This window comes from Curtobacterium sp. 'Ferrero', assembly GCF_002412165.1.
Classification (GTDB): domain Bacteria; phylum Actinomycetota; class Actinomycetes; order Actinomycetales; family Microbacteriaceae; genus Curtobacterium.
This window is the reverse complement of sequence record NZ_NXIA01000001.1, coordinates 57,672-113,882: the sequence shown is the minus strand read 5'-3', so window position 1 is coordinate 113,882 and position 56,211 is coordinate 57,672. Positions and strand designations below refer to the sequence as shown.

57 protein-coding genes and 1 riboswitch (2 of these 58 running past the window's edge) are annotated in these 56,211 nt (G+C 70.9%); of the genes, 28 read left to right on the top strand and 29 right to left on the bottom strand.

The annotated features are described in order from the left end of the window. Positions 1-335, top strand: partial view of a phage tail protein gene (locus Csp2054_RS00495; protein ID WP_096897343.1) — the 3' portion only. Its footprint begins 127 nt before the window's first position; the window shows 335 of its 462 coding nt (coding positions 128-462); its start codon lies beyond the left edge, outside the window; it ends in the stop codon at positions 333-335. A 28-nt stretch (positions 336-363) separates the two neighbouring features. Here Csp2054_RS00495 and Csp2054_RS00490 read toward each other — a convergent pair whose 3' ends face one another. The 6 genes from Csp2054_RS00490 to Csp2054_RS00465 all read right to left on the bottom strand — a co-directional run bounded on the left by Csp2054_RS00490 (position 364) and on the right by Csp2054_RS00465 (position 3,684). Continuing rightward, a complete protein-coding gene (locus Csp2054_RS00490; RefSeq protein ID WP_255252540.1) occupies positions 364-840 on the bottom strand; it encodes a nucleotidyltransferase domain-containing protein in 477 nt (158 codons plus the stop codon). A 49-nt stretch (positions 841-889) separates the two neighbouring features. Continuing rightward, complete coding sequence (locus Csp2054_RS00485; RefSeq protein WP_096897339.1) at positions 890-1,087, bottom strand: hypothetical protein; 198 nt, start codon at positions 1,085-1,087, stop codon at positions 890-892. Positions 1,088-1,310: 223 nt separating this feature from the next. After that, entirely contained in the window at positions 1,311-1,478 is a 168-nt protein-coding gene (locus Csp2054_RS17915; RefSeq protein ID WP_176491480.1) for a hypothetical protein, read from the bottom strand. 174 nt (positions 1,479-1,652) lie between these two features. Beyond that, positions 1,653-1,940: a hypothetical protein gene (locus Csp2054_RS00475; protein ID WP_096897336.1), complete on the bottom strand. Its 288-nt coding sequence runs from the start codon at positions 1,938-1,940 to the stop codon at positions 1,653-1,655. A 265-nt stretch (positions 1,941-2,205) separates the two neighbouring features. Continuing rightward, a complete protein-coding gene (locus Csp2054_RS00470) occupies positions 2,206-2,814 on the bottom strand; it encodes an HD domain-containing protein (RefSeq protein ID WP_096897334.1) in 609 nt (202 codons plus the stop codon). 93 nt (positions 2,815-2,907) lie between these two features. Continuing rightward, positions 2,908-3,684 (bottom strand): isocitrate lyase/phosphoenolpyruvate mutase family protein, encoded by a 777-nt coding sequence (locus Csp2054_RS00465; RefSeq protein WP_096897332.1) that lies wholly within the window; start codon positions 3,682-3,684, stop codon positions 2,908-2,910. 121 nt (positions 3,685-3,805) lie between these two features. Here Csp2054_RS00465 and Csp2054_RS00460 point away from each other — a divergent pair, with 121 nt between their 5' ends. Further along, positions 3,806-4,993, top strand: a complete 1,188-nt coding sequence (locus tag Csp2054_RS00460; protein ID WP_096897329.1) for a MalY/PatB family protein — start codon at positions 3,806-3,808, stop codon at positions 4,991-4,993. 52 nt (positions 4,994-5,045) lie between these two features. Here the strand turns inward: Csp2054_RS00460 and Csp2054_RS00455 are convergent, their stop codons facing one another. Genes Csp2054_RS00455 through Csp2054_RS00445 form a run of 3 tightly spaced genes read right to left on the bottom strand, consistent with a single transcriptional unit; the run spans position 5,046 to position 6,330 of the window. Then, positions 5,046-5,249 (bottom strand): hypothetical protein, encoded by a 204-nt coding sequence (locus Csp2054_RS00455; RefSeq protein ID WP_096897327.1) that lies wholly within the window; start codon positions 5,247-5,249, stop codon positions 5,046-5,048. Positions 5,250-5,266: 17 nt separating this feature from the next. After that, a complete protein-coding gene (locus tag Csp2054_RS00450; protein ID WP_096897325.1) occupies positions 5,267-5,722 on the bottom strand; it encodes a GNAT family N-acetyltransferase in 456 nt (151 codons plus the stop codon). 35 nt (positions 5,723-5,757) lie between these two features. After that, complete coding sequence (locus Csp2054_RS00445) at positions 5,758-6,330, bottom strand: GNAT family N-acetyltransferase (protein ID WP_096897323.1); 573 nt, start codon at positions 6,328-6,330, stop codon at positions 5,758-5,760. Positions 6,331-6,399: 69 nt separating this feature from the next. Between Csp2054_RS00445 and Csp2054_RS00440 the strand changes: the two genes are divergently transcribed. After that, entirely contained in the window at positions 6,400-7,296 is an 897-nt protein-coding gene (locus Csp2054_RS00440) for a LysR substrate-binding domain-containing protein (RefSeq protein WP_096897321.1), read from the top strand. Between the two features lie 144 nt (positions 7,297-7,440). On the opposite strand, the gene Csp2054_RS17580 is transcribed toward Csp2054_RS00440, so the two are convergent. Further along, positions 7,441-7,698 (bottom strand): hypothetical protein, encoded by a 258-nt coding sequence (locus tag Csp2054_RS17580; protein WP_141399056.1) that lies wholly within the window; start codon positions 7,696-7,698, stop codon positions 7,441-7,443. Between the two features lie 98 nt (positions 7,699-7,796). On the opposite strand from Csp2054_RS17580, the gene Csp2054_RS00435 reads away from it, so the two are divergent. The 3 genes from Csp2054_RS00435 to Csp2054_RS00425 all read left to right on the top strand — a co-directional run bounded on the left by Csp2054_RS00435 (position 7,797) and on the right by Csp2054_RS00425 (position 10,516). Further along, positions 7,797-8,789, top strand: a complete 993-nt coding sequence (locus tag Csp2054_RS00435) for a helix-turn-helix transcriptional regulator (protein ID WP_141399055.1) — start codon at positions 7,797-7,799, stop codon at positions 8,787-8,789. 55 nt (positions 8,790-8,844) lie between these two features. Then, positions 8,845-9,558 (top strand): alpha/beta fold hydrolase, encoded by a 714-nt coding sequence (locus Csp2054_RS00430; protein WP_096897317.1) that lies wholly within the window; start codon positions 8,845-8,847, stop codon positions 9,556-9,558. Positions 9,559-9,679: 121 nt separating this feature from the next. Beyond that, positions 9,680-10,516 (top strand): alpha/beta fold hydrolase, encoded by an 837-nt coding sequence (locus tag Csp2054_RS00425; RefSeq protein WP_096897315.1) that lies wholly within the window; start codon positions 9,680-9,682, stop codon positions 10,514-10,516. A gap of 42 nt (positions 10,517-10,558) precedes the next feature. Here the strand turns inward: Csp2054_RS00425 and Csp2054_RS00420 are convergent, their stop codons facing one another. The 3 genes from Csp2054_RS00420 to Csp2054_RS00410 are packed head-to-tail and all read right to left on the bottom strand — an operon-like array spanning position 10,559 to position 12,181. Beyond that, entirely contained in the window at positions 10,559-11,041 is a 483-nt protein-coding gene (locus tag Csp2054_RS00420; protein WP_058726193.1) for an FBP domain-containing protein, read from the bottom strand. A gap of 12 nt (positions 11,042-11,053) precedes the next feature. Next, positions 11,054-11,794, bottom strand: a complete 741-nt coding sequence (locus Csp2054_RS00415) for a M56 family metallopeptidase (RefSeq protein ID WP_096897313.1) — start codon at positions 11,792-11,794, stop codon at positions 11,054-11,056. A gap of 12 nt (positions 11,795-11,806) precedes the next feature. Next, a complete protein-coding gene (locus Csp2054_RS00410) occupies positions 11,807-12,181 on the bottom strand; it encodes a BlaI/MecI/CopY family transcriptional regulator (protein WP_096897310.1) in 375 nt (124 codons plus the stop codon). Between the two features lie 106 nt (positions 12,182-12,287). After that, positions 12,288-12,388: riboswitch (glycine riboswitch) on the top strand. Positions 12,389-12,553: 165 nt separating this feature from the next. Between Csp2054_RS00410 and gcvT the strand changes: the two genes are divergently transcribed. From gcvT to gcvP, 3 genes are read left to right on the top strand one after another with little or no spacing between them, the layout of a single operon-like run. Continuing rightward, positions 12,554-13,657 carry a glycine cleavage system aminomethyltransferase GcvT gene (gcvT, locus tag Csp2054_RS00405; protein WP_255252539.1) on the top strand — a complete coding sequence of 368 codons (1,104 nt, stop codon included), beginning with the start codon at positions 12,554-12,556 and terminating at the stop codon, positions 13,655-13,657. 4 nt (positions 13,658-13,661) lie between these two features. Further along, complete coding sequence (gcvH, locus tag Csp2054_RS00400) at positions 13,662-14,039, top strand: glycine cleavage system protein GcvH (protein ID WP_096897306.1); 378 nt, start codon at positions 13,662-13,664, stop codon at positions 14,037-14,039. Continuing rightward, entirely contained in the window at positions 14,036-16,978 is a 2,943-nt protein-coding gene (gcvP, locus tag Csp2054_RS00395) for an aminomethyl-transferring glycine dehydrogenase (RefSeq protein ID WP_096897305.1), read from the top strand. Before gcvH ends, gcvP begins: the two co-directional genes overlap by 4 nt. 157 nt (positions 16,979-17,135) lie before the next feature. On the opposite strand, the gene Csp2054_RS00390 is transcribed toward gcvP, so the two are convergent. Next, positions 17,136-19,139 (bottom strand): alpha/beta hydrolase family protein, encoded by a 2,004-nt coding sequence (locus Csp2054_RS00390; RefSeq protein ID WP_096897302.1) that lies wholly within the window; start codon positions 19,137-19,139, stop codon positions 17,136-17,138. A 283-nt stretch (positions 19,140-19,422) separates the two neighbouring features. On the opposite strand from Csp2054_RS00390, the gene Csp2054_RS00385 reads away from it, so the two are divergent. The 5 genes from Csp2054_RS00385 (at position 19,423) to Csp2054_RS00365 (ending at position 25,442) form a co-directional block, all read left to right on the top strand. After that, positions 19,423-21,048: an ABC transporter substrate-binding protein gene (locus Csp2054_RS00385; RefSeq protein WP_096897300.1), complete on the top strand. Its 1,626-nt coding sequence runs from the start codon at positions 19,423-19,425 to the stop codon at positions 21,046-21,048. A 231-nt stretch (positions 21,049-21,279) separates the two neighbouring features. After that, positions 21,280-22,209 carry an ABC transporter permease gene (locus Csp2054_RS00380; RefSeq protein ID WP_096897297.1) on the top strand — a complete coding sequence of 310 codons (930 nt, stop codon included), beginning with the start codon at positions 21,280-21,282 and terminating at the stop codon, positions 22,207-22,209. Beyond that, positions 22,199-23,149 (top strand): ABC transporter permease, encoded by a 951-nt coding sequence (locus tag Csp2054_RS00375; RefSeq protein WP_096897295.1) that lies wholly within the window; start codon positions 22,199-22,201, stop codon positions 23,147-23,149. The genes Csp2054_RS00380 and Csp2054_RS00375 overlap by 11 nt, the downstream gene beginning before the upstream one ends. Next, positions 23,146-24,888, top strand: coding sequence for a dipeptide ABC transporter ATP-binding protein (locus tag Csp2054_RS00370; RefSeq protein ID WP_096897293.1), 1,743 nt, complete (start codon positions 23,146-23,148; stop codon positions 24,886-24,888). Before Csp2054_RS00375 ends, Csp2054_RS00370 begins: the two co-directional genes overlap by 4 nt. 62 nt (positions 24,889-24,950) lie before the next feature. Then, positions 24,951-25,442 carry a PH domain-containing protein gene (locus Csp2054_RS00365; RefSeq protein WP_096897291.1) on the top strand — a complete coding sequence of 164 codons (492 nt, stop codon included), beginning with the start codon at positions 24,951-24,953 and terminating at the stop codon, positions 25,440-25,442. 83 nt (positions 25,443-25,525) lie between these two features. On the opposite strand, the gene Csp2054_RS00360 is transcribed toward Csp2054_RS00365, so the two are convergent. Genes Csp2054_RS00360 through Csp2054_RS00350 form a run of 3 tightly spaced genes read right to left on the bottom strand, consistent with a single transcriptional unit; the run spans position 25,526 to position 29,585 of the window. After that, complete coding sequence (locus Csp2054_RS00360; RefSeq protein ID WP_096897289.1) at positions 25,526-27,670, bottom strand: dipeptide ABC transporter ATP-binding protein; 2,145 nt, start codon at positions 27,668-27,670, stop codon at positions 25,526-25,528. Continuing rightward, positions 27,663-28,601: an ABC transporter permease gene (locus Csp2054_RS00355; RefSeq protein WP_096897287.1), complete on the bottom strand. Its 939-nt coding sequence runs from the start codon at positions 28,599-28,601 to the stop codon at positions 27,663-27,665. The genes Csp2054_RS00360 and Csp2054_RS00355 overlap by 8 nt, the downstream gene beginning before the upstream one ends. Positions 28,602-28,604: 3 nt before the next feature. Further along, entirely contained in the window at positions 28,605-29,585 is a 981-nt protein-coding gene (locus Csp2054_RS00350) for an ABC transporter permease (RefSeq protein WP_096897285.1), read from the bottom strand. Between the two features lie 256 nt (positions 29,586-29,841). Between Csp2054_RS00350 and Csp2054_RS00345 the strand changes: the two genes are divergently transcribed. Continuing rightward, the gene (locus Csp2054_RS00345; protein WP_176491479.1) at positions 29,842-31,560 is read left to right on the top strand and encodes an ABC transporter family substrate-binding protein; all 1,719 of its coding nucleotides are present in this window, start codon (positions 29,842-29,844) and stop codon (positions 31,558-31,560) included. A 174-nt stretch (positions 31,561-31,734) separates the two neighbouring features. On the opposite strand, the gene Csp2054_RS00340 is transcribed toward Csp2054_RS00345, so the two are convergent. The 3 genes from Csp2054_RS00340 to Csp2054_RS00330 all read right to left on the bottom strand — a co-directional run bounded on the left by Csp2054_RS00340 (position 31,735) and on the right by Csp2054_RS00330 (position 33,884). After that, positions 31,735-32,289, bottom strand: coding sequence for a PH domain-containing protein (locus Csp2054_RS00340; RefSeq protein WP_141399054.1), 555 nt, complete (start codon positions 32,287-32,289; stop codon positions 31,735-31,737). Between the two features lie 287 nt (positions 32,290-32,576). Next, positions 32,577-33,056 carry a peroxiredoxin gene (locus tag Csp2054_RS00335; RefSeq protein ID WP_096897279.1) on the bottom strand — a complete coding sequence of 160 codons (480 nt, stop codon included), beginning with the start codon at positions 33,054-33,056 and terminating at the stop codon, positions 32,577-32,579. 78 nt (positions 33,057-33,134) lie between these two features. Beyond that, positions 33,135-33,884 carry a CPBP family intramembrane glutamic endopeptidase gene (locus Csp2054_RS00330; RefSeq protein ID WP_096897277.1) on the bottom strand — a complete coding sequence of 250 codons (750 nt, stop codon included), beginning with the start codon at positions 33,882-33,884 and terminating at the stop codon, positions 33,135-33,137. Between the two features lie 138 nt (positions 33,885-34,022). On the opposite strand from Csp2054_RS00330, the gene typA reads away from it, so the two are divergent. The 7 genes from typA to Csp2054_RS00295 all read left to right on the top strand — a co-directional run bounded on the left by typA (position 34,023) and on the right by Csp2054_RS00295 (position 42,160). Next, the gene (gene typA, locus Csp2054_RS00325; RefSeq protein ID WP_096897275.1) at positions 34,023-35,945 is read left to right on the top strand and encodes a translational GTPase TypA; all 1,923 of its coding nucleotides are present in this window, start codon (positions 34,023-34,025) and stop codon (positions 35,943-35,945) included. Positions 35,946-36,046: 101 nt separating this feature from the next. After that, positions 36,047-37,240: an amidohydrolase gene (locus Csp2054_RS00320; RefSeq protein WP_096897273.1), complete on the top strand. Its 1,194-nt coding sequence runs from the start codon at positions 36,047-36,049 to the stop codon at positions 37,238-37,240. A gap of 108 nt (positions 37,241-37,348) precedes the next feature. Next, positions 37,349-37,891, top strand: coding sequence for a hypothetical protein (locus Csp2054_RS00315; protein ID WP_141399053.1), 543 nt, complete (start codon positions 37,349-37,351; stop codon positions 37,889-37,891). 24 nt (positions 37,892-37,915) lie between these two features. Continuing rightward, complete coding sequence (locus Csp2054_RS00310; protein WP_096897269.1) at positions 37,916-39,166, top strand: PIG-L family deacetylase; 1,251 nt, start codon at positions 37,916-37,918, stop codon at positions 39,164-39,166. Positions 39,167-39,202: 36 nt separating this feature from the next. After that, on the top strand, positions 39,203-39,520 hold the full coding sequence (fdxA, locus tag Csp2054_RS18350; RefSeq protein ID WP_071292706.1) for a ferredoxin: 318 nt from the start codon (positions 39,203-39,205) through the stop codon (positions 39,518-39,520). A gap of 14 nt (positions 39,521-39,534) precedes the next feature. Beyond that, positions 39,535-40,662, top strand: coding sequence for a succinyldiaminopimelate transaminase (dapC, locus tag Csp2054_RS00300; RefSeq protein WP_096897267.1), 1,128 nt, complete (start codon positions 39,535-39,537; stop codon positions 40,660-40,662). Between the two features lie 199 nt (positions 40,663-40,861). Beyond that, on the top strand, positions 40,862-42,160 hold the full coding sequence (locus Csp2054_RS00295) for a citrate synthase (protein ID WP_096897265.1): 1,299 nt from the start codon (positions 40,862-40,864) through the stop codon (positions 42,158-42,160). Positions 42,161-42,241: 81 nt separating this feature from the next. On the opposite strand, the gene Csp2054_RS00290 is transcribed toward Csp2054_RS00295, so the two are convergent. After that, on the bottom strand, positions 42,242-42,754 hold the full coding sequence (locus tag Csp2054_RS00290; protein ID WP_176491477.1) for an alpha/beta hydrolase: 513 nt from the start codon (positions 42,752-42,754) through the stop codon (positions 42,242-42,244). Positions 42,755-42,832: 78 nt separating this feature from the next. Then, positions 42,833-43,798 (bottom strand): 2,3,4,5-tetrahydropyridine-2,6-dicarboxylate N-succinyltransferase, encoded by a 966-nt coding sequence (gene dapD, locus Csp2054_RS00285; protein ID WP_096897260.1) that lies wholly within the window; start codon positions 43,796-43,798, stop codon positions 42,833-42,835. Between the two features lie 177 nt (positions 43,799-43,975). On the opposite strand from dapD, the gene dapE reads away from it, so the two are divergent. The 3 genes from dapE (at position 43,976) to Csp2054_RS00270 (ending at position 47,796) form a co-directional block, all read left to right on the top strand. After that, the gene (dapE, locus tag Csp2054_RS00280) at positions 43,976-45,058 is read left to right on the top strand and encodes a succinyl-diaminopimelate desuccinylase (RefSeq protein ID WP_096897257.1); all 1,083 of its coding nucleotides are present in this window, start codon (positions 43,976-43,978) and stop codon (positions 45,056-45,058) included. Further along, positions 45,043-46,299 carry a hypothetical protein gene (locus tag Csp2054_RS00275; RefSeq protein ID WP_096897255.1) on the top strand — a complete coding sequence of 419 codons (1,257 nt, stop codon included), beginning with the start codon at positions 45,043-45,045 and terminating at the stop codon, positions 46,297-46,299. The genes dapE and Csp2054_RS00275 overlap by 16 nt, the downstream gene beginning before the upstream one ends. A 240-nt stretch (positions 46,300-46,539) precedes the next feature. Continuing rightward, a complete protein-coding gene (locus tag Csp2054_RS00270) occupies positions 46,540-47,796 on the top strand; it encodes a right-handed parallel beta-helix repeat-containing protein (protein ID WP_096897254.1) in 1,257 nt (418 codons plus the stop codon). Positions 47,797-48,025: 229 nt separating this feature from the next. On the opposite strand, the gene Csp2054_RS00265 is transcribed toward Csp2054_RS00270, so the two are convergent. Continuing rightward, positions 48,026-49,180: an AI-2E family transporter gene (locus Csp2054_RS00265; RefSeq protein WP_096897252.1), complete on the bottom strand. Its 1,155-nt coding sequence runs from the start codon at positions 49,178-49,180 to the stop codon at positions 48,026-48,028. A gap of 127 nt (positions 49,181-49,307) precedes the next feature. Here Csp2054_RS00265 and Csp2054_RS00260 point away from each other — a divergent pair, with 127 nt between their 5' ends. After that, positions 49,308-49,478, top strand: coding sequence for a DUF3117 domain-containing protein (locus tag Csp2054_RS00260; RefSeq protein ID WP_017887054.1), 171 nt, complete (start codon positions 49,308-49,310; stop codon positions 49,476-49,478). A 195-nt stretch (positions 49,479-49,673) separates the two neighbouring features. Next, positions 49,674-50,396, top strand: a complete 723-nt coding sequence (locus tag Csp2054_RS00255; RefSeq protein ID WP_176491476.1) for an AAA family ATPase — start codon at positions 49,674-49,676, stop codon at positions 50,394-50,396. A 47-nt stretch (positions 50,397-50,443) separates the two neighbouring features. On the opposite strand, the gene Csp2054_RS00250 is transcribed toward Csp2054_RS00255, so the two are convergent. Further along, positions 50,444-51,076: an O-methyltransferase gene (locus Csp2054_RS00250; protein WP_096897248.1), complete on the bottom strand. Its 633-nt coding sequence runs from the start codon at positions 51,074-51,076 to the stop codon at positions 50,444-50,446. 64 nt (positions 51,077-51,140) lie between these two features. On the opposite strand from Csp2054_RS00250, the gene Csp2054_RS00245 reads away from it, so the two are divergent. After that, positions 51,141-51,509: a twin-arginine translocase TatA/TatE family subunit gene (locus Csp2054_RS00245; protein WP_096897246.1), complete on the top strand. Its 369-nt coding sequence runs from the start codon at positions 51,141-51,143 to the stop codon at positions 51,507-51,509. A 276-nt stretch (positions 51,510-51,785) separates the two neighbouring features. Here Csp2054_RS00245 and Csp2054_RS18660 read toward each other — a convergent pair whose 3' ends face one another. From Csp2054_RS18660 to Csp2054_RS00220, 5 genes are all read right to left on the bottom strand, one after another. Then, positions 51,786-53,096, bottom strand: coding sequence for a carbohydrate-binding protein (locus Csp2054_RS18660; RefSeq protein WP_217990847.1), 1,311 nt, complete (start codon positions 53,094-53,096; stop codon positions 51,786-51,788). 146 nt (positions 53,097-53,242) lie between these two features. Then, positions 53,243-54,091 (bottom strand): class I SAM-dependent methyltransferase, encoded by an 849-nt coding sequence (locus Csp2054_RS00235; RefSeq protein WP_096897242.1) that lies wholly within the window; start codon positions 54,089-54,091, stop codon positions 53,243-53,245. 54 nt (positions 54,092-54,145) lie between these two features. Then, complete coding sequence (locus Csp2054_RS00230) at positions 54,146-55,300, bottom strand: P-loop NTPase (RefSeq protein WP_096897241.1); 1,155 nt, start codon at positions 55,298-55,300, stop codon at positions 54,146-54,148. Next, on the bottom strand, positions 55,293-55,790 hold the full coding sequence (locus Csp2054_RS00225; protein WP_096897614.1) for a DUF1003 domain-containing protein: 498 nt from the start codon (positions 55,788-55,790) through the stop codon (positions 55,293-55,295). The genes Csp2054_RS00230 and Csp2054_RS00225 overlap by 8 nt, the downstream gene beginning before the upstream one ends. Positions 55,791-55,824: 34 nt before the next feature. Next, positions 55,825-56,211, bottom strand: partial view of a magnesium transporter MgtE N-terminal domain-containing protein gene (locus Csp2054_RS00220; RefSeq protein ID WP_096897239.1) — the final stretch only. It continues 933 nt past the right edge of the window; only the last 387 of its 1,320 coding nucleotides appear in the window; the start codon falls outside the window, past its right edge — the gene reads right to left on this strand; its stop codon occupies positions 55,825-55,827.

The following is a 56,211-nucleotide window of genomic DNA, read 5'->3' as shown; positions in this document are numbered from 1 at the left end:
TCACCACGGAATCCGCTGGCGACGTCCCGGACCTCGTGGAGTACGTCGCACGGGTGCTCCGGGAGCGGGACATCGAGATCGCGTCGATCCCGCTCGAGGCAACCGAGTTCGAGGTCGAGGGCGTCCGCTGGACCTACGTGTTCTACGAGTCCGGGCTGTCGATCAACGTGCTGTACACCCTCGAGCCGGGTGGCAAGCGAGCCGTGGGCTTCAAGCTCTCGGACGGCATGGAGGTCCCGGACGAGCTGGCGGACAAGTTCAAGTTCGTCCGGCAGCGGTCGAAGCTCGCCGGGACGATCCGAGGCTCCTACTTCGTGGTGAAGGGCGAGTACTGAGCGTCCTCCGGCCGCGGGGAGCACCTGCTCACAACGGCACGGCTTCGGCGAGCATGTGGGCGAAGTGCGGGTCGTCGGCGACGTCGTCCGTCAGCAGGTCGACGTCGAACCTGGTCAGCTCCTCGACCACGTGGGCGAACCCGCCCAGGTCGAACAGGGAGGCTCCGGGTGCGAGCCCGACCAGGAGATCGATGTCACTGTCCGGTGTGTCCTGGCCGCGCACAGCAGAGCCGAAGACCCGCACGTCCACCAGACGGTGGCGCGCTGCTTCCGCCAGGATATCGTCGGCGTGGACGCTCAGTGGGATGCTCGGCCGAGTCCGCGCCGCGCGGAGGACCCGGTCGAGCACTTCCGGGCCCGGGCGGACCCGACCGCTCTCGTAACCGGCGACGGTCCTCAGCGGCAGGCTGGCAGCCGAGGCCAGGGCCGCCACGGACATTCCGACGTCGAGTCGGGCAGCACGGACGAGTTCCGCTGCTCGGAGCGTGCGGCGGTGGTCCGTCACGACGGACGACGAGCCGCTTCCGGGAGCCGTGCGGGCCAGGAGCGGACGACTACCGCCCGCTCCACCGCACCCACGCCTGCACCTGCGCGCGAGCGCTCTCGAGCGAGGAGTGTGCACCGCGGATCGACCGGTCCGGTGACGACACGACGTACTGCTGCCCGTGGGTGATCTCGCAGAGGGGATCGGCGCCGAACGAGACCTTCCAGTGGTCTTCAGCGTCCTTCACCCATTGCAGACGGTTCGGCATGTCGGCTCCCTGTCCTCCGCGTCGGTCCCGCGGTCGTTGAGTCGACAGTAGCCCTCGGAGCCCGTGTGTTCCGCAGGAGGCCCGTTGGCCGGGATGCGCGCACCTCGAGGCGGCGTGGTGGAGCGGTTCCTACCGTCGGTGACGAGGGAGGGAACGTGAAGTACATCAGCTCCGACGGCGTCGAGATCCTGACGGGTGACCTCATCGCGGACGCCGTGCTCGACTACGCGGCGATCCTCGGTGCGAACCGCCGGACGGACACCGTCGCCGTGCCCGCCGTCGCGTTCGACGGGTCGATCACCAGGACGACGGTCCTGATCGGCCCGGCGAGCGAGATCGTGGTGAGCGACGCCCCCGACGACGTGCTCGAACCGGAGGACCCGGCGTTCATCCGTCGGCTCCGTGACGCCGCGATGTTCGCGGGTTCGGCGTTCCCGGTGGACGCCGACGGTGGACGGCGGTTCGTGGGTGCTGCCGAGGACGACGCGCCGGGCGGGGTCCGAGCCGCTGACGGAACGACGAAGCGCGCCGCCGAGGACCGGCGACGCGCTTCGTGGGATGTGGCTCAGGCGGCGAGCAGGAGCTCGCCGGCGGTGACCTCCTGTGCCTGCAGGAGGGTGCGGCTCGCCTCGCCGCGCCAGGACCGTCCGGGGATGGTCCAGCCGGCTTCGCCGCGCACCTCGATGCGCGCACCGGTGGTCACGAAGACGCCGAGGTCGTCGGCGTCCATTCGGACGAGGTACTCCCGACCGGTCCAGACGTCCCGCACGGGGAACTCGGCGACGCGGTCGGGGGACGTGACGGGAGCCGCGAGGGCGGTCCCGATGATGCTGATTCGTTCGTTGCTGGTCATGGTGTTGCGGTACTTCCTGGTCGTTCGGCGCCGTCGCGTGCTCCGTCGTCCGCCGGGACTTCGTGGTCCGGGCGCCGACGCGGTGGCCGCGGGCGCGCACGTCGTGTGTCGACGTGCAGCTCGTCCGTGTGGAGCGAGCGGTGGTCTCGTGGGAATGCGACCCGGGTGGGTCGGTGTCGAGACGGTTCGGTGTGCGCGAGTCAGATGGGTTCGCTGCAGTGCACCAAACGAACAGTATACGTGGGGATCGACCCGACGTCCAGCGTCACGCCAGGAACGCGTCCCACCGCGCGCTCCCGGCCACGACGTTGCCGGACCGGTCCAGCCGTGCAGCGGCACTCGTCGGCTTCCGCCCGGCCTGGTCGTGGATGGAGGCGGCGAAGGCGGCCGAGAAGTCGAGCCGGGGCAGCACCGCGCTGACCGCTCGGAGCGAGTCGTCCGGCACGAGCTCGAACCCGACTCCCGAGACGTCCAGCGAGGTCGCCACCTCGAGGAGGTGCCCCTCGGGGTCCTCGGCGGGGTCGACGGACAGCCACATGTGCCGTTCGATCACCTCGCCGACACGGCGGGCACGGACGGCGTCCCAGCCGGCCCCGATCGCGAACACGGACGCCACCGCACCCCCGGCGTCCTCGAACGGGACGGCGTGGGCGTCGAACGGCGCCGACATCCCCAGGTCGTGCAGCATCGCGGCGACAAAGAGGAGCTCCGGGTCGTGGTCGATCCCCGAGGCGTCGGCGATGAGCGTCGCCCACGCCGCCGAGCGCCGGCTGTGGTTCGCGAGCGCCGGCGTCGCCCAGCCACGGACCACGTCGAGCGCGCGCGCAGCCACGGGGGTCGGCGGGGTCAGCAGGGTCTCGACGTCGGTGCGCACACCGCCACGTTAGTGGCAGGGCGGACGACGGCCCGAGCGACGGACGGGAGGCGCGGTGCGGGCCCGCACCGCGCCTCCCGTCCGGGACGTGGCTCAGTTCAGGGCCGGGGTGTCCTCCGGCACGACGCCGTCGCCGTACAGGTCGGTCGCCAGGTCGCGCAGTGCGCGCAGCGCGACGCGCTGCGTCAGCGGGCCGTAGGAGATCCGTGCGACGCCGAGGGCCTCGTACTCGGCGGCGGGGAGCGCACCGGGCAGCCCGATCACCGACAGCTTGCCGCGGCCGAGCCCGTCCACGAGCTGCTCGACGACGTCCCGCTGGATCGCGCCCGGCACGAACACCAGCGCCGCGCCGTTGTCGAGGAACGCCTTGCCGCGGGCGATCGCGTCGGCGATGCTCTCCGCCATCGGTCGGTCGCCGCCGCGGGCGATCGCGTCGGTGCGGGCGTTCAGCTGGAAGTCGATGCCCTCGGCCTGCGCCGCGGCGGTGATCGCGGCGACCCGCGCCACGGCCTCGTCGAACGGGCGGAGGCGGTCCTCGACGTTCGCGCCGACGATGCCCGCGCCGATCGCGCGGCGGATGGTCTCGGCCGGGTCCTCGTAGCCGTCGTCGAGGTCCGCCGTCACGGGCAGGTCCGTGGCCGCCGCGACGGTCGCGGCACCGGCGAGCGCGACGTCGAGGGGCATGCCGCCGTCCTCGTAGCCGTGGCTCGCGGCGATCGAGTGGCCCGCCGTGGCGATCGCCCGGGTGTCGGGCAGGTCGCTGACGACCTTCGCGCTGATCGCGTCCCACACGTTGACGACGCGGAGGATCTCCGGGGCTTCGTGGAGGCGCTTGAGGGTCGTCGCCTTGTCGGCGGTGTTCGTGGTCATGCTGCCGACAGTACGGGGCGGTCGGGCTGGCGGTCCGGCGGTGCTCGGAGCGACCTCCTGCGCGACGCGATGTGACGGCGGGACTCGCGCCGCGCCTCCCGGCCGGTGCATCCTGGGATGCATGTCGCACGACGAGCAGGACCCGGTCGGCGGACTCCGCGGGGTCCGCACGAGCATCAAGTGGACGCGGTACGCGCCCGACGTGCTGCCGCTGTTCGTCGCCGAGATGGACCACGAGGTCGCGCCGGAGATCCGGCAGGCCCTGATCGAACGGGTCCAGCAGTCCGACCTCGGCTACCTCGACGGGCCCGGACCGCTCGCACCGGCGTTCGCCGGGTTCGCCCGGGACCGCTGGGGGTGGGAGGTCGACCCCGCGCGCGTGCACCTGGCCACGGACGTCAGTGTCGGGATCGTCGAGTCGCTGCGGCTCGCGCTGCCCGACGGCGGCCGGGTGGCGATCACACCGCCGGTCTACCCGCCGTTCTTCGAGCTCGTCGAAGAAGCCCGGTGTCAGGTCGAGGAGGTGCCCTTGCTCGAGCAGTGGGGTGTCTACCGGCTCGACCTCGACGGACTCGAGCGGGCCTTCGCGGACGGGGTCGGCGTGTTCCTGCTCTGCAATCCGCACAACCCGGTCGGTCTGGTGCACGACCGAGCCGACCTCGAGGCGCTCGCCGCACTGGCCGCACGGTACGACGTCCTGGTCATCAGCGACGAGATCCACGCGCCGCTCACCCACCCGGGCGTGCAGTTCACCCCGTTCGCGATGGTCGCCGAACCGGCGGGCGCGCGGAGCGTCTGCGTGACGAGTGCGAGCAAGGGGTGGAACCTCGCCGGCGTCAAGTGCTCGGTCATCGTGGCGGGCGACCCCCGGACCGCGGCGCTCCTCGACACGCTGTGGGAGGAGGTCGCCTGTCGCACGAGCATCCTCGGGCTGCACGCGAACACGGCGGCCTTCACGCTCGCGACCGACTGGCTCGACGACGTCGTCGCGCGCATCGTGGCGAACGAACGGCTGCTCGGGTCGCTGCTCGCCGAGCACCTGCCGGGCGTCGTCTACACCCGGCCGCGTGCGGGCTACCTGGCGTGGCTCGACTTCCGGGGGATCGGCCTGGGCGATGACCCGGCCGTGCCGCTGCGGGAGCACGCCTACGTGGCGCTGAACTCCGGTCTCGGGTTCGGGTCGCAGGGGCGGGGGTTCGCGCGGCTCAACCTGGCGTGCTCGCCCGAGACGTTGCGGGAGGCCGTGTTCCGGATCGCGTCGGCGTACCCGTCGAGCGCGCAGGAGGGGCTGGTCTGGCGCGTGGCCTGACGGGCGGCGCCGCTGCGCTGGGTCGTGCGGGCGGCGTCGCTGCGGCGGGGGCTCAGGCCTCGCCGGGGTCGGCGTCGACGTACTGGTTGCGGCCGACCACCCGGATCTTCAGGTCGTCGTCACGGTCCATCGCGAGGAACTCCCGCGCCACGAACGCGACCGACGGCCAGCGCGTGACCTCGGTGACGAGCAGTCCGTCGATGAACACCTGCCACGCGCCGCGCTCTCGGACGGCCTGGACCTCGTACGTCGCCATGTCGCGAGCGTAGCGGGTCAGCCGACGCGTTTGGCGTAGTACCGCACGGTCGGGACCGCACCGCTCGGCGTGTGCCAGTCGGCCGGACCGCGACCGGTCAGGCACCACCCGCGCCGCTCGTACAGCCGCCAGGCGTCGGCGGAGTCCTCGGTTACGTCGAGCCGCACGTGCGGACCGGGCACCGCCTGCTCCGCCGCGTCGAGCAGCGCGTCGGCGATGCCCTTGCCGCGGTGGTCTGGATCGACGAAGAGCCGCTGCACCTCGGGCATCCGGCCGGGGCCCGGGACGACGATGCCGACGTGTCCGACCACGCGGTCGTCGTCGATCGCGACCCACGCGCCGAGGAGACCGGCAGGCGTGAGCCAGGCCGCGGGGTCGTCCGGCCAGACCGCGGGGTAGCCGAACACGTGGGCGCGCCAGAGCACCTCGGCCAGGGCGTCCTGGTCGGCGTCGGCCCGCTCGTGGATGCGCATCTCGTCGGACGCTATCGACCGGCCGCGAGCATCGGTCAGGTGTTCCGCGCGTTCCGTACCTCGGCATGATGGGCGGGCGCCGTGTCGAGGTCGAGTCGCATGTGGACGTCGGCCCGCGAGTACGGGCTCGGGACGATCTCGTGGGCCTCGAGGTGCCGGAACCCGAACGCCTCGTACAGGTGCACCGCGTTCGTCAACCCGGAGTTGCTCTCGAGGACGAGCCGTCGGGCGCCGAGTTCCCGCGCCCGCTCGAGTGCGGCCGTGATCAGCCGGCGGGCGATCCCGTGTCCCTGGTGTTCCGGCGCGACGGCCATCTTCACGAGTTCGTACTCGCCGGGCTCGGTGGGCATCAGCCCGATGCAGCCGACGACGGTGTCAGCCGCGGTGGCGCGGCTGCCGTCCCGCAGCCGAGCCACCAGGACGGCACCGCCGGGTTCGACGATCCGGCCCGCGGGGTCGCCGAGGACAGCTCGGTCGGCGTCCTCGAGGGCGAAGAGCCGGCGGATCCACGCCTCGTTGAGCGTGCGGAACGCCTCGGCGTCAGCCGGGGTGGCGAGGTCGGTGATGTGGACGAGGGCCGTGGTAACGGACGTGGTCGCTTCGGGCATGCGTCCATGCTCGGGCAGCGGACCAGGTCGCGTCCAATACTCGTTCGCGCTGATCGATACGCTCGGTGCATGGATGTCGAACTCCGGCAGCTGCGCGCGTTCCTCGCCGTCGCCGACGAGCGCCACTTCGGCCGCGCCGCGGCGGCGCTCCACATGGCGCAACCCGCGCTCTCGCAGCAGATCCGCCGGACCGAGCGGGCACTCGGCGTCGACCTGTTCGTCCGGACATCGCGCAGCGTCGCGCTGACGCCGGCCGGCGAGGTCCTGCAGGAACGGGCCCGGTCGCTCCTCGCTCAGGTCGAGCGCGACCTCGACGAAGCCGTGCGGGTCGGCCGTGGTGAGGCCGGGCGGCTCGACGTCGGGTTCGTCGTGTCGGCGCTGCCGCTCGGCCCGATCGAGCGGGTGCAGGCGTTCCGGGAGCGTCACCCGCGTGTCCGGGTCGAACTGACCGAGGGCTACACCTCGACCCTCGTCGCACGGATCGCGCGCGGCGAGCTGGACCTGGCGATCGTGCGCGACCCGGACCCCGAACCCGGGGTGCGGTACCTGCCGTTCCGCTCCGAGCGGTTCGTCGCCGCGGTCCCGAGGACCCACCGGTTCGCGGAGCGCACGAGCGTCGCGGGGCCGGAGCTCGTCGACGACCCGTTCGTGTTCTTCCCCGCCGAGGCCGGTCGGACGGCGACCGAGCGGAACCTCGCGCCGGTGACCACGGGCGGTCGACGGCCGACCGTGGTGCAGGAGGCGACGACGTGGGCGACCGTCCTGCACCTGGTGGGTGTGGGCCTCGGCGTGACCGTCGCGCCGGAGAGCGCGACGCTCGCGGCTCCCGACACGGTCGCGCTGCTGCCGCTCGACAGCGGTGACGGAGGCGCCGGCGGCGACGACCACCGCAGCGAACTCGTCTGGGCGCTCCGGGAGGACGACGGGCGCAGCATCCTGCGGAACTTCGTCGCCGCGGGCGACTGACCACGGCCGGAGCGGTGCACGGTCCGGGCCGGCCGGAGCGGTGCACGGTCCGGGCCGACCGGAGCGGCGCGCGGTCCGGGCCGGCCGGAGCGGTGCACGGTCCGGGCCGACCGGAGCGGTGCACGGTCCGGGCCGACCGGACGCTCAGGCGAGCGGCAGCACCGGTGCGCGTTGGTCGCCGAGTTCGTCCTCACGCCACGGCACGCTGCCCGCCAGCTCGAGACCGAGCTGCACGAGCACGAAGCGGACGTGGGGTTCGACGTCCGGCTCCCACGAGCCCTCGACCCCCAGGCCGATCGCGCCGAGCTCGTCGTCGGCTTCGTCGTGGACGCTGAGCCGCCAGCGTCCGTCGCCCTGCTCGGAGACGACGGCCCAGCGGGCGGCGGTGAATCGGGAGGGCACACGGTCACGGTAGCCGGAGCCGCGGACACCGACCGCGCGGTCCCGGCGCCGCGCCGTCGTCGCTCGCGCGGCGGGTCCGGGCGCGGCAGAATCGGTCCGTGGAGCCTGCACGCGGACGCCCCGAGAAGAGTGCCCTGGCGAGCTTCCTCCGTGCTCGTCGCGCAGCGCTCCGTCCCGAGGACGTCGAGCTGCCGGCGGAACCGGGGCGTCGCGTCGCGGGCCTCAGGCGCGAGGAGGTCGCCCGGCTCGCGGGGATCAGCGTCGAGTACTACCGACGGCTCGAGCAGGGCAGCGGTCACCAGATGTCCGTGCAGGTGTGCCGCTCCCTGGCGCGAGCGCTCCGCCTCGACGGTGCCGGGGTCGCCTACCTGCAGCGGCTCGCGCTCCCGGGCGCGGACGCGTCCTACGAGGTCCACCGTGGTGAGGCGCCGCCGCCCGACCTCGTCGAGATGATCACCCTCTGGGACCACACCGCGGCGTACATCATCGACCGCAACCAGGACATCCTCGTCCTCAACGCACTGATGCGCGCCGTCGCGCCCGGCTACATGGAGGTCGGCAACAACCTCGGGCTGATGCAGTTCGAGGCGCCGCCGGAGGTCAGGGCGCTGTCGTCGTGGCAGGAGGGGGCCCGCACGACCGTCGCCCGGCTCCGGTACTACGGCGACCCGGACGACCCCCGGTGGCAGGAGATCGTCGGGCTCCTCCTCGACGACGACGACTTCCGGGCGATGTGGGACCGGCACGAGGCGTACCCGATGACGTCAGGGCGCGCGCCGAACCACTTCGCGGGGCACGGCTGGGTGGACCTGCGCTGGCAGGTGCTCGAGGCCCACCCCGGTCTCTACACGCTCATCTGCTACGGCGCCCCCGGGAGCGTCGGCGAACGCGCGCTCACGGAGCTCCGGACGGCGTTCCGGGAGGCGCGCCCCGAGCAGCCGCAGACCGGTCACCAGACCCCCACCGAGGGCAGCAGGCTCGCGCGCCACCGTCGGTCGGCGCGACGCACGGAGGACGACGGTCACGGCCGGAGCACCGCAGCCGACGGCGATCCGGGGGTGTACTCGGAGGGCCACGACGGAGTCGGGTGACGGGCCCTAGCGTGTCGGGCATCCACGGTACCGACACCTCCGAGGGGACCACGTCATGACCTCACCGACCATCGTGCTCGTCCACGGCGCCTTCGCCGACGCCGCGAGCTTCGCGCCCGTCACCCGCCGCCTGCTCGACCGCGGCTTCGCCGTCCGGGTCCCCGCCGTCCCGAACCGGAGCCTGGTCGACGACTCGGCGTACATCCGCTCGGTCGTCGAGTCGATCGACGGACCCGTCCTGCTGGTCGGCCACAGCTACGGCGGCGCCATCATCACCGTGGCCGGAGCAGCCGACAACGTCGTCGGACTCGTCTACCTGTCCGGCTACGCGCTCGAGGCGGGGGAGAGCCTCGGGGAGCTGCAGGGCGGGTTCCCCGACTCGGACCTCGCGGCGAACCTCGTGTACTCGCCGTTCCCGGTGCCCGGCGGCGACCCCGGTACGGACGTGTCGGTCGTCGTGGAGGCGTTCCCCGACGTGTTCGCCGCCGGGGTCGACCGGGCGACGAGCGAAGTGCTCGCGGTGGCACAGCGGCCGCTCGCGGCGAAGGCGTTCGAGGAAGCGGCTCCGGTCGCCGCGTGGACGACGAAGCCCGGCTGGGGGATCGTCTCCGCAGCGGACCGGACGATCAACCCGGACGTCGAGCGGTTCGGCTACCGCCGAGCCGGCCTGCGGAGCGTCGTCGAGCTCGACGCGCCCCACCTCGTGATGCAGTCGCACCCGGACGAGGTCACCACCGTGATCACCGACGCGATCGCCGAGCTCGGCTGAACCGCGAGCGCCACCACACGGCGGCCGCCGACGCTCCCGCGGACGCGGCAGACGCCCCGAGACCGCACCACCGCACCACCGCACCACCGCACCCACCTCACCGAACGAAGCGGAGCACGACATGGCCTTCATCACCACCGACGACGGTGCCGACATCTACTACAAGGACTGGGGGCCCCACGACGCCCAGCCGATCGTGTTCCACCACGGCTGGCCCCTGTCGTCCGACGACTGGGACGCGCAGATGCTCTTCTTCCTCGCGCAGGGCTTCCGGGTGATCGCGAGCGACCGGCGCGGCCACGGGCGCTCGTCGCAGATCGACACGGGGCACGACATGGACCACTACGCGAGCGACGTCTCCGCCGTGGTCGAGCACCTCGACCTGCGCGACGCCGTCCACGTCGGCCACTCCACCGGCGGCGGCCAGGTCGCCCGCTACGTGGCGCAGTACGGTCAGCCGCAGGGACGCGTCGCGAAGGCCGTCCTCGTTGCCGCGGTCCCACCGCTCATGCTCAAGACCGACGCGAACCCCGAGGGCACCGACATCTCGGTGTTCGACGGCTTCCGCGAGGCCCTCGCCGCCAACCGTGCCGAGTTCTTCCAGGCCGTCGCGTCCGGCCCGTTCTACGGGTACAACCGTCCCGGAGTCGAGCTGTCCGAGCCGGTCGTCGCGAACTGGTGGCGGCAGGGCATGACCGGCAGCGCGCTCGCCCACCTCGAGGGCATCAAGGCGTTCTCCGAGACCGACCAGACCGAGGACCTCCGGGCGATCACCGTGCCCGTGCTGGTTCTGCAGGGCGACGACGACCAGGTGGTCCCGTACCGGGCGGCCTCGGTCAAGCAGGCCGAGCTGCTGCAGGACGCGACGCTGAAGATCTACGAGGGCTACCCGCACGGCTTGCTCACGACGCACGCCGACGTCCTCAACCGGGACATCCTGGAGTTCATCAGGCAGTGAGCGCGCGGGCCGCGTGGTCGGTGCAGCCCGGTGCCGTGCCGACTACGCGGTCTTCGCGACGTCCTCGGTGAAGCTCCGCACCCGGCGGAGCAGAGCCTCGCCGCGCATCGCGATCGTCGCGGGCGGGTTGAGGTGCGGGGGGGCCGTGCGGATGAGCATCGAACAGCCGAGGTCCTCGCAGATGTACGAGCCGATCGTGTTGCCGTTCCGACCGGACTCCCCGGCGCGGGCGGCCGAGAACAGCCGCACCTGGGTCGCGGGCTGCGGCGAGTGGCAGAAGGAGCACATCGCCGCGATGCCGGGGCGGAGCGAGCCACCCGCCGACCGCACGACGATGCCGACGGGCCGGTCGTCGATCCACGACACGATGTACCCGCGACGTGCCGCCTGCGGGTCGCGCCAGCCGAGGAACTCGCGCTCGTCCCAGAGCATCTCGTGCAACCCCGGGATCGGGAGTTGTTCGAGCTCCTCCGGGGTGGCGTTGACGAACGACGAGCGGATGTCTGCTTCGGTCAGTGGCTTCACGGTGCCGCCACCCTAGCCCTCCAGCCTGGAGGCACGGACCACCCCGAGCGCGCTCGTCCCGTCCGCCACGAGCACCGCCCGGCGGACCGCGTCGCGGCCGAGCCGCCTGGCGGCGGCGTCGTCCGCCGCGAACTCGACGAGCACGCGCGTCGAGCGCGCCATGGCGCGCGCACCGGGCACCCACGGCACCGCACGTTCGATGGACTCGGCGACCGCGACCGCGATCCCGTGGTGCTGGGACAGGTGGGCGCGCTCGTGGGCGACCACGGCCTCCAGTTCGTCCGTGCGCAGCTGGTCCGCGAGCCCGGTGCTCACCAGCACCCCGCCAGCACGACCGGGGACCGCGCACGCCAGTGCGTGGTCCGCCTCGACCAGGGCGACGGGCACCCCGCCGATCTCGCGGTGCGGGGTGGCCCCGGAGTGCATGGCGCGGCGGACGGCGTCCTGCTCGGGGCCGGGACGCACCCGGACGGCGATCACGAAGGCCACCACCGCCACGAGCGCGACCCCGACGTTGAGGCCGTGGGCGGGGGACCCGCGGACCGCGAACGGGTCGGTCGCGGGTCGGCCGGCGACGACCACGAGCGTGATCCCGGCGACGAAGCCGGCGACGCCGACCAGGACGGCGGCCGACCACGACACCAGCGCCGTGCGCGGCCGGTCGATGGTCCACGCGGCCCGGGTCAGGACGCGGGGAGCGACGACGACGACCGTGAGCGCGAGCACGATCAGCACGACACCGACGACGACCACGCGCGCTCCCGATCAGCCCCGGGTGCGTGCGTCGAGCGCGCGGCGGAGCACCTCGAGGTCGTCCGAGGCGAGCGACCCGGTGAACCGCAGCAGCGCGGCCTCCCGGTCACCGGCTGCGGCGAGGGCGTCCGACATCAGCGAGGCGGTCTGTTCCTCACGGCTGCTCGTCGCCCGGAACGTCAGCGGGGCGTCGTCGTGCGTCTGCCGCTCGACCTGCCCCTTCCGACGGAGCCGGTCGAGCACCGTGAGCACCGTCGTCAGCGCGGGCCGGGGCTCGGGGAACGCGTCGAGCACCTGCCGGGCGCTCAGCCCGTCGTCCGCCGACCAGAGGGCGTCGAGCACCGCCTGCTCGAGCTGCCCGCGGGGGCGTGATCGCTGTCCTGCCACCAGAGGATCCTACGACGGAGCCTCTACGAGATGTCGAACCGGACGGCGACACCTGCCGGAAACACGGCAGCGGTATGCTCGTCGACGACAACTGAAGCACGGCCGATCACCCGTCGCGGGAGACGCCGGACCCCCGTTCGACGGCGGACCGGCACCGAAGGAGCAACGTCCCCGCCAATCTCTCAGGTCCAACACCGCGACGGACAGGCCACTCTGAAAAGCAGGCGCTCCCGACCCCGGTCGGCAGCTCCTCGCCCACGGTGAAAGCCGACGGACCTCACGGGCCGCGGTGAAACTCTCAGGCCCATGACAGAGGGGGAGTTCCACCCGACGACGGTCGTCGGGTGTCGTCGAGGACGAGGGAACTCCGCCATGCGTTCATCACCGCTCGAGGCCGCGCACGAGGCCGCCGGTGCCACCTTCACCGACTTCGCCGGGTACCGGATGCCCGTCCGCTACTCGTCCGACCTCGCCGAGCACCACGCGGTGCGCACGGCCGCCGGGGTGTTCGACCTGTCGCACATGGCCGAGATCGGGGTCACCGGTCCGGACGCCGTCGCGTTCCTCGACCACGCGCTCGCCGGGACCTTCGGCGCGATGACCGTCGGCCGGGCCAAGTACTCGCTGCTGCTCGCCGAGGACGGCGGGATCCTCGACGACCTGGTCGTCTACCGCACGGAGGAGCACGTGTTCCTGGTCGTGGCGAACGCGTCGAACCGCCAGGTCGCGGTCGACGCCCTCACCGCGCGGGCGGACGCCTTCGACGTCCAGGTCTCCGACGACTCGGACACGACCGCCCTCGTCGCGATCCAAGGGCCGGCGGCCGCGGGGACCCTCGACGCGCTCGTGGTGGCCGACCGGCTGCAGCCCGAGACCCCGCTCGACGAGCTCCGCTACTACCGGGTGCTGCACGCGCTGTTCGACGGAGCGGAGGTGCTCGTCGCCCGCACCGGCTACACGGGCGAGGACGGCTTCGAGATCTACAGCGACCCGTCCATCGCCGGGGACATCTGGGACGCGCTCCTCCAGACCGGCGCCGACCGCGGCGTCGTGCCCGCCGGGCTGGCCGCGCGCGACACCCTGCGGCTCGAGGCGGGCATGCCGCTCTACGGCCACGAGCTCGGCACCGACGTCCGTCCCGCACAGGCCGGGCTCAGCCGGGTCGTCGCGACCTCCGGGTCGTTCGTGGGGGACTCCGGCGTGGAGCCCGCACCGGGCGCCCGCGTGCTCGTCGGTCTCGTCACCGAGGGCCGTCGGGCTCCCCGCGCCGGATACGACGTCGTCCACGAGGGCCAGGTCGTCGGCACGGTGACATCCGGCGCGCTCTCGCCGACCCTCGGGCACCCGGTCGCGATGGCCTTCGTCGACCCGGACCTCGCCACCGAGGGACAACTCCTGCACATCGACGTCCGCGGCACGGCCATCCCCAGCACCGTGACCCCGTTCCCCTTCTACCGCCGTTCTCCGAGAGGCTGACCCCGTGACCGACCAGACCGCACTCCAGTACACCGCCGACCACGAGTGGCTGCTCGTCGAGGGCGACACCGTCACCGTCGGCATCACCGACCACGCCGCCGAGCAGCTCGGCGACGTCGTCTTCGTCGAGCTCCCCGCCGTCGGCACCACGACCACCGCGGGCGAGCAGATCGGTGAGATCGAGTCGACCAAGAGCGTCGGTGAACTGTTCGCACCGATCGAGGGCGAGGTCGTCGAGGTCAACGAGGCGGTCGTCGACGCCCCCGACACCGTCAACCACGACCCGTTCGGCGCCGGTTGGCTGGTCAAGATCAAGGTCGACGGCACCTCGTTCCCCGAGGACCTCATGGACCACGACGCGTACCGGGCATCCCTCGCATGACCGGCGCACAGCAGGACGCCGCCGCGCAGCAGAACCTCCAGACGTCGTTCGCCGACCGCCACATCGGGACGACGAGCGCCGACCAGCAGGCCATGCTCGACGTCGTCGGCCAGCCGTCCCTCGACGCCCTCGTCCGGACCGCCATCCCGGAGTCGATCCACGCGGCGCCGGTCACGGACTCCGTCATCCCGGCAGCTGTCGGCGAGACCGAGGCGCTCGCCGAGCTCCGCGCGAAGGCCGCACGGAACACCGTCCGGCGCGCGATGATCGGCCTCGGCTACCACGGCACCCACACGCCCGCGGTCATCCAGCGGAACGTGCTCGAGAACCCGAGCTGGTACACGGCGTACACGCCGTACCAGCCGGAGATCTCGCAGGGCCGCCTCGAGGCGCTCATCAACTTCCAGACGATGGTGTCCGACCTCACCGGCATGGCCACCGCCGGTGCGTCCATGCTCGACGAGGGCACCGCCGTGGTCGAGGGCATGCTGCTCGCCCGCCGCGCCTCGAAGGTCAAGGGCGACGCGTTCCTCGTCGACGCCGACCTCCTGCCGCAGACCCGTGCGCTGCTCGACCACCGTGCGGACGCGGTCGGCATCGCCCTGCGCGAGTTCGACGCCGCCGAGGGCCCGACCGACGACCAGCTCGACGGCGCCTTCGGGGTCATCGTCCAGTACCCGGGCGCCTCCGGACGCATCGTCGACCCGAGCACCACGATCGAGCGCGTCCACGCTGGCGGTGGGATCGCCGTCGTGGCGGCCGACCTGCTCGCGATGACGCTCCTCGCTGCGCCCGGCGACCTCGGCGCGGACGTCGCCGTCGGCACGAGCCAGCGCTTCGGCGTCCCGCTCGGCTTCGGCGGCCCGCACGCCGGCTACCTCGCCGTCCGTGCGGGCCTGGAGCGCCAGCTGCCCGGCCGCCTGGTCGGGGTGTCCTTCGACGCCGACGGCCAGATGGCCTACCGGCTCAGCCTGCAGACCCGCGAGCAGCACATCCGCCGCGAGAAGGCCACGAGCAACATCTGCACCGCGCAGGTGCTGCTCGCCGTGATGGCGTCGATGTACGCCGTCTACCACGGCCCCGAAGGCTTGCGCTTCATCGCCGACCGGGTCGGCCGGACGACGACGGCGCTCGCCGACGCCGCACGCGGTGCCGGGCTCGAGGTCGTGCACGACGCGTGGTTCGACACCCTGACCCTCCGGGCGCCCGGTCGTGCGGCGGAGCTCGTCGACGCAGCACGCGAGCGCGGCTACCTGCTGCACCTCGTCGACGCCGACACCCTCCAGGTGTCCGTCGACGAGACCACCACGCCGGACGACGTGACGGCGCTCGCCGGCGTCCTCGGAGCCGTGGACGCGTCCGTCCCGGCGACCGAGACCGCCGTACGGGACGCCGCCACGGGCCTCCCGGCCGGTCTGCTGCGCAGCAGCGAGTACCTCACCCACCCGGTCTTCAGCGCGCACCGCAGCGAGACCCGGATGATGCGGTACCTCAAGCACCTGTCCGACAAGGACTACGCGCTCGACCGCGGCATGATCCCGCTCGGCAGCTGCACGATGAAGCTCAACGCGGCGACCGAGATGGCGGCCGTCACCTGGCCGGAGTTCGCGAACGTGCACCCCTTCGCGCCGGCCGAGGACGTCGCCGGGTACCTCGACATGATCGGTGACCTCGAGTCCTGGCTCGCCGAGGTCACCGGGTACGACACCGTGTCGCTGCAGCCGAACGCGGGCAGTCAGGGCGAGCTCGCGGGCCTCCTCGCGATCCGCGGGTACCACCTGGCGAACGGTGACACCGAGCGCACCGTCTGCCTCATCCCGTCGAGCGCGCACGGCACGAACGCTGCCTCTGCGGTCCTCGCCGGCATGCGGGTGGTCGTCGTGGCGTGCGACGAGGACGGCAACGTCGACCTCGACGACCTCCGTGCCAAGACGGCGCAGCACGGGGAGCAGCTCGCCGCGCTGATGATCACGTACCCGTCGACGCACGGCGTCTACGAGCACGACATCACCGACATCACCGCGGCGGTCCACGACGCCGGTGGGCAGGTCTACGTCGACGGCGCGAACCTCAACGCGCTGCTCGGGCACGCCCGGTTCGGGGACTTCGGCGGCGATGTCTCGCACCTCAACCTGCACAAGACGTTCTGCATCCCGCACGGCGGCGGCGGCCCCGGTGTCGGCCCGGTCGCGGCGAAGGCGCACCTCGCGCCGTACCTGCCCGGCCACTCGATGGCGCAGCAGGCCGACCGTCGCACCGGTGCCACCGCGGCGGACGCCGGCGATCGGCTCGCGCACGCCGGCGGGCCGGTGTCGAGCGCCCCGTACGGCAGCCCGAGCATCCTGCCGATCACGTGGACGTACGTCCGCATGATGGGCCTCGAGGGGCTCACCCGTGCGACCGAGACCGCGGTGCTCGGGGCGAACTACATCGCCGCGCGGCTCCGTGACGCCTACCCGGTGCTCTACACGGGGCAGGACGGGCTCGTCGCGCACGAGTGCATCCTCGACCTCCGGCCGCTGCGGGACAGCACGGGCATCACCGTCGACGACGTCGCGAAGCGTCTCGTCGACTACGGCTTCCACGCCCCGACGATGTCGTTCCCGGTGGCCGGCACGCTCATGGTCGAGCCGACCGAGAGCGAGGACCTCGCCGAGCTCGACCGGTTCGTCGACGCCATGCTCGCGATCCGGGCCGAGGCCGCTGCGGTCGAGCGTGGTGAGTGGTCCGCCGAGGACAACCCGCTCGTGCACGCCCCGCACACGGCCTCGTCGGTGATCTCGGGGGAGTGGACGCACGCGTACTCCCGCGAGCAGGCCGTCTACCCGCTGCCCGGCATCAGCGCGCGCAAGTACTGGCCGCCGGTGCGTCGGATCGACCAGGCGTACGGCGACCGCAACCTCGTGTGTGCCTGCCCGCCGGTCGAGGCGTTCGCGTAGCGGCCCCCGCCCCGCAGCGCCGGTCCGGCCCGGCAGAGCGACAGATCGACGCGCGCGCGGCGCGGCGATCTGTCGCTCTCGCGGTCGAGACGCGACACGACGGACGGGAGGCGCGGTGCCGGCTGGCACCGCGCCTCCCGTCCGTTGGGTGGTCCGGCTACGCGACCGGCGTGACGGGCAGGTGCTCCGCCCACCACGCGAGGACGTGCTCGAAGCGCTGCACGCGGTGCCACGGCCGGCCCGACCGCGAGAGCTCGTGCCCCTCGCCCGGGAACACCAGGAGCGACGCGTCGACCCCTGCCCGCCGGAGCGCGACGAACTGGCGCTGCCCCTGCTCGATCGGGCAGCGCCAGTCCTGCTCGGAGTGCGCCACCATGAACGGGATCGTGACCCGGTCGGCGTACGACAGCGGGCTGCGGCGGCGCTGCTCCTCCGGGTCCGGGCCGACGTAGGCGTCCGCGAAGTACCACCCGATGTCCGAGCTGCCCGCGAACGAGTCCCACGCGTTCACCGCGCGTTCGCTCCACGCCGCGGCGAACCGGTCACCGTGGTGGGCGGCGACCCAGCTCGTCATGAAGCCGCCGTACGAGCCGCCCATGATGCCGACGCGGGAGCCGTCCAGGTCCGGCCGCTCGAGCGCCGCGTCGAGCAGCGCGAGCACGTCGTCGACGTCCACCGTGCCCATCGCCCCGACGACCGCTCGACCGTGCTCGAGGCCGTACCCGGCCGAGCCGCGCGGGTTGCCGAGCACCACCGCGTACCCGGCGCTCGCGTACACCTGCGCCTCGTCGAAGAACGCCCACGTGTCCTGCGCGAACGGGCCGCCGTGCACCACCCGCAGCACCGGGTGCGGCCCGTCGCCGTCGGGGAGGACCACCCAACCGTGCACCGGGGTGCCGTCCGGCGCGGTGCCGGTGACCTCCTCGGTGCGGCGGATGCCCGGCGCTCCCGCCCGCTCGCGGAGCGGTGCGGCGAGGTCGGTGAGGACGGTCGGGGCGGGCGTCGTCGTGGCGCCCGGTGCACCGGCGGGCAGGTCGACGACCAGCACCTCGCCCGGGGACTCCGGGGTCGCGGCGGTCGCCACGAGGACGTCGCCGTCGACGGCGAACCCGGAGACCACCAGGCGGCCGCCGAGCACCACGTCGAGCTCGTCGAGGGCGAGTGGTGTGCCCGGTCCGACCGGGACGCGGCGGACGCCGACGGTGCCCCGGTCGAGCACGGCGACGAGCGCGTCCTCGCCGTGCGGGACCGGGGTGCCGGTCACGTCGACCGACCGGCGGTCCGTCAGCCGCTCCGGTGCGGCACCGTGGTCGGCGCGCCAGAGTCCCTGGGGCTCGGCGACGACGTGTCCGTCCCGGTGCGACGTGCCCGTGTACAGGATCGTGCCGGACGCGGTCACCGCGACGGCCCCGACGCTGCCCTCCGTCCGGACCGCGAGCGTGAGCGTGCCGCCCGCGACGTCCACCCGGTACAGGTCGTCGTCGTGCGTCTCGCGAGCACCGAGGTCGCGCGGCGCGACCACGACGAGCGCGCTCGCGTCCGGGTACCAGACCGGCGACGACAGCGAGCACGGTGCGCTGGTGAGGGCCGTCGTGACGAGTCCGGCGTCGCGGTCCGTGACGTCGACCACGACCACCTGCTGCGGCTGGTCGAGCAGGTACCCGGTGCCGTCGAGGTGGGAGTCGAGCCGCGCGACGAGCCGGGGGGCCTCGGCGGCGGGTGCCGGCCGCCGCCCGCCGCCCGGGACCGCGGAGCCGTACCGCCCGGGCTCGGGGAAGCGGGCGGTGAGGGCGATGCGCGTCGAGTCCGGGGACCACACGGGCGCGCCTGCGCCGAGGGGCAGCGCGGTGAGTACCCGGGCTTCGCCGCCGTCGACCGGTGCCACGGCGAGCTGGTCGTGTGCGCCGCCGTGCTCGTCCTCGACCCGCCGCAGGAACGCGAGCGACCGGCGGTCCGGGGACAGCACCGGCGCCGAGTCGTGCTCGCCCGAGGTGAAGCGGACCACCCCGTCGGCGGTCACCCGCTGCACGGTCGACTGCGTGGAGTCGGTCCCGAGGTCGGGCCGGGACACGGCGACGTACGCGCCGCCCCGGTGGCGGGGGTCGCCGGCGACCGTCGGGGAGGAGGGGACGTGGAGGAGGGGGACGTCGTTCGCGAGCACGGTGCCACGCTACGACGTGGCCCTTCCGGTCCTCCCGGTGGATCATGGATCACATCCGGCGCGAGGTCGCAAGAGGGTTGTTGTAGATGCAACAGAACTGCGAGCGCGGTCCGAGATCGAACGAAACTTGCATCCTCCCGCAACGATCCTGCGACTTGGTTTCCGATTTGTAACCGATTCCCTGTGGGATTGGTGCCCGCTCCTGACACTGCATACAGTGCAGAGGTCAAACGCGCCGGGCGACACCGCTGTGCCCGGCGCGTCCCATGCACCAGGAGGAATCTTGATCAACAAGCGCGCTGGGCTCGCAGCCCTGGCCGTGCTCGGGGCCACAGCGATCGCCCTGGCCGGCTGCTCCAGCAACAGCAGCAACGGGGGTGGCTCGGGTTCGACCAACGCGTCGGGCATCGTGACCACCAACGGCAGCGAGCCCCAGAACCCGCTCATCCCGTCGAACACCACCGAGACCGGTGGCGGCAAGATCATCGACTCGATCTTCGAGGGCCTGGTGTCGTACGACGCCAAGGGCAAGCCGGTGAACGAGGTCGCGAAGAGCATCGACACGTCGGACTCCAAGACGTTCGACATCACGCTCAACACGGACTACAAGTTCACCAACGGCGAGAAGGTCACGGCCGAGTCCTTCACCAAGGCGTGGAACTGGGCTGCCCAGTACTCCAACAAGCAGAGCGCGAGCTACTTCTTCGAGAACATCGAGGGCTACGACGCCACGAAGGACTCGGAGCTCACCGGCCTCAAGGTCAAGAGCGACGACGAGTTCACCGTCACGCTCAAGTCGGCGCAGTCGGACTTCCCGCTCTCGCTCGGCTACTCGGCGTTCGTGCCGCTGCCCTCGGTGTTCTACAAGGACACCAAGGCCTTCGGCGAGGACCCGATCGGCAACGGTCCGTACAAGCTCGACGGCAAGAGCGCCTGGACGCACAACCAGTCGATCAAGCTCGTCACCAACAAGGACTACGCCGGCAACCGCAAGCCGAAGAACGGTGGTCTGACGATCACGTTCTACACGTCGCAGGACACCGCGTACTCCGACGCACAGGGCGGCAACCTCGACGTCCTCGACGCCGTGCCGGACAGCGCGTTCTCGAACTACAAGTCGGACTTCCCCGACTCGAACGTCAACCAGGCAGCCGCGATCTTCCAGGCTATCTACCTGCCCTACTACCTCGACCACTGGAAGGGTGAAGAGGGCAAGCTCCGTCGCGAGGCGATCTCGCTGTCGATCAACCGCAAGCAGATCACGGACAAGATCTTCCAGGGCACCCGCACCCCGGCCAAGGACTTCACGTCCCCGGTCATCGCGGGCTGGAACGACAACCTCGACGGCTCCGACGTGCTGACGTACAACAAGTCGAAGGCCAAGGAACTCTGGGCCGAGGCCGACAAGATCTCGCCGTACAACGACACCCTCACCATCGCGTACAACGCCGACGGTGGCCACCAGGCGTGGGTGACGGCGGTCGCGAACTCGGTGTCGAGCACGCTCGGCATCAAGGCCGAGGGCAAGGCCTACCCGACGTTCGCCGAGGCCCTCGCGGTCCAGACGAACAACAAGCTCGACGGCGCGAGCCGGACCGGTTGGCAGGCCGACTACCCGTCGCTGTACAACTTCCTCGGCCCGACCATGGGCGACGGCTCGTCGAGCAACTACTCGCGCTACGACTCGACCGAGTACAACGACCTGCTCGCCAAGGGCCGTTCGGCCTCGACCGTCGAAGAGGGCAACAAGTACTTCGACCAGGCGCAGGAGCTGCTGTTCAAGGACCTCCCCGAGATCCCGCTCTGGTACTCCAACGTGACCGGTGTCTGGAACGCCGACAACGTGTCGAACGTCAAGTTCGGCTGGAACTCGGTGCCGCTGTACTACGACATCGAGGTCAAGAAGTAACCACCGTCTCCTCGTGAGACACATCGCGGACAGGTATCCTGCTCCGCGACCACCGGACGGGGGTCCGGAGGCCCACCAGGCCTCCGGGCCCCCGTACCTCGGCGGAGACCACAACCCCCACCCCGCGGGCGCCGCCGCCCGCACCGGACTCCCGTGTCGACCCGCGGACCGTCCAACCACACACGACATGAACCAGAACGACACGCGCGTCAGGAAGCAGGCCGGAATCTGATGGCCTGGTACCTCGGCAAGCGCCTCCTGCAACTCATCCCCGTCTTCTTCGGGGCAACGTTCCTCATCTACTTCATGGTGTTCTCCCTGCCGGGCGACCCGATCGCCGCCCTCTTCGGCGACCGGCAGCCGTCGCCGCAGGTGATCGAACAGCTGCGCCAGCAGTACAACCTCGACAAGCCGTTCATCGTCCAGTACCTGCTCTGGGTCGGCGGCGTGTTCCGCGGCGACCTCGGCACGACCTACTCGGGCCTGCCGGTCAGCTCGCAGCTCGCGCAGGCGTTCCCGATCACGGCGCGCCTCGCGATCCTGTCGCTGCTGTTCGAGTCGGTCGCCGGCATCGTCGTCGGTGTCATCGCGGGTCTGCGCAAGGGCAAGCTCTTCGACGCGACCGCCCTCGTCGTGAGCCTGCTGCTCATCTCGGTGCCGACCTTCGTCGTCGGCTTCCTGCTGCAGTACGTCCTCGGCATCAACCTCGGACTGTTCCGGGTCACGGTGTCGGGACAGGCGCCGTGGGACGAACTCGTCCTGCCCGCGATCGTGCTCGCGACGGTGTCGTTCGCCTACATCGTCCGACTGACGCGCGCCAGCGTCGCCGAGAACGTCTCCGCCGACTTCGTGCGGACCGCGACCGCCAAGGGGCTGCCGCGGCGTCGTGTCGTCGGCGTGCACATCTTCCGCAACTCGCTCATCCCCGTGGTGACGTACCTGGGTGTCGACATCGGCAACCTCATGGTCGGTGCGATCGTGACCGAGGGCATCTTCAACATCCACGGCGTCGGCGGCACGGTCTTCCAGGCCGTCAAGCTCGGCGAGGGGCCGACCGTGGTCTCCTTCGTCGCCGTGATGGTCATCATCTTCATGCTCGCCAACCTCCTGGTCGACCTGCTCTACGCCGTCCTGGACCCGAGGATCCGCTATGCCAAGTAACACCGAACCGCGCTCGGCGACGCACTACGTCGCCCCGATCGAGGAGACCCCGCTCCAGGCGGTCGACCAGGTCAACGAGGACGAGAAGACCCGTTCGACCTGGACCGACGCGTGGGACGCCATGAAGGTCCGCCCGATGTTCTGGGTCTCGTCGATCCTCATCGTGCTGATCATCCTGGTGGCGCTCTTCCCCGGGCTGTTCACGCACGTCGACCCGCGCGCCGCCGACCTCAACAAGAGCAACGAGGGACCGGAGCCGGGACACATCCTCGGGTTCAACCGCCAGGGCTACGACGTGTACTCCCGGACGATCTGGGGCACGCGCAACTCGCTCATCGTCGGCGTCGTCGCGACGGTCCTCGTCTCCGTGGTCGGCATCGTCGTCGGTGCCCTCGCCGGGTTCTTCGGCGGCTGGCTCGACACGATCGTCTCGCGCATCGGCGACGTCTTCTTCACGATCCCGACCGTCCTCGGCGCGATCGTCCTGATGTCGGTCCTCCCGGCGCGGAACGCCCTGACCGTCGCGCTCGTCCTCTCGGCGTTCGCGTGGCCGCAGATCGCCCGCATCATGCGCGGTGCCGTGCTCAGTGCGAAGCAGTCCGACTACGTGACCGCCTCGGCCGCGCTCGGTGTCAGCCGGTTCCAGACGCTCGTGCGCCACGTGGTGCCGAACTCGCTCGCACCGGTCATCGTGGTGGCGACCGTGTCGCTCGGCACGTTCATCGTCGCCGAGGCGACGCTGTCGTTCCTCGGCATCGGCCTGCCCGACTCGGCGCTCAGCTGGGGGCAGGACATCGGCAACGCCCAGGCGTCCATCCGTGTCGCCCCGTCGACGATCTTCTGGCCGTCCGCGGCGCTGTCCATCACCGTGCTCTCGTTCCTCCTCCTCGGTGACGTGGTCCGTGACGCACTCGACCCGAAGGCGAGGGCCCGCCGATGAGCGAGACACTGACCCAGCCGAACGCCAACCGCACGGGCGGCACCGGTGCGCCCCTGCTCGAGATCACGGACCTCGCGGTCGGGTTCAAGACCCAGAGCGGGTTCGTCCAGGCCGTCCGCAACGCGAGCTTCACCCTCGAGCAGGGTGAGCGGCTCGCCATCGTCGGTGAGTCCGGATCGGGCAAGTCCACGAGCGCCCAGTCGATCATCAAGCTGCTCCCCGGAGCCGGCGAGGTCACGGGCGGCTCGATCAAGTTCAACGGGCGCGAGCTCGTCGGGCTGAGCGACAAGGAGATGTCGGAGATCCGCGGGAAGGAGATCGGCTACGTCCCGCAGGACCCGATGTCGAACCTCAACCCGCTGTGGTCGATCGGCTTCCAGGTCGAGGAGGCCATCAAGGCGAACGGCATCGCGACCGGCAAGCACGCGATCCGCGCCCGTGCGATCGAGGTGCTGCAGGAGGCCGGGCTCGGCGACGCGTCGACCCGACTCAAGCAGTTCCCGCACGAGTTCTCCGGCGGCATGCGCCAGCGGGTGCTCATCGGCATCGGCCTGTCGAGCCGTCCGAAGCTGCTCATCGCGGACGAGCCGACCAGTGCACTCGACGTGACGGTGCAGCGCGTGATCCTCGACCACCTCGAGACGCTCACGCGCGACTACGGCACGAGCGTCCTGTTCATCACCCACGACCTCGGGCTCGCCGCCGAGCGCGCCGAGAAGCTCGTGGTGATGTACAAGGGCCAGGTCGTCGAGGCGGGACCGTCGAAGGAGATCCTGGCGGACCCGCAGCACCCGTACACGCAGCGGCTCGTGGCGGCGGCCCCGTCGCTCGCCAGCCGTCGCATCCAGTCGAAGGTGCAGCACACCCGGGTCGACATCGCCGACGTCGGCAGCGACGACACGGACCTGATCACCCGGGCGCACGCACGGGAGCAGGCGCCGGCCGACGACGTCATCGTGGTGAAGAACCTCGAGAAGGTCTACAAGCTCCGGGGCAAGAACCTCGCGACGCGCGAGCTCAAGGCCGTCGACGACGTCTCGTTCTCGATCCCGAGGGGCACCACCACCGCCCTCGTGGGGGAGTCGGGGTCGGGCAAGTCGACCGTGGCGAAGCTCGTGCTGCAGCTCGAGTCGATCACGAGCGGGTCGGTCACGTTCGACGGGATCGACGTCGGCGGGCTGAAGGGCAAGGCGCTGCTCGACTTCCGTCGGCGGGTGCAGCCGGTGTTCCAGGACCCGTACGGGTCGCTCGACCCGATGTACAACGTCGGGAACACGATCGCCGAGCCGCTGCACACGCACAAGGTCGGCGACAAGGCCTCGCGGCGTGCCCGCGTGCTGGAGCTCCTCGACCAGGTCGCGCTGCCGAAGTCGATGGTGAACCGCTACCCGAACGAGCTGTCCGGCGGCCAGCGACAGCGCATCGCCGTGGCGCGTGCGCTGGCGCTCAAGCCCGAGGTGATCGTGCTCGACGAGGCGGTCTCCGCCCTCGACGTGCTCGTCCAGGGCCAGATCCTCGACCTGCTCACCGAGCTGCAGTCCGAACTGGGGCTCACCTACCTGTTCATCACGCACGACCTCGCCGTGGTCCGCCTCGTCGCGGACAACGTGTGCGTGATGCGCAAGGGACAGATCGTCGAGAAGGCGACCACCGACGAGGTCTTCGCCAACCCGCGGGAGCAGTACACGCAGGACCTGCTCGCCGCCATCCCCGGCGCCGGGTTCGAGTTCGGACGCTGATCCCCCTGGACACGAACGAGGCCGGACGTCCCGTCGTCCTCCGCGCTGGCCGCGGGGGAACGGTGGCGTCCGGCCTCCTCGCGCTCCTGGCCCTGTTCATGCTCGGCGACGCGGCGGTCCGCGGGAGCTGGGACGTCGTCCTGCGCGCCGTGGGGCCGCTCGCCGCGCTGGTCTGGGTGCTCTGGGTGCTCACCTACCGCCCGCACATCCGACTCGACCGCGACACGGTCACCGTCGTCAACCCGTTGCGCCGCACCACGGTGCCGTGGGGCGCCGTCGAGGACGTCCGCATGCGGTACCAGGTCGTCCTCGACCTCGAGGGCGGGCGGCGGCTGACCTGCTGGGGTGGTCCCGCGCTGCCCCGTCCGAAGCCGGCACGGCGCGGTGAACCGCGCGTCCTGCGGCAGCCGGACGAGTTCGTCGTCCTGCGCGACCGCTGGGCGGAGCGTCGCGACCCGGCCGAGCACGGGCCCGTCGTCCGCGGCTGGGACACCCCGGCGGTGATCGCCGGAGTGGTCGTCGTCGTCCTCTGCGTGGTCGCCCTGCTCGTCTGACGTCGCGTCCGCGACGGACCCATGGACGGACGGGAGGCGCGGTGCCAGCTGGCACCGCGCCTCCCGTCCGTCGGTCGGACCGTCTACGCGACGGCCGCGGCCCGCTCCGTGAGCAGGTCGTTCTGGTCCGTCTGGACGCACGCCACCCCGCGACCGTGCACGTCCTGCAGCCGCGGGTCCACCGAGCGGCACTGCTGCTGCCGGCCCTCGTCGAGGAGCTGGTAGAGCGGGCAGCGGGTCCGGAAGCGGCAGCCCTCGATCTTCTCGGTGGGGGAGGGCAGGTCGCCGTCGAGCAGGATGCGTCCACGTGCTGCCTCGGCGGACGGGTCCGGCACCGGGACGGCCGACAGCAGTGCACGCGTGTACGGGTGCTGCGGGTCGTCGAAGACCTTGTCGCCCTCGCCGTACTCGACGATCCGTCCGAGGTACATGACCGCGACGTCGTCGGCGATGTGCCGCACGACGGAGAGGTCGTGCGCGACGAACAGGTAGGACAGCCCGAGCCGGTGCTTGAGGTCCTCGAGCAGGTTGATCACACCGGCCTGCACGGACACGTCGAGGGCGGAGACCGGTTCGTCGAGGACGAGGATCTTCGGCTCGACGATGAGCGCCCGGGCGATGCCGATGCGCTGCCGCTGGCCGCCGGAGAACTCGTGCGGGTACCGGTCGATGTAGCTCGGCTCGAGACCGACGAGCTCGAGGGCGTCCCGCACCCGTCGGCGGATCTCGTCCTTCGGCACGCCGTGCACCGTGAGCGGCTCACCGATCACGGAACCGATGTCCAGGCGCGGGTCGATCGACGCCATCGGGTCCTGGAAGACCACCTGGATGTCGCTCCGGAGGGCACGGCGGTCGCTCTTCGACAGCGTCGAGGTGTCGACACCGTTGACCTTGATGGTGCCCTGCTGTGCTCCGGCGAGCTCGAGGATCTCCATGATGGTCGTCGTCTTGCCGCAGCCGGACTCGCCGACCAGGCCGAGCACCTGCCCGCGCTTCAGCGTGAGCGAGATGCCGTCGACCGCGTGCACCTCGCCGATGCGGCGGCGGAACACGGCACCCTTGGTGAGCGGGAACGTCTTCACGACGTCGTCGAGCTGCAGCACGACGTCGTCGCCGTGGTCGATCGACGCCTCCGGGACGTCGTCCGGTCGCGGGAAGATCTCGGAGCGGGCGAGCGTCCCCGCGGCGATCTCGTCACGGCGGATGCAGGCCGCCGTGTGCTCGTCGTCGAAGGCGCCGTTGGTGATGGTCGGCGTCACACCGGTCAGCACGGGGTTGTCGGCGCTGTTCGGCACGCTCGGGGCGATGAGGGCGGGCTCGCCCTCGCGGCAGGCCTCGAGCACGGCGGGGCACCGGTCGGCGAACGGGCACCCGGTGGGCCGCTGCGTGAGGAGCGGCGGACGGCCCTCGAGCGGGACGAGCCGCTCGGACCGCGACGACGTCATGTTCGGCATCGAGCGGAGCAGGCCGATCGTGTACGGCATCACCGGCTCACGGAAGAGCGGTTCGACCGGGGCGGTCTCGACGATCCGTCCGGCGTACATCACCGCGACCCGGTCCGCGTTGCCCGCGACGACCCCGAGGTCGTGCGTGATCAGGACGACCGCGGCGCCGGTCATGTCCTTCGCGGTCTGCAGGACGTCGAGGATCTGCGCCTGGATGGTGACGTCGAGCGCCGTGGTCGGCTCGTCGGCGATGATGAGTTTCGGGTCGTTCGCGATGGCGATGGCGATCATCGCGCGCTGTCGCATGCCGCCGGAGAACTCGTGCGGGAAGGCGTCGAGTCGGCGCGCCGGGTTCGGGATGCCGACCGCGCGCAGGAGTTCCTCGGCCCGGGTGCGCGCCGCGTGCGGGGTGAGCGCTCGGTCGTGCAGGCGGAGCCCCTCCACGATCTGCTGCCCGATCGTGTACACGGGCGTCAGCGCCGACAGCGGGTCCTGGAACACCATGGCGATGTCACCGCCGCGGAGCGTCGACATCTCGCGGTCGTTCAGTCCGAGGAGCTCGCGGCCGTCGAACCTGATGCTGCCCTCGACCTTGGCCGACGACGGCAGCAGCCCCATGACGGCCATCGACGACACCGACTTGCCCGACCCGGACTCGCCGACGATGCCGAGGAACTCGCCCTGGTTCACCGTGTAGTCCACCCCGCGGACGGCGTAGACGGGCTTGGTCGACGGGTTGAACGTGACGGAGAGGTCGGAGACGGTGAGCAGCGGCTCAGTCACGGTTGGCTCCAGAGGTGGGGTCGATGGCGTCGCGGAGGGCGTCGCCGAGCAGGCTGGTGGAGAGGACGGTGGCGACGAGCGTCGCGGCCGGCAGGACGAACAGCCACGGGCGCGTGACCGCGGACTGGCTGCCGGCGGCGAGCAGCGTGCCGAGCGACACGTCGGGCACCTGGATGCCGAAGCCGAAGAAGCTCAGGGCGCTCTCGGACAGGATCATCGCGCCGACGCCGAGCGTGGCGTCGATGATGAGCAGCGAGGCGACGTTCGGCAGGATGTGCCGCCGGATGATCGTGAACGAGGGCACGCCCATGAACCGTGCGGCCTTGACGTAGTCGCGCTCGCGCAACGACATCGTCTGGCCGCGGATCACGCGCGCCATGATCATCCAGCCGAAGATCGCCAGGCCGATGATGATCGCGACCCAGCTGAGGTTCTTGAACACCGGGCTGAGGAGCACGAGGGCGTAGAACGACGGGATGACGAGCAGCAGGTCGATGCCCCACACCAGGGCACGGTCGACGAACCCGCCGAAGTAGCCCGCGATCGATCCGACGATCCCCGCGATGAGCGTCGCCGCCGGACCCGCGATGAGGCCGATGAGCAGCGACTTCTGCAGGCCGACGAGCGTCTGCGCGTAGATGTCCTGGCCGATGTCGTTCGTCCCGAACCAGTGCGCGGCGCTCGGCGGCATGCCGAACGCGGTGCCGTCGGAGTCGACGGCGTTCCAGTAGTAGAGGTGCGGGCCGACGAACGCCCACAGGATGATGAGGAGCAGGGCGCCGCCGCCGATGCGGGCGCGCCAGGTTCCGAACACCTTGCGCCAGAGCGGGGTGCGGTTCGACTTGGTGCCGACGGGGTGTGCGGGCTTGCCGGCGTTGCCGTCCAGCGGGTCGCCGGCGGTCGTCGTGGTCGTGGGGTCGAGTACGGACACGGGTCACACCCTCACTCGCGGGTCGAGCGCGGCGTAGAGCAGGTCCGCGAGGGTGCCTGCGATGAGCACGAGGATCGCCGTGAAGAGGATCGTGCCCGCTGCCGCGTTGATGTCGTTGTTGCTGATGCTCTGGACGAAGTACTCACCCATGCCGTGCCACGAGAAGACCAATTCGGTGATGCTCGCGCCCGTGAGGATGAGGCCGAAGGAGTAGGCGAAGAAGGTCGACATCGGGATCAGTGCGACCCGGACGCCGTGCCGGAGGATGGCCGATCCGCGCGTCCGGCCCTTCGACCGGGCCGTGCGGATGAAGTCGTTCGACAGCACGTCGAGCATCGCCGAGCGCTGGTACCGGGAGTACGAGGCGACCGCGCCGAGCGTCAGGGAGATCGTCGGCAACAACAGGTGCACCAACCGGTCGCCGAGGACGGGGAAGAACCCGGTCACCCCCGGTGTGTACTCACCGGTGAAGCTGATCACCTGCGTGCCGACCGAGTTGTTCAGCGTCGTCGCCAGGATCATCAGCACGACGGCGATGACGAACGGCGGCGTGGCCAGGACCGCGAAGGACAGGTACGTCGACACCTGGTCGGAGGCCTTGTACTGGCGGACGGCGTTCCAGACGCCGAGCATCACGCCGAGGAACGCCCCGAGCAGGGTGCCGATCACGAGCAGGCGGAGGCTGGTGCCGGAGCGGGCGACGATGTCGGCGGTGACCTCGGTGCCGCGCGAGCTCAGGCCGAGCGAGCCGTGCGTGACGAGGTTCGCCCACCAGTTCCACGTGCGGACCAGGAGCGGCACGTTCGGGTCGGCGCCGAGCTTCTGCAGCGACGCGTCGATCGTGCCCTGCGGGACCGCGGGGTTGCGGCCGAGGAACCGTGCCGCGGGGTTGAGCGTGGAACTGGCGAGCAGGTAGCCGAGGGTCGTCGCGACGATCGTCAGGATCACGTAGTTGACGATCCGCTTCGCGAGGAAAGCAAGCATGTACAGGGACCTCAGGGGTGCGGCCGTCCGTCCGGACGGCGTTGTTCGGTGGCGACAGGTTAGCCGGTTCCGAGCAGCGGTGGGTGATCACCCACGACGCTAGGGCGCGGACGTTACGAGCATGTTTCGATCCGACGTGACCACTCTTGTTCCGTCTGCCGATGTGACTAGGGTTCTTCTCCAACAGGCGTGTCGGCCCGCGGGTTGGCGCGCGTCTGCGCTTCGGCGCGAACCTGAACGAAAGGGAATCCTCGCCATGCGAATGAGGATCAAGACGACGGCCGTGCTCGCCACAGCAGCCGCCGCGGCACTCGTGCTCGCGGGCTGCTCGGGCGGCGGGACCGCCGGAGGAAGCAGCTCGGCAGTCGCCACGTCGTCACTGCAGTCGACGGGCTGGACCACGGCCGACCGCAGCGAGATCAAGGACGGCGGGTCGCTCACGCTGCCCATCGACTCGGCTCCTGCGAACTTCCAGGTCAACAACCTCGACTCCGGCACCGTCGACGACGCCACCATCTCCGGCGTCTACCTGCCCGGCTTCATCCAGTTCAAGGAGAACGGCGACTGGGAGGTCAACAAGGACTTCGCCACGTCGGTGAAGCTGACGAAGGACTCCCCGCAGACCGTCGAGATCAAGATCAACCCGAAGGCCACCTGGTCCGACGGCACCCCGATCACCGAGAAGGACGTCGAGGCCAACTGGAAGGCCCTCAACGGCACCAACAAGGCCTTCGCCCCGCTCGCCACGAACGTGTGGGAGGACATCGACTCGGTCAAGCAGGGCTCGGACGAGCGCGACGTCATCATGACGTTCTCGAAGACCAACGCCGACTGGCCGAGCGTCCTCGGGACCATCTACCCCTACTGGGCGGTCGACACCCCCGACCACTTCAACAAGGCCTGGGCCAAGGGCCCGTACGCGGCGGACGGCAAGACCTACGTGTCCGGCGGCCCGTACATCGTGAAGTCGTTCGACGCCAACGGTGGCGTCCTGACCTTCGAGAAGAACTCGAAGTGGTGGGGCGACACGCCGAAGCTCGACACGATCGTCTTCAAGACGGTGTCGCGTGACGGTGTCGCGCAGGCGTACGCCAACAAGGAGTTCGACGCGTTCAACCTGAACGGTTCCGCGGACAACTTCAAGACGGCGAACTCGCGCTCCGACTCGAAGATCGAGCGCTCGCTCGGCACGACGCAGCGCCAGATCACGCTGAACGGCACCTCGGACGTCTTCAAGGACAAGGCGGTCCGTCAGGCCTTCGCGCAGTCGCTGAACCGCGAGGTCCTCGCCCAGGCGATCCTGTCGCCGGTGAAGAGCCCGGTCACGGTGCTCAACAACCTCATCTACCTGCCGGGTCAGAAGGGCTACGTCGACCACGCCTCGAGCGTGTACGGCTACAGCGTCGACAAGGCGAAGAAGAAGCTCGAGGACGCCGGCTACACCATCGGTTCCGACGGCTACGCGACCAAGGGCGGCAAGGAGCTCGACGTCCGCTTCGTGATCCCGTCGGGCAACCAGAACTCGGCGAACATCGCGCAACTCGTGCAGCAGCAGGCGAAGCTCGCCGGCTTCAAGGTGACGATCGACACCGTGCCGACCGACGACTTCTTCACGAAGTACATCACCACGACGACGCGTGACTTCGACGCCACGTACTTCGCCTGGCAGGGCACGCCGTTCCCGGTGTCGTCCACCAAGTCGATCTACTACCCGGCGGACTCGGGCCAGAACTACATGGGCATCACCGACGACTCCCTGGGCAAGATGTGGGACACCGCGAACGGTGAGCTCGACCCGAGCGCCCGCATCAAGGACGCGAACAAGATCGACAAGGTCATCGTGTCCCTCGCCGGGACGATCCCGCTGTTCCCGGAGCCCTACGCGTGGGGCGTCCGCAAGGACCTCGTGAACTACGGTCCGGCGCAGTTCCAGCAGTCCTCGGTGAAGTGGCAGGACGTGGGCTACAAGAAGTAGTCCGCGGACACGCACCGCACACGACACCCCCGGCGCTTCGGCGTCGGGGGTGTCGTCGTCCGTGCGGACGCCGCTGGTGACCGGCCTGGAGGCGCGGCTCGCGCCCGGCGGGGCGGCCCGCCTCAGGTGCGGGGCCCTTCAGAGCTGCGCGGCCTGCCTCGGACGCGGGGTGCGTCAGAGCTGCGCGGCCGCCATCGTCGCGGCGAAGCCGAGCACGACGAGCGCCACCACCGTCCACCCGTGCGGGCGGTGCACGATCGGTGCGGCGGTCACGGTCGCCGGGGGCGGGCCGTCCTGGGCGGCCGCAGCAGGGATGTGCGCGCGCACCGCGTCTGCCGCGGCGTCGACGGTGAGCCGCACCGTGCCTCCCGGCTGCTGGGGGCCGGACCCCAGCGTACCGAGGCGGGCCGTGGGTCGCGTCGCGATCCAGGTGCGGCGGACGCCCTCGCTGGTGACGACCTCGAGGCCGTACTTCGTGCGGACCTCGGTGACGCGGCGCCAGGCATAGGTGCTGGTGCGGCGGACGTCGACGATGCGGAGCGCGTCGGCGGTGAGCTCGATGCGCGGCCGCCAGAGGACGGCCCAGGCGAGGAACGCGATGAAGACGCTCGGGACGGGGGCGAGCCAGGCGGAGCCGTCGCCGAGCACGGCGAGGGGGACGAGGGCGACGGACACGATCCAGAGCACCACGGCGAGGACGCGCATCCCGGGCACGACGATGACGGTCACGCACACAGCGTAGGAGAGTGTGACGGGTGCCTCCCGTCGGTGCGCGCTGTGGCGGCGGAAGAGGGCGTGATAAGGAGCGAGTGTGACGAGAGTGCCTCCCCGGAGACGTCCGGGGAGCGGGTGTGACACACCGGCGCGTATCTCCGGACGACCCGATTCTCCGGGGAGGCAAGTCCTGGTGGACCTCTCGTCCCACCAATGGTCCCGGCCCCCTGTTCGGGTGTCAATACCCGAGGCTGGGAGGTTCCGGAGACCGACACGCCGACCCCGACCCGATCCGCTCAGGATCAGGCGACGAGGAGCTCGATCTGTTCGCGGATGACCTCGGCCTTCGGGAAGCGGAGTCCGACCAGCCCGACGTGTCGCCACCGGACGATGCCGTCCGGCCCGATCACGAACACCGACCGCCGGACGCCGATGCCGGGGGCACGCACCCCGTAGGTCCGCACGACGGCGCCGGACGGGTCGCTCAGCAGCGGGAACGTGAGGGACGATCCCCGCGCGAACGACTCGTGCGAGTCCAGCGCCTGCGGACTGACGCCCCACACGACGGCCCCGAGGTCGGCGAACCCGTCGAGCTCCTCCTGGTAGCTGCACAGTTGAGCGGTGCACACCGGGGTGGCGTCACCGGGGTAGAACGCGAGCACGACGGTCCGGCCGATCTCGGCGGACAGGTCGTACACGTCGTCGGTGCGCGTCCCGGAGCGCACGACGGTGCCGGCCAGGGTGAAGGTCGGGGCCGGTTCGCCGACCTCGGGGATGCTCATGTGCTCACGGTAGGGCCGGGGCTCGGCGGGGGCACCGCGGCACGCTGTGGGTCTGCTGTGCGGATGCCGTGGGCGGCATCACCGGAACAGCTGCGGGAAGGCGTGCGCCACCCAGGGGTAGCCGACGAAGACCACCGCGTCGAGCAGGCAGTGCGTGATGACGAGCGGGAGCAGGCGGCCCCACTTCGTGTAGATCCAGCCGAAGACGACGCCCATGACGGCGTTCCCGATGAACGCCCCGAAGCCCTGGTACAGGTGGTAGCTCCCGCGCAGGACCGCGGTGGACAGGATGACCTGCCACCGTCCCCACCCGAGGCCGCCGAGCCGGTCGTACAGGTACCCGACGACGATGACCTCCTCCTGCAGGCCCGACCGGATCGCCGAGAGCAGCAGCACCGGCACCGTCCACCAGTACGAGTCGAGCGCCGCGGGGTCCACGTTCACGGTGACGCCGAGTGCGCGGCCCGCGAAGTACAGCGCGAGGCCCGGGATGCCGATGCACAGGGCGATCAGAGCGGCGCCCCCGAGGTCCGGTCGCACCCGGAACCGGTCGATGCCGAGCCGGCCCAGGTGCGGGCGGGTCGTGCTCCAGAGGAGGTAGCAGACGAGCGCGACCGGGGCGAGGTCGACCGCGATGCCGACGAGCTGCCGCGCGAGGTCGACGTACTGCACCGTGGTGGTCGACGTGTTGAGCGCGGTGGACTGCTGCCCGAGCGGGGTCGTCTGCGACAGGTCGTCGATGATCTGCAGGATCGAGTACAGCGCGCTGCCGCCGAGCGACAGCATGAGGACGATCGTGACCTCGATCCACGTTCGCCGTCGGCTCATGCGCTGTACTCCTGTCGGTTGCGAACTACCGGTAGACTGGCGTGTCGGGCGTTCTGCCCGCCTCCGGGCAGTGCCACCGCGGCGCGAGCGCCACAGTCGGCCGCCCGATCTTCTTCCGAACACCAAAGGATGTCCTGTATGGCGCTCGCCACCCGGTCCGACCTGCGCAACGTCGCCATCGTGGCACACGTCGACCACGGCAAGACCACCCTCGTCGACGCGATGCTCACGCAGACCAACTCGTTCGACGCCCACTTCGAGGGCGAAGACCGGATGATGGACTCGAACGACCTCGAGCGCGAGAAGGGCATCACCATCCTCGCGAAGAACACCTCGGTGCTCTACAACGGGAAGCACGCCGAGGAGTACAACCCGGGCGGCCGCATCACCATCAACGTGATCGACACCCCGGGCCACGCCGACTTCGGCGGCGAGGTCGAGCGCGGCCTCTCCATGGTCGACGGTGTCGTGCTGCTCGTCGACGCGTCCGAGGGCCCGCTGCCCCAGACCCGCTTCGTCCTCCGCAAGGCGCTCGCCGCCAAGCTCCCGGTGATCCTGCTCGTCAACAAGACGGACCGTCCGGACTCCCGCATCGACGAGGTCGTCTCCGAGTCGCAGGACCTCCTGCTCGGCCTGGCCTCCGACCTGTCGGACGAGGTCGACGACCTCGACCTCGACGCCATCCTCGACGTCCCCGTGGTGTACGCCTCGGGCCGCGCCGGCGCCGCGTCGCGCAACAAGCCGGAGGACGGCAGCCTGCCGGACAACGACGACCTCGAGCCGCTGTTCGAGGCGATCCTCCAGCACGTCCCGGCCCCGACCTACGACGACGAGCACCCCCTGCAGGCGCACGTCACGAACCTCGACGCCTCGCCGTTCCTCGGCCGCCTCGCGCTGCTGCGCATCTTCCACGGCACGATGAAGAAGGGCCAGACCGTGGCCTGGGTGAAGCACGACGGCTCCGTGCAGAACGCCCGCATCACCGAGCTCCTCGTCACGAAGGCGCTCGACCGGTACCCGGCGGAGTCCGCTGGCCCCGGTGACATCGTCGCCGTCGCCGGCTTCGAGGACATCACCATCGGTGAGACCCTGACCGACCCCGAGGACGTCCGTCCGCTGCCGACCATCACGGTCGACGACCCGGCGATCTCGATGACGATCGGCACGAACACCAGCCCGCTCGTCGGCAAGGTCAAGGGCCACAAGCTCACCGCCCGCATGGTCAAGGACCGACTCGACCGCGAGCTCGTCGGCAACGTCTCGCTCAAGGTCCAGGACATCGGACGCCCCGACGCATGGGAGGTCCAGGGCCGCGGCGAGCTCGCGTTGGCGATCCTCGTCGAGCAGATGCGCCGCGAGGGCTACGAGCTCACGGTCGGCAAGCCGCAGGTCGTCACGAAGAAGGACGAGAACGGCAAGACGCTCGAGCCGTACGAGCACATGACGATCGACACGCCGGAGGAGTACCTCGGCGCCATCACCCAGCTCATGGCCGCCCGCAAGGGCCGCATGGAGAACATGGTGAACCACGGCACCGGGTGGATCCGCATGGAGTTCATCGTGCCGTCGCGCGGCCTGATCGGCTTCCGCACGTCGTTCCTCACCGAGACCCGCGGCACCGGCATCGCGAACGCGATCTCGCACGGCTACGGCGAGTGGGCCGGCCCGATCCAGACCCGCATCAACGGCTCGATCGTCTCCGACCGCGCCGGTGTCGTCACGCCGTTCGCCATCACGAACCTCCAGGAGCGGATGACGTTCTTCGTCAACCCGACCGAGGAGGTCTACGAGGGCATGGTCATCGGCGAGAACTCGCGCGCCGACGACATGGACGTGAACATCACGAAGGAGAAGAAGCTGACGAACATGCGTTCGTCGACGGCCGACACCTTCGAGTCCATGACCCCGTCGCGCCAGCTGTCGCTCGAGGAGTGCCTGGAGTTCGCCCGCGAGGACGAGTGCGTCGAGGTCACCCCGGACGCGGTCCGCATCCGCAAGGTGGAGCTGGACGCACAGGCGCGTGCCCGCGCCTACGCCCGCCTCAAGCGGCAGGACGCGTAAGCGGCAGCAGCAGGGAGGCCCGTCCTCCGTCCGACGGCCCGGTCACCTCGTCGAGGTGGCCGGGCCGTCGGCGTGTCACGGCCCGGTTGTACGGTGGTGCGGTGACGTTCGATCTGCTTGCCATCTACCAGGACCTGCACGCCCACCCGGAGCTCGGCTTCCAGGAGCACCGGACCGCGGGGGTCATCGCCGAACGGCTCGCGGAGCTGCCCGGCGTCGAGGTCACGACGGGCGTCGGTGGCACGGGGGTCGTCGCCGTGCTCGAGAACGGCGAGGGCCCGACGATCTGGCTCCGCGCGGACATGGACGGGCTGCCCGTGCAGGAGCGCACCGGACTGCCGTACGCGAGCGAGCACACCGGCCAGGACGAGTCGGGCGCCACCGTCGCCACGATGCACGCCTGCGGGCACGACATCCACGTCACCTGGCTGCTCGGCGCACTCGAGCGGCTCGTGTCGACCACGGGGGAGTGGCACGGCACGGTCGTCGGCGTGTTCCAGCCGGCGGAGGAGGTCATCTCCGGCGCGCGGGCGATGATCGACGACGGGCTCGTCGAACGCTTCCCGCAGCCCGACGTCGTCCTCGGGCAGCACTCCGCGCCCGCGCCGGTAGGCACCGTGGCGGTCGGCTCCGGTCCGGTGATGGCGTCGAGCGACCGCCTCACGGTCACGTTCAACGGACGCGGCGCACACGGCTCCGCCCCGCAGGCGTCCCTCGACCCGATCGTGACCGCCGCCTCGGCCGTCGTCCGGCTGCAGACCGTCGTCGCCCGCGAGGTCGCGCCGAGCGACGCCGGCGTCGTCACCGTCGGGTCGTTCCACGCCGGCACCCGGCCGAACATCATCCCCGACCAGGCCGTCATCGAGATCTCCACCCGTGCCCGCAACGAGGAGACCCGCGCGCGCATCATCGCCTCCATCGAGCGGATCGTCCGTGCCGAGAGCGAAGCGGGCGGGCTCCCCGCTCCGACGATCGAGCGTGCTCCCGGCGCCGACGTGCTCGTGAACGACCCGGAGCAGGCCGCGAAGGTCCTCGCAGCGGTCCGCGACGTCGTCCCGAACGCGATCGACCTCGAGTCGGGGCTGGCGATGGCCTCGGAGGACGTCGGGCAGCTCGCCACCGCCGCGGGCGTGCCGATCGTGTACTGGTTCACCGGCATCACCGACCCGGAGCTGTTCCGCACCGGCCAGGAGATCCCGAGCAACCACTCGCCGTTCTACGCGCCGCAGGCCGAGACGTCGATCCCGGTGGGCGTGGACGCGGCCGTGGCCGCGGCGCGCGCGTACCTCGCCTGACCGCGCTGCGCTGCGCTGCGCTCGCCGGGCCGGGCCGGGCCGTTCCGGGCGGGAGGTTCCCAGCGAACGCTCGCCGTGCCTCCCGGCAGACCATCTAGGGTGCTGCGCATGCGCACCCCGACCCGCACCCTGATCGCCGCCGTCGCCGCCGGCATCGCCCTGGCCGGCCTGAGCGGCTGCTCGTCCGAATCCGTCAAGCAGGCCACCGACTTCGGCTCGAGCGTCGCGTCGAACGTGTCCGAGACCGTCAAGGGCATCGACGGGAAGGCCATCCAGGACGGCATGGCCTCGGTCGCCGGCGGCATCGACGGTGCGCTCGACACCGCGCTCAAGGGCGCGAAGGTGACCTCCGACGGGCAGCTGCCCGACGGGTTCCCGACGAAGGACGTGCCGCTCGTCGACGGCACGGTCCTCGGCGGGGGATCGGGGCCGGACGGCTCCGGGTGGGTCGTGCAGGTCCGCGTGGCCTCCGTCGACGACTTCACCACCGCCACCGACCGTCTGACCGCGGCCGGGTACACCGAGTCCGCGAAGCGCGCCGACGCCTCGAGCGCCTTCGGGCTGTTCCGGAGCGACGGCCACCGCGTCGTGCTCACCGTCGCGAAGACCGACGCCGGGGTCACCGCGACGTACATCGTGACGCCGCGGTAGGCCCTTCCCGTAGGCTGATCGGCGATGTCCACGGCCCCCGTCACCCGCCCAGAACGCGTCCTGTTCGTGCACGCCCACCCCGACGACGAGACCCTCTCGTCGGGCGGGACGATCGCCACGCTGCTCGAGCTCGGGGCCGAGGTCACCGTCCTCACCGCCACGCGGGGCGAGCGCGGGGAGATGCTCACCCCGGAACTCGCGCCGCTGCAGGGCGACGGACCGCGGGTCGCCGCCCACCGGGAGACCGAGATCGCCGCCGCGCTCGCCGCCCTCGGGGGCCCGGCGCACCTGTGGCTCGGCGGCCCGGGAGCGCGGCCGACCGACCTGCCCGAGCGCCGCTACACCGACTCCGGCATGCAGTGGGGTCCCGACGGCCGGGCGACCGCGGCCGACGACGCCCCCGCGGACTCGCTCACCGCCGCCGACCTCGGCGAGGTCGTCGACGACGTCCGTGCCGCGATCCGCTCCACGATGGCCGACGCCGTGGTGAGCTACGCCGACGACGGCGGGTACGGGCACCCGGACCACGTCCGTGTGCACCACGCGGCCCGGTACGCGGCGAAGGCCGAGGACGTGCCGTTCTCGATGATCGTGCCGGCCGACTCCGGGCAGGCCGACCTGACCGTCGACGTCCGTCCGGTCCGGGCGAAGGTCCGCGCCACGGTCGAGCAGTACCGCTCGCAGGTCACCGTCGACCCGGTCGACCCCGCCGACCCGACCGCGCTGTCGTGGGTGATGCCGCACGGCGTCCGCCAGCACGCGGCCGACCACGAGGCGTTCCGCCACGACACCCCGCCCGTGCAGGAGCCGCCGCAGACCTACGCCGAGCTCACGCCGGCGGGCAAGGCCACCGCGGTGGTCGTCGCGTTCGTCCTCGGGCTCGTCGCCGGCGGCCTCGGGTCGGTCACGCAGCAGCAGACGATCGGGACGTTCCCGGTCGGCATCGTGCTGCCGTCGCTCGTCGTCCTCGGCCTGCTCGCGGGCCTCCGGCTGCTCTGGCGCTCCCGCGTGCTCGTGACCGCCGCGTGGCTCGGGATCGCCGTCGCCACGATGTTCCTGCTGCAGCTCGTGCTCGCGAACGCGGCCGGGTACACGTGGATGATCGCGCCGACGGCCATCGCGTTCGTGGTGCTCGTGTGGCCGGACCTGTCCCGCGCGCGCGGCGGCGGTGCTCGCGGGGGAGACGTCGCGTCAACGGGGCGTGACGCGCCGTCGGGGCGTGTCGCGCCGTCGGGGCGTGTCGGGGCGTCCGGTGGCACAGTGGGCCGCGAGTAGACTCGAACCGCTCAGCTCGAAGGGAGCACCCCGACCGTGACCTACGTGATCGCCCAGCCCTGTGTGGACGTCAAGGACCGTGCCTGCATCGACGAGTGCCCGGTCGACTGCATCTACGAGGGCGACCGGTCGCTGTACATCCACCCGGACGAGTGCGTCGACTGCGGCGCCTGCGAGCCGGTGTGCCCGGTCGAGGCCATCTACTACGAGGACGACCTCCCCGAGGAGTGGGCCGACTACTACAAGGCGAACGTCGAGTTCTTCGAGGAGGTCGGCTCGCCCGGCGGCGCCGCGAAGGTGGGCGTGATCCACAAGGACCACCCGGTCGTCCTGGCCGAACCGCCGCGCGGCTGAGCCGGACGCTGCCCGTGGCGCTCGACCTCCCCGACTTCCCCTGGGACCAGCTCGTCCCGTTCAAGCAGCGCGCCGCCGCGTACGAAGGCGGCATCGTCGACCTCAGCGTCGGCTCGCCCGTCGACCCGACCCCGGCGCTCGTGCGGACTGCGCTCGCCGAGGCCACCGACGCGCACGCCTACCCCCAGGTCGCCGGCACCCCGGCCCTGCGCGAGGCGATCGCCGCCTGGTACGACCGGCGACACGGTGTGACACTGACGGCCGAGCATGTCCTGCCGACGATCGGCTCCAAGGAGTTCATCGCCGGCCTGGCGCTCTGGCTCGGCGTCGGACGCGGAGACACGGTCGTCTTCCCCGAGGCCGCGTACCCGACGTACGAGCTCGGCGCCGCGCTCGTCGGTGCCACCGCCCTCGCCGCGGACGACCCCGCCGACTGGCCGACGACGACGAAGCTCGTGTGGCTGAACTCGCCGGGCAACCCCGACGGACGGGTGCTGTCGGTCGAGCAGCTCCGCGCCGCGGTCGACCGGGCACGGGAACTCGGCGCCGTCATCGTCGGCGACGAGTGCTACGCCGAACTCGGGTGGGAGCCGCCGTACGACACCCGGCCGACCCCGACGATCCTCGACCCGCGCGTCGTCGGCGACTCGGTACAGGGCGTGCTCAGCGTCTACTCGCTCTCGAAGCAGTCGAACCTCGCCGGCTACCGAGCCGCGTTCGTGGCCGGCGACGCCGAGCTGCTCGCCGAGGTCCTGGCCGTCCGCAAGCACACCGGCATGATGCCGCCCCTGCCGGTGCAGCAGGCCATGGTCGTCGCGCTCGAGGACGAGACGCACGTGCAGCAGCAGAAGGCGCGGTACCGGGTCCGTCGGAACATGCTCCGTCGGGCACTCGTCGAGGCCGGCTTCCGGATCGACCACAGCGAGGCGGGCCTGTACCTCTGGGCCACCCGGGGCGAGCCCGCGCTCGACACCGTCGGCTGGCTGGCGGACCAGGGCATCCTCGTCGCGCCGGGCACGTTCTACGGCTCCGCCGGTGCCGAGCACGTCCGCATCGCCCTCACGGCCACCGACGAGCGCATCGCCGCGGCCGCGCAGCGGCTGGCGAGCGGACGGCGTGTCCAGCGGGTGGACGCGGGCTGAACGTCGTCCGACGGGCCGGCACCGCGCCTCCCGGCCGTCGGCCAGCACGCGCGGCGCCGTCAGCGCAATCCGCGGTTCCCACCAATCCTGAAGCGCCCGCGTGTGCACGACCGACAGTCGGCGCGATTAGGCTGTCATCGTGACTGACACTGCCAACGACGCTCAGAAGACGGCCACACCGCCCACGACGCCCATCCCGGTGAGTCCGGCTGCGGACGAGCAGACCGTGACCGCGACGCTGACGTTCCCGGGTGGCTCGGCGGAGTTCCCGATCCTGCCGAGCGTCGACGGCGCTGCCGCGGTCGACATCTCGACGTTCAAGAAGCAGACCGGGATGAGCACGCTCGACTACGGGTTCGTGAACACCGGGTCGACCAAGAGCGCGATCACCTACATCGACGGCGACCAGGGGATCCTGCGGTACCGCGGCTACCCGATCGACCAGGTGGCCTCGAACTGCACCTTCCTCGAGGTGGCATGGCTGCTCATCTACGGCGAGCTGCCGACCCCCGCCGAGCTCGACTCCTTCGACGCCCGCATCCGCCGGCACACGCTGCTGCACGAGGACCTGCGACGCCTGTTCGACGCGCTCCCGCACTCCGCGCACCCGATGTCGGTGCTGTCGAGCGCCGTGAGCGCGCTGTCGACCTACTACGAGGACGACATGAGCGTCGAGGACCCGGAGAAGGTCGAGCTGCAGACCATCCGCCTGCTCGCCAAGCTCCCCGTCATCGCTGCCTACGCGCACAAGAAGGCGATCGGGCAGGCGTTCCTGTACCCGGACAACTCGCTGTCGTTCGTCGACAACTTCCTGCGTCTGAACTTCGGCACCATGGCGGAGACGTACGTGCCGAACCCGGTGCTGTCCAAGGCGCTCGAGCGGCTGCTCATCCTGCACGAGGACCACGAGCAGAACGCCTCGACGGCTACCGTGCGCATGGTCGGCTCGACCAAGGCCAACATGTTCGCGTCGATCTCCGCGGGCATCAACGCCCTCTACGGGCCGCTGCACGGCGGCGCGAACGAGGCCGTGCTCGAGATGCTCCAGCAGATCAAGGACTCCGGCGAGCCGGTGTCGCGCTTCGTCGAGCGGGTGAAGAACAAGGAGCAGGGCGTCAAGCTCATGGGCTTCGGGCACCGGGTCTACAAGAACTACGATCCGCGCGCCAAGCTCGTGAAGGAGTCCGCGCACGAGGTGCTCGACGCGCTCGGGGTGCAGGACGACCTGCTCGACATCGCCATGGAGCTGGAGGGGATCGCCCTCGAGGACGAGTACTTCGTCAGCCGTCGCCTCTACCCGAACGTCGACTTCTACACCGGCATCATCTACAAGGCGATGGGCTTCCCGCCGCGGATGTTCACGGTGCTGTTCGCGATCGGGCGGCTGCCGGGGTGGATCGCGCAGTGGCGTGAGCTCAACAACGACCCGCTGAACAAGATCGGGCGTCCGCAGCAGCTGTACGTCGGGTACCCGGAGCGGGACCTGCCGGCGCGCTGAGGCGCGGCGCGGGGCTGCCGGAACCAGGTTCCGGACACTGCACCACGACGTTCCGCGGTGCTGTGTCCGGAACCTGGTTCATCACACGCGGAACGTCAGCGCCCAGGCGGTCACGAGGTCGAGCGTGGTGTCCGAGTCCGGCGTGCCCGGACGGTTGAGGAACGCGCGCCGAGCACCCGGCAGGACGTGTCGTTCGATGTCGACAGCGGCGGTCCGCAGTTCCACCCCGAACCGGTCGCCCGAAGACCGCATGGTGTCGTGCTCGGCGTCCACCATCAGGACGGGCGGGAACGTCGTCAGGTCCTGCCCGCCGGGGAACGCGGTCTCCGGCAGGGCCCCGCGTCCGACGAGGTTCCGGTTCGCCCGGTCGAGGAGCGCTGGGGGGTGGGTCAGCCGACGGTGCCCCCGCAAGGATCTGGTGACGGCAGCGTCGCGCGGGGTGTGTGCATGGAAGAAGCCGTAGGCGAAGAACAGGCCGTCGGGTCGGGACTCCGCAGGCAGCGTCCGGGTGACGGCCGCGGCGAGGCACGCTCCGGCGCTCGCGCCACCGAGGAAGAGCGCTCCGGCGTCACGGTGGCGGACGGCCTCGAGCACGGCGCGGACCCCGATCCGTAGCGCCGGACCGGGACCGGACCGCCCGGGCCCGCGATGGTCGCTCCCGGAGGCACGGCTCTACGCGTGCAGGGCGGTGTTCAGCTGGATGCCCTGCCCCTGACGCTGCAGTGCCTCGACCGCGCCGGTCACCGAGTTGCGCCGGAAGAGGACGTTCGGGGTGCCCGAGAGCTCGGCCGCCTTCACCGTCCTCGGCGTGCCGTCCGGGTTCGGGGCCGCTCCGACGAGGACGACCTTCGTGCCGGCCGTGACGTAGAGCCCGGCCTCGACCACGGAGTCGTCGCCCAGGGAGATGCCGAGCCCGGCGTTCGCGCCGAGCAGGGCCCGCTCGCCGAGGGACACCCGGTGCGTGCCGCCGCCGGAGAGGGTGCCCATGATGGACGCGCCGCCCCCGATGTCGGTGCCGTTGCCGACCACCACGCCCTGGGACACACGTCCCTCGATCATCGCGTCGCCGAGCGTCCCGGCGTTGAAGTTCACGAAGCCCTCGTGCATGACCGTGGTGCCGGGGGCGAGGTGTGCGCCGAGCCGGACCCGGTTGGCGTCGCCGATGCGGACGCGGTCGGGGACGACGTAGTCGACCAGGCGGGGGAACTTGTCGATCGCGTGCACCGCGATGCCCGCGCGCTGCAGCGCGGGGCGGAGCCGGGTGAGGTCGGCGGGGGAGACCGGGCCGGCGTTGGTCCACGCCACGATCGGCAGGTGGGCGAACACGCCGTCGAGGTCGACCTCGTTCGGGCGCACGTGCAGGTGGCTGAGCAGGTGGAGGCGGAGGTAGGCGTCCGGTGTGCTGGTCGGGGCGGCGTCGATCTCGATCTCGGTGGTGACCGCTTCGATCCGGACGGCGCGACGCGGGTCGTCGCCGACGTGCGCCAGCAGTTCCTCAGGGAAGGCGGCGTCGGACGGCCGCGTGCCGAGGTACGTCTGCGGGTACCAGGTGTCGAGCGTCGTGCCGTCGGCGGCGATCGTCGCGAGGCCGTGGCCCCAGGCGGTGGTCGGGCGGTCGGTGGCGGTCGTGTCGGTCACGAGACCCAGGGTAGCGAGGCGGCGGGACCGACCACCCGTCCAGCCGGACGCCTGTGGAGAACCCGCCACGGTCCTCCAGTCCGGCCTGGAGGCACGCCACCTGTGGACAGGCAGCCTCCTGTGCACAGATGGTCGGCTCGACGGCGGCCGGCAGGGGGCGGCCGGTAGGCTGCCCGCATGCCGGAGCAGCTCGACCTCACCGCCTCGTCCATCGACATCACGCGTGCCATCTGCGACATCGAGTCGGTGTCGGGCAACGAGGGCACGCTCGCCGACGCCATCGAGGCGGCGCTGGCGCCGCTGCCGCACCTCGACGTCGTCCGCGACGGGGACGCGATCGTCGCGCGGACGAGCCTCGGCCGCGACCGTCGGGTCGTCATCGCGGGGCACATCGACACCGTGCCCCTCAACGACAACCTGCCGACCGAGTTCCGGACCGCGGAGGACGGCACCGAGATCCTCTGGGGGCGGGGCACCGTCGACATGAAGGCCGGCGTCGCGGTCCAGCTCAAGCTGGCGTACGACCTCTCCGAGCCGACGAACGACGTCACCTGGGTCTTCTACGACCACGAGGAGGTGAGCGACTCGCTGAACGGTCTGGGCCGACTCGCGCGTACGCGGCCGGAGCTGCTCGCCGGCGACTTCGCGATCCTCGGCGAGCCGTCGGGCGCCCAGATCGAGGGCGGGTGCAACGGCAACCTCCGGGCCGAGATCCGGACGTTCGGCAAACGGTCGCACAGCGCGCGCAGCTGGATCGGCGACAACGCGATCCACAAGACCGCGCCGATCCTCGCGACCCTGGCGGCGTACGAGCCGCGCACCGTCGCGGTCGACGGCCTGGAGTACCGCGAGGGCCTCAACGCCGTGGGCATCAGCGGCGGCATCGCCGGCAACGTCATCCCGGACGAGGCGATGGTGCACGTGAACTACCGCTTCGCCCCCTCCCGCAGCGCGGACGAGGCCGTGGCGCACATCCGCGAACTGTTCGACGGGTACGACGTGCAGATCGTCGACCTCGCCGCCGGCGCCCGCCCGGGCCTCGACGCCCCGCTCGCGCAGGAGTTCGTCACCGCGGTCGGCGGCCCTGCGCCCCGACCGAAGTACGGCTGGACGGACGTCGCCCGCTTCTCGGCCCTCGGCGTCCCGGCCGTGAACTACGGTCCGGGCGAGCCGGTCTACGCCCACCACGACGACGAGCAGGTGCCGCTCGCCCAGATCACCGCGGTGGAGGACGGTCTCCGTCGGTGGCTGACGGCCTGACGACCAGCGGGGCCGTCCGGTCCCGCTCCCGTCCCTCGGTGCGGTGGCGTGCCCGGTACCGCGTCGTGCCGTGGTGGCTGCGCATCACGGTGGTGTACGTCCTCGCCCGCATCGTCACGACGGTGCTGATGATGCGGTTCGCCGCCGCGCAGACGGCGAACTCGTTCACCGCCGAGCACCCGTCGTACCTGTCCTTCGCCTCGATCTGGGACGGCACCTGGTACCGGGTGATCGCGACCGGAGGCTACCCTTCCACCCTCCCCGTGGACGCCGCCGGACACGTGACCGAGAACGCCTGGGCGTTCATGCCGGCGTACCCGTTCCTGGTCCGGGCGTTCATGCAGCTCACCGGGGCGTCGTTCGAGGCGGTCGCGGTGTCGGTGTCGTTCGTGGCGGGTTGGGGCGCGGCGCTCGTGCTCCGACGGCTGCTCGGCCGCTTCCTCGACGACGCCCGGGCGACCTTCGCGACGGTGGTCTTCTGCGTCGCACCCGTGTCCGTCATGTTCCAGGTCGCCTACGCCGAGGCGATGGGGCTGTTCCTGCTGCTCGTCGCCCTGCTCCTCGCGGTCGACCGGCGGTGGTGGACGATGCTGCCGGTCGTGCTGCTGCTCGGCATGACGCGGCCGACCGGGCTCGCGTTCGCGTTCTTCCTCGTGCTGTTCCTCGCCGCGTGGTGGATCCGTCCGTCGTGGGTCCGCGAGACCGAGCGCCCGACGGTCCGCACCGCGACCCCGCCGTTCGTCGTGGCGGTCGTGTCGGGGCTGGTCGGACTGGCTTGGCCGGCGATCGCCTGGGCCGCCACCGGCGTGCCGAAGGCGTACACCGACACCGAGCTCGCGTGGCGGTCCTCCTACATCGGCTGGGGTGAGCTGGTCCCGTTCACGCCGTGGGTCAAGGGCTTCCTGTGGTGGGCGTCGTTCCCCGGCGGCGGGTGGGCGGCGGTCGCGATGCCGGTCGGGCTGGTCGCCCTCGGCTTGCTGGTCGCCGTGCCCGCGGCCCGGCGGATCGGCCTCGAGCTCCGGCTCTGGGTCGTGGCGTACGTCGTCTACCTGCTCGCGGTGTTCTTCCCGCAGTCGAGCACGTGGCGGATCCTGCTGCCGATCGCGCCGGTGCTCGGGGTCGTCGCGCTCCCGCGGTCGCGCTGGTACCGCGTGGTGGTCGTGCTCGTCTGCCTCGTGCTGCAGTGGGTGTGGCTGTACGCGAACTGGTGGGTGGACGGCTACGACTGGACGCCGCCGTGATCTCCGCAACGACACACCGCCGCGGGCCGCGACTGCGATCACGGCTCGTGCGCCCGACAGCCGACCGGCACGTTCCACGACGGCGCGCTCCTCGAGGCGGCATGTAGAATATCGAACATGACTTTGAATCGCCGGTCGTTCATCACCGGGAGCGCTTGGGCCGCCGTGAGCGCAGTAACGACAGCTGTGCCAGCCGGGCGGTCGATCGCGGAGAGAACCATCGCGACGCGGCGATCACCGATGACCTACTACGTGAGCACGAGCGGGACGAACGACTCCTACGCGGGCACCACACCTGCCACTGCGTGGAGGACGGTTGACTTCGTGAACGACCGGATGCGCGCTGGTCAGGTGCAGCCTGGTGACAAGGTCTTGTTCAAGACAGGCAACAGCTTCGACGGAGGCATCAACGCGGCACTGCTGGGTTCGACGCTCGACGCCGAGACGACGACGTTCGGCGCCTGGGGAGACGGACCGGCTCCTGTGTTCAGTGCCTACAAGACCCCGTCGCGGTGGAGCAGTGTCGGGCCGTCGCTCTGGAGCGTTGACCTGGCTCTGGGCTCGGGCGCTTGGACGGGGCGGCAGATCGCTGATGCGAACGTCGGATTCATCCTCGTGGACGGTGAACCCTTCGGTGTTCGTCGCCCCGATCCGGGGGCGCTGACCTCGACGTGGGACTTCTCCGTTGTCGGTTCGGTGCTCACCGTGTACTGCGAGCAGCGCCCGGACCTCGCTGCAGTCTCCGTCAAGTGCGCAGTCAACGAAATCCTGTTCCGAGGCGGGTCCGCTACCACCGTGCGGGGCATGGCGTTCAGCGGGACCGGTTCGCACGGCTACCAACAGCGGGGGGTGACGGGCAACGTGCTCGTCACGGGTTGCTCGTTCGACCTCATCGGCGGATCTTTCCTGGACGGAGTCTCCCGCTACGGGAACGGCATCGAGGTGTTCATCGGCGGGAACAGGGCGACCTTCAGCAACAACTCGATCTCCCGTGTGTACGACACCGCAACGACCATCCAGGGCACCCAGACGAGCACTGAGGACGGTTGGTCTGACATCACGTTCGCGAACAACACGATCACGGATTGCACCCAGAGTTTCGAACACTGGTCGCAGGGAACCTCCGGTACTGGGGCACTTCGTGTTGCGTTCACTGCGAACACGTGCCGTAATGCCGGTGGTGGTTGGGGCTGGACTGCGCGACCCGACAAAGCGGGCAAGGCCTCACACGTCCTGCTGTACTCGACTCAGCTGCCGATGGACATCGCGATCACGGACAACGTGTTCGATTCTTCGCGGCAGTGTTACCTGTACGTCGCGGACACGGCGGACACTCCGGGCGGCCGCCCTCCTGCCGGCTTCGTCGCGGACGACAATGCGATCACTCTGGCCTCGAATCAGCGCATCCAGTACCAGAACGTCCTTCCGGTGCAGTATGCGTCCAGCTGGACGCAGCAGACGGGGCTCGAGCGGAACTCCCGATTCACGGTGTCCTGAACCATGACCCGGCCCCGGTTCACGAAGTCGGTTCTACCCGGCAACGTCGCCTGCAGCACTGGCGCGTCGACCGGACGTATCCGCTCGTCGTCGTCAGGTCGGCGGGACAACGGGGCGGTGATTGTGGTGCGGTCGCCGACCGGGCCGTGCCGGCTGATCGGCACCAGGCAGAGATGCGCGATCGTTCGTTCGCGAGGCGTGACCATCCGCGCGGGCTCGGAAGTTTGCGCTAGGAAGTTGCCCGGGGCTCCTCGTGCCGCTCGCTGCGCTCGATCTCCGACAGCGGCACGCCGTCCTCCGGGCGCCACGCGGCCGCGGCGTTCACCATCGCGTTCACCGTGGCGATGAACGGCACCGCGAAGAACGCGCCGACGACTCCGGCGATCGTCGTGCCGGCGGTGACGCCGAGGACGACGCCGAGCGGGTGGACCTTCACGGCGCTGCCGGTGAGGAACGGGTGGAGCACGTGGCTCTCGAGCTGCTGCACGAGGATGATGATGCCGAGCATGATGAGCGCTGGCACCCAGCCGTTGAACACGAGTGCGATCACAACGGCGACGAAACCGGCGACGATGGCCCCGACGACGGGGACGAACGCGCCGAAGAACACGATCACGCCGATCGGGATCGCCAACGGGATCTGCAGGATGAGCGCGCCGATGACGACACCGAGCGCGTCGGTGACGGCCACGACCAGCTGGACGCGGATGAAGCTCGTGAGGGTCTTCCACCCGGCGTGACCGGCGACGTCGAGCCGGGGCCGGGCGCGGCGCGGGAAGATGCGGACGATCCACTGCCAGATCCGAGGTCCGTCGATCATCACGAAGAGGGTCGTGAAGATGATGATGAACAAGCCCTCGAAGACGTGGATTGCGCCGGAGCCGGCGGCGATGAAGCCGGAGAAGATCGACGACGCGTGCGACTGCAGGTACTCGGACGCGTCGGAGATGTACTTGTTCACCTGGGTCGCCGTGATGCCGAACGGCTCGGAGGCGAGCAGCGACTGCAGCGAGGAGATGCTCGTGTGCAGGCGCTTCTCGAGCGACGGCAGGTCGTACCGGATCTGCGCGGTCACGATCAACCCGAGGCCGCCGATCGCCACCAGGACCGACACGAGGCTCGTGAGGATCGCGACCCACTTCGGCCAGCGGTGCCGGCGGAGGAACGACGACATCGGGACGAGCAGTGCGCACAGCAGCAGGCCGATGAGGAACGGGACGACGATGTCCTGCAGGAGCACGACGAGCAGGACGACCACCGCCAGCGCCGCTCCGATGATCAGCATGCGCCACGAGAACGCCGCGGCGACCTGCACGCCGGCCGGGACCGACTCGTCGGACGGGGTGGGGCCGGGGCTTCGGAGCATGGAGCGGATGTTCACCATCCGCCAAGGTTAGGAGCGGGACCCGCGAAATCGTCGCGTTTCTCGACTCGCAACCTGGGGGGTTTCGCAGTTGAGCCTCCGATACGGGATAATGGACGGGCATGTACTGCACGAAAGGGGACATCTGATGGCAGCCATGAAGCCGAGGACCGGTGACGGGCCGATGGAGGCTGTTAAGGAGGGTCGACTCATCATCGTGCGGGTTCCGCTCGAGGGTGGAGGCCGCCTTGTCGTCTCGGTCAACGATGCCGAGGCCAAGGAACTCCACGACGCCCTCGCCGAGGTCGTCTCGGCGTAGTCCGTCGAAGCACCGAACGGAAGTGCCCGGGGCGAGTACGCCCCGGGCCCTTCCGCGTACCGCCCCTTCAGCGCGCCGCTCCTTCCGCGCGCGGCTCCTTCCGCGCGCGGCCCCTCCGCCTGTCGGCGCGAACATGTCCGGATCATCGACGGAGTCGGCGGCGCCGGACATGATGTCCGTGTGCGTCGATCCCACATGCCCGTCACCCGTGTCGAGGAGTTCCGTGACCCGGACGAGATGCCCCGCGACGTCTGGCCCGCGACGCTCGCACCGGTCCGTCAACTCCTCGACGAGGGACTCGACCTCGATCCCGTGACCGTGATCGTCGGCGACAACGGGGTCGGCAAGTCCACGATCATCGAGGCGGTGGCGATCCAGTACGGGATGGGGCCGGAGGGCGGCGGGACCGGATCGCAGCACTCGACCCGCCGGTCGGAGTCGTCGCTCTCCGAGCACATCCGCCTCCGTCGCGACCACGGGGCCCCGCGAGGCGGCTTCTTCCTGCGTGCCGAGACCATGCACGGGTTCTTCACCTACCTCGAGGAGCACCCGAACCACAGTCGCCCGGAGCCGGTGTTCCACGAGCGCAGTCACGGCGAAGCCTTCCTCGACTTCGTCGTCGACCGTGCACGCTGGCCCGGGCTCTGGATCCTCGATGAGCCGGAGTCGGCGCTGTCGTTCTCCGGGTGCTTGGCGCTGATCGGCCTCCTGCAGTCCATCGTGGAGAGCGGGGTGGGTCAGGTCATCCTCTCGACGCACTCACCGGTGCTGGCCGCGTTCCCCGGCGCGACGATCCACGAGGTGGGGGAGTGGGGGCTCCGTCGGACGGCGTGGGAGGACCTCGACATCGTCCGGCACCAGCGGTCGTTCCTCGAGTCCCCGGAACGCTACCTGCGCCACCTCCGCGAGGACGACTGATCTCGAAGAGCAAGAAGAGCCCGACGACGTGGCCCCGACGAGCCCGACTACGCCGTGAGCTTGGTGAGCTGGAGCAGTCCGTCGCCGGCGGGCGACAGCGCACTCCGGACCGCACCGGAGGTCGACACCTCGGTGAGGAGCAGTCGGAAGTCGGTCGTCGCGCGGTCCCGCTTCACCGGGTCCGCCACGCGCCCACGCCAGAGCGCGTGCGGCACGAGGACGGTGCCACCGAGTCGTGCGAGCCGCAGTCCGTGCTCGACGTACTCGATCACGTGCTCCGGGTCGGCGTCGACGAGCACGACGTCGTACGAGGCCTCGTTCATCCGCGGCAGGACCTGGTTCGCCCGTCCCGGGATGAGCCGGATGCGCGCGGGGGCGGTCCCCGCGGCGATGAAGGCGTCGCGGGCAGCCTGCTGGTGGTCGACCTCGACGTCGATCGTCGTGAGCGTCGCGTCCGGAGCACCCGCGAGCAGGTAGAGCCCCGAGACGCCGAGACCGGTGCCGATCTCGATCATGCTGGTCGCCCGCGAGGCCGCCGCGATCACGCTGATCTGTGCACCGATGGCGGGGGAGACCGCCTCGACCCCGAGCTCCAGCGAGTGCTCACGCGCACGGGCGATCGTCTCGGGTTCGGCGACGATGTCCTCGGCGAACTTCCAGTTCGACTCTTTCTCTGACACGCACACTCCGTTCGGAGGACAACTCTACGGGTGCCGCCCGGCGAGGACGGGTTACGCTCGTACCGTGTTCGACGGCTTCGAGAAGTTCCTGGTGATCGGGATCATCGGCGTCCTGATCCTCGGGCCGCAGCGCCTGCCGGCGTACGCGCAGAAGCTCGCTGAGTTCGTCAAGGCCGTCCGTCGGTTCGCCGACACCGCGAAGGAGCGGATGCGCGACGAGATGGGCCCGGAGTTCGACGACATCGAGTGGCAGAAGCTCGACCCCCGCCAGTACGACCCGCGCCGGATCATCCGCGATGCCCTGCTCGACAGCGGGACGAGCGCGTCGTCGGTCGCGACCGCGCAGGTCACGGCGTCGAAGGTGCGTGCAACGGCACCGGTGGTGCCCCTCGCCGCAGGCGAGGCCGCGCCGTTCGACAACGAGGCGACCTAGCGTCCGCCCCGCCTTCACTGACGGACGGGAGGCGCGGTGCCAGCTGGCACCGCGCCTCCCGTCCGTCGGTGGGGACGTCGCAACGCCCCCGCACGACGCCCCCCGCCGTCAACCCGGACGTTCCGACCCACCACGCCTGCAGTAGGAAGCCGAATCGCTCGTAGCGAGCCGGAACTTCCGGCTGCCGACGAGCGATTCGGCTTCCTACGAGCGATTCGGCCTCCTACCAGCGGAACGGCTGGTCAGTGCACTCGGGTGGTCAGTGCCCCCGGGTGGTCAGCGCAGGTCGGCCAGGAAACGGTCCGTCCAGGCGAGGGCCGGCGCGCTCGGCACGGAGCTGCACGTCGCCATGGCCGTCGACGACGAGCAGGGCGTGTCGCGGTCGAGCGACCACGTGTGGACGCCGGCGAGCCCGTTCGCCTTCGCGTAGGCCGTCAGCGTGTCGACGTCGGCGAGGGTGAACACCTCGTCCGAGGCGTCGTTCACACCGAGCATCGGGGTGACCTCGATCTTCGACGGCGCGATGCCGTAGGTGTGCTCGAGGTTCGTGACGGCCTGGATGGCGGACTGCCCCATCTCGCACGTCGACCCGGAGAGCACGCAGTTCGCGGCGGTCGCCCGTCCGAAGTCCATCGTCATGAGGTTGACCGTGTAGTGCGTCAGGCTCGACGCCTTGATGGCCTTGACCACGGCGTCACCGGTGCTGTTCAGGCCGCCGTACGAACCGTCGGACGCGGCGAGGGTCGCGAGGGTGAACGAGAACCGCATCCCGGGGTACTTCGACTGCGCGAGCGCTGCCGCGTTCACGAGGTTCTGCACGTCGGCGACCGACTGTCCGCTCTCGATGTCGAAGTCGACTCCGATCATGTGCGGGGTCGCGTAGCGGGCGATGAAGCTCTGCAGTGCCGTGCCGGAACACTTGAAGGAGCCGGCCGCGCCGCCGGTGCTCACGATGTAGTCCACCCCGGCTGCATCGAGCTTCGGGATGTTCGCGCTCGCGAACGCGTCCGCGGCGACCCCGCCCCAGTTCTCGCTGCCGCAGGTGCCGGTCGCGAAGGCGAGGGTGATCGCCTTGAGACCCGGTTCGCGCGTCGACACCAGGCTGTTCGACGAGCCGACGACCGGGATGCGCGTCCCGGTGACCGCCGTGTTCATGACGTTCGTGTTCCAGTCGAGGTTCACCGTGACGTCCTTGTACGGGCTGAACACCAGCCCGCTCGCGGTGCCGCCGGAACCGCCCGTACCCGACCCGGTCCCCGTGCCTCCGCCGGTGCCGGTCCCGCCGCCCGAGGCCGTCCCGCTGCACGCGCCCGTCGAGGTCCACGGCTGCCCGCTCCCCGTCGCGCCCGAGTGCGTGGCCGGGTCGTCACCCTGCGTCCACCAGTTCGCGGTGTAGTTCGTGCCGTTCTCGCTCACCGTGGCACCGCCTGTGTAGGCGGTGCCGGCGCTCCACGCGGACGCGCACGCCGGGGTGGCCGCCACCGCCGGCGCGACGGCGAACGTGCCGCCCGCCAGCGCCGCGGCGACCACCGCCACGAGTCCGATCCCGTTCCTGGTCCAACTGATCCTGCTGGTGCTGCTGGTCACACGGTCCTCCTGTCCTCGGCCCGGCGACGTTGCCGGACGGGGTCGAACCCCCGCGGACCCGATTCCGCAGGAGCATTGTGGAATACCCCTGCATATTGCGCCTCGGTGGAACGACCTGTCCATGAAAGGACGTACAGGCAGAGGGTTCAGTCCCGGGTCGCGACGATCGTGAAGGTCGTCGGCACGCGGTCCCGATCCGCACCGGGCCAGGCGAAGTTGCCGTCGCCGGTCTCCTCCATCCGTGGGCTGAACCGCCACGGCAGCGTTCGGCCCTCGTTCAGGGACCGCAGCCGGAGACCGGCCCCGAGGAGGGCGTTCACGACCTCGGACAGCGGGTGCGGCCACTCGTACGTCCGCGTGTGCGCGACCTCTCCGTCTCCCGCGTACGTGCCAGCGTCTTCCCACTGCTGCGCCGTGCCGTCGGCGAAGTAGCGGTACCTGCTGACGAGTTCGTCGGCCTCCTCGTCCAGCGCGTACAGCGCGGGATGGCCGTCCCGGATGAAGAACACCCCACCCGGCCGGAGGAGCGCCGCGACCTGTGCCGCCCACCGGTCGAGGTCGTCCAGCCAGCAGATCGTCCCGATGCTCGTGTAGACGACATCGAAGTCGCCGGTGACGGCGGCGCGGGCATCGAGGACGTCCGTCTCGACCCAGGTGACGTCGAGTCCCAGGCGGTCGGCGAGTCCCCGGGCGGAGTCGAGCGCCGCGGGGGAGAAGTCGACACCGGTGAGCCGCGCGCCCTCTCGGGCCAGGGACACGGTGTCGGTGCCGATGTGGCACTGTAGGTGGCAGACGTCGAGTCCGTCGAGCGTGCCGCCGGGGACCCAGCGCCGCAGGACCGGGAGGTCGTCGCGGACCACCCCCGACCGGAGTGCCGGATCGTGCAGCGCGTCGATCTCGTAGGCGCCCTCGTGGATGGGCACGCGGTCGTCCCAGTTCGCGCGGTTCGTGTCGCGGGCCTGCTCCCAGTCGACGCTGACGTGATCAGTGCTCATGCACTCGACCCTAGGGCAGCGCCCGCGCGGCAGCGGCGGCGACCCCGGAACGCCTCAGGACAGCGACAGCCCGAGCTTCCGACCGGCGAGCCCACGCCCCATCGTCGTCACCCGGTCCGCGATCGCGCCGAGCGCCACCGCAGCCGGGTCCTCCGGCGCGCCGAGCACCACCGGTACCCCGGCGTCCCCGCCCTCGCGCAACGGCACCGAGAGCGGCACGCTGCCGAGCACCGGGACCGGCGTGTCCTGCCCGCGGGAGAGCCGGGCCGCTGTCTCGGCGCCGCCGCCCTCGCCGAACAGGTGCAGCACCGACCCGTCCGGCTGCACGAGCCCCGCCATGTTCTCGACGACGCCGATCACCCGCTGGCCGGTCTGCCGAGCGACGATCCCGCTCCGTTCGGCCACGTCGGCCGCTGCGGCCTGCGGGGTTGTCACGACCAGGACCTCCGCGTGCGGGAGCAGCTGGCCGACCGAGATCGCCACGTCACCGGTGCCGGGCGGGAGGTCGAGGAGCAGCACGTCGAGGTCGCCGAAGAACACGTCCGTGAGGAACTGCGACACCGTGCGGTGGAGCATCGGCCCGCGCCAGGACACCGCCGTGGAGACGTCGTCGACGAACATGCCGATCGAGACGACCTTCACGTCGTGGGCGACCGGCGGCAGGATCATGCTGTCGACCCGGGTCGGGCGGGGTGCGACGCCCGCCGCGTCCGTGAGGCCCATCAGCCCGGGGATGCTGAACCCGTGGACGTCGACGTCGACGACACCCACCCGCTGCCCGCGGGCCGCGAGCGCGACGGCCAGGTTCGCGGTGACGGTCGACTTGCCGACGCCGCCCTTGCCGCTCGTCACGGCGATGACCCGGGTCAGCGAGTCTGCCGTGAACTGCACGCCCCGCGGGCGCCCGGCGCGGAGCCGCTCCGTGAGCGCGGCGCGCGTGGCGGGCGACATGACCGAGACGTCGACGTCGACGGCGGTGACGCCGTCGACGGAACCGGCGGCCGCGCGGACGTCGCGCTCGATCGTGTCGGCGGCCGGGCACCCTGTGATCGTCAGCTGCAGGTCGACGCGCACCGCGCCTCCTGGCTGGACGTCGACCCCACGGATCATGTCGAGCTCCGTGACGGGCCGACGGATCTCCGGGTCGACGACGCGCCCGAGCGCAGCGAGGACGGCGGTGCCGAGGGACTGGTCGGCGTCCTCAGCCACGTGTGGCGCTGCTCGGTTCGTCGGCGAAGCCGGCGTCGTCCGCGTCACGCCGATCGAGCTCCTCGAGGAGGGCGCGGAGCTCGGCGCGGATGAAGTCCTTCGACGCCATGTCCCGCATCGCCAGGCGGAGGGCTACGACCTCACGGGCGAGGTACTCGGTGTCGGCGAGGTTGCGCTCCGCACGCTGCCGATCCTGTTCGAACTGGACGCGGTCGCGGTCGTCCTGCCGGTTCTGCGCGAGCAGGATCAGCGGGGCGGCGTACGAGGCTTGGAGCGACAGGATCAGGGTGAGGGCGGTGAAGCCGATCGCAGCGGAGTCGAACCGCCACGCCTGTGGAGCGGTCGAGTTGTAGACCATCCACACGCCGCAGAACAGCGTCAGGCCGACGAGGAACCAGGGAGTCCCCATCGCCCGCGCGATGCCCTCGGTCGCACGTCCGAAGGTGTCCCCGCGACCGCGACGACGGGTCGGCAGCACACGGGTGCGCATGCCCTTCGGGGAGTCGAGTCGCTCCTGGCGGGTGTCATCCGTTCGGGCCACTGGTGGTCCTCCTTCCCGTGGTCACGGGCGTCTTGCGTGGGCGTTGGCGAGGCAGGGGTGAGGGTTCTCCCTCACCCTGACTTCGCCAGTCGTCCGGCAGGACGTGGTCGAGGACGTCGTCGATCGTCACCACCCCGACGAGTCGGTGGGCGTCGTCGACCACGGGGACGGACAGGAGGTTGTAGGTCGCCATGATCCGGGTGACCTCAGCCGCGCTCGCGTCGACCCGGACCGGTTCGGTCTGCTGGTCGATGAGCGTGCCGAGGCGCTCGTTCGGCGGGTAGCGGAGCATGCGCTGGAAGTGCACGAGCCCGAGGAACCGGCCCGTGGGCGGCTCGTAGGGCGGCAGCACGACGCACACGCTCGCGCC

Excerpts from the sequence above, each read along its gene's own strand:
- Csp2054_RS00485 (WP_096897339.1), bottom strand. The coding sequence starts at position 1,087 with ATGCCGAACCGTCTGCAATGGGTGAAGGACGCTGAAGACCACTGGAAG.
- Csp2054_RS17915 (WP_176491480.1), bottom strand. The coding sequence starts at position 1,478 with ATGAACGCCGGGTCCTCCGGTTCGAGCACGTCGTCGGGGGCGTCGCTC.
- Csp2054_RS00475 (WP_096897336.1), bottom strand. The coding sequence starts at position 1,940 with ATGACCAGCAACGAACGAATCAGCATCATCGGGACCGCCCTCGCGGCT.
- Csp2054_RS00465 (WP_096897332.1), bottom strand. The coding sequence starts at position 3,684 with ATGACCACGAACACCGCCGACAAGGCGACGACCCTCAAGCGCCTCCAC.
- Csp2054_RS00460 (WP_096897329.1), top strand. The coding sequence starts at position 3,806 with ATGTCGCACGACGAGCAGGACCCGGTCGGCGGACTCCGCGGGGTCCGC.
- Csp2054_RS00455 (WP_096897327.1), bottom strand. The coding sequence starts at position 5,249 with ATGGCGACGTACGAGGTCCAGGCCGTCCGAGAGCGCGGCGCGTGGCAG.
- Csp2054_RS00450 (WP_096897325.1), bottom strand. The coding sequence starts at position 5,722 with ATGCGCATCCACGAGCGGGCCGACGCCGACCAGGACGCCCTGGCCGAG.
- Csp2054_RS00445 (WP_096897323.1), bottom strand. The coding sequence starts at position 6,330 with ATGCCCGAAGCGACCACGTCCGTTACCACGGCCCTCGTCCACATCACC.
- Csp2054_RS00440 (WP_096897321.1), top strand. The coding sequence starts at position 6,400 with ATGGATGTCGAACTCCGGCAGCTGCGCGCGTTCCTCGCCGTCGCCGAC.
- Csp2054_RS00430 (WP_096897317.1), top strand. The coding sequence starts at position 8,845 with ATGACCTCACCGACCATCGTGCTCGTCCACGGCGCCTTCGCCGACGCC.
- Csp2054_RS00425 (WP_096897315.1), top strand. The coding sequence starts at position 9,680 with ATGGCCTTCATCACCACCGACGACGGTGCCGACATCTACTACAAGGAC.
- gcvT (WP_255252539.1), top strand. The coding sequence starts at position 12,554 with ATGCGTTCATCACCGCTCGAGGCCGCGCACGAGGCCGCCGGTGCCACC.
- gcvP (WP_096897305.1), top strand. The coding sequence starts at position 14,036 with ATGACCGGCGCACAGCAGGACGCCGCCGCGCAGCAGAACCTCCAGACG.
- Csp2054_RS00380 (WP_096897297.1), top strand. The coding sequence starts at position 21,280 with ATGGCCTGGTACCTCGGCAAGCGCCTCCTGCAACTCATCCCCGTCTTC.
- Csp2054_RS00375 (WP_096897295.1), top strand. The coding sequence starts at position 22,199 with ATGCCAAGTAACACCGAACCGCGCTCGGCGACGCACTACGTCGCCCCG.
- Csp2054_RS00370 (WP_096897293.1), top strand. The coding sequence starts at position 23,146 with ATGAGCGAGACACTGACCCAGCCGAACGCCAACCGCACGGGCGGCACC.
- Csp2054_RS00350 (WP_096897285.1), bottom strand. The coding sequence starts at position 29,585 with ATGCTTGCTTTCCTCGCGAAGCGGATCGTCAACTACGTGATCCTGACG.
- Csp2054_RS00345 (WP_176491479.1), top strand. The coding sequence starts at position 29,842 with ATGCGAATGAGGATCAAGACGACGGCCGTGCTCGCCACAGCAGCCGCC.
- Csp2054_RS00335 (WP_096897279.1), bottom strand. The coding sequence starts at position 33,056 with ATGAGCATCCCCGAGGTCGGCGAACCGGCCCCGACCTTCACCCTGGCC.
- Csp2054_RS00330 (WP_096897277.1), bottom strand. The coding sequence starts at position 33,884 with ATGAGCCGACGGCGAACGTGGATCGAGGTCACGATCGTCCTCATGCTG.
- typA (WP_096897275.1), top strand. The coding sequence starts at position 34,023 with ATGGCGCTCGCCACCCGGTCCGACCTGCGCAACGTCGCCATCGTGGCA.
- Csp2054_RS00315 (WP_141399053.1), top strand. The coding sequence starts at position 37,349 with ATGCGCACCCCGACCCGCACCCTGATCGCCGCCGTCGCCGCCGGCATC.
- Csp2054_RS00310 (WP_096897269.1), top strand. The coding sequence starts at position 37,916 with ATGTCCACGGCCCCCGTCACCCGCCCAGAACGCGTCCTGTTCGTGCAC.
- dapE (WP_096897257.1), top strand. The coding sequence starts at position 43,976 with ATGCCGGAGCAGCTCGACCTCACCGCCTCGTCCATCGACATCACGCGT.
- Csp2054_RS00270 (WP_096897254.1), top strand. The coding sequence starts at position 46,540 with ATGACCTACTACGTGAGCACGAGCGGGACGAACGACTCCTACGCGGGC.
- Csp2054_RS00265 (WP_096897252.1), bottom strand. The coding sequence starts at position 49,180 with ATGGTGAACATCCGCTCCATGCTCCGAAGCCCCGGCCCCACCCCGTCC.
- Csp2054_RS00260 (WP_017887054.1), top strand. The coding sequence starts at position 49,308 with ATGGCAGCCATGAAGCCGAGGACCGGTGACGGGCCGATGGAGGCTGTT.
- Csp2054_RS00255 (WP_176491476.1), top strand. The coding sequence starts at position 49,674 with ATGCCCGTCACCCGTGTCGAGGAGTTCCGTGACCCGGACGAGATGCCC.
- Csp2054_RS00235 (WP_096897242.1), bottom strand. The coding sequence starts at position 54,091 with ATGAGCACTGATCACGTCAGCGTCGACTGGGAGCAGGCCCGCGACACG.
- Csp2054_RS00225 (WP_096897614.1), bottom strand. The coding sequence starts at position 55,790 with ATGCGCACCCGTGTGCTGCCGACCCGTCGTCGCGGTCGCGGGGACACC.